This is a genomic window from Acinetobacter pragensis (assembly GCF_001605895.1).
In the GTDB taxonomy this organism is placed as follows: domain Bacteria; phylum Pseudomonadota; class Gammaproteobacteria; order Pseudomonadales; family Moraxellaceae; genus Acinetobacter; species Acinetobacter pragensis.
The window spans coordinates 1-57671 of sequence record NZ_LUAW01000025.1 but is presented as its reverse complement, the minus strand read 5'-3'; the positions used below and the strand labels follow the sequence as shown (position 1 = coordinate 57671).

Genomic DNA, 57671 nt, shown 5'->3' with positions numbered 1-57671 from the left:
TTTCAGGCCAGATAGCCATGAGCGGAGTGACGCCGGTTTCAGCGGTTTTCTCAGCAGCACAATGTTCAGCTCCTTCAGCTGCTGCGGCAATTCAGGGTCTGAATCTGCAGTGATCAATGCTACAGGAACATTTTCCTGACGGTTCGCTAAAATAAAATCCAAACCGACTTTGTTATTGTTCAAGTGCTGATCGACCAGCCAGACCTGAATATTTTCCTGCTGCAGCATTTCGATGGCCTGCTCAGGCTCGGTGGCTTTAAACACCTGATAGCCCCATTTGGTCAGCAGCGTCGACATGCCTTCCAGAATGGTTTCATCATTGTCCAAGCACAGAATTTTATAGGCCTTGGTTTTCAGCGGCACGGCTTGAATTGGCGCAGCCGTTACCTTCGGCGCTTCCACAATCGGCACATCAATCATAAAGCATGAGCCTTTGCCCAGTTCTGAGTACACATATACCGGATAATCCAGCAGGCTGGTCATGCGCTGCACGATCGCCAAGCCCAGCCCGAGGCCTTGTTCGCCCCAAGGGGAAGTATGGCCGCAGCGTTCAAATTCCTGGAACAGCTTAATGCGCTGCTCTTCGGCAATGCCGGGGCCTGTATCCCACACGCCGATGCGGATATGGTTCGGTTTTCCGGCGTCGCGCAGCACGCCGACCACGACACGCCCGCGGGCGGTGTAGCGCAGCGCGTTGCTGACAAAGTTTTGAATAATGCGGCGGATCCACTGCGGATCAGTGTCAATCCAGAACTGCGCATCGTGCACGCTGAATTTAATGCCGCGCTGAGCAGCAATGGATTTAAATTGCAGTTCCAGATCGCTGAGCAGATCGTGCAGCGGATAGGACTGGCGCTTCGGCTGAATAGTGCCGCCTTCTAAGCGGGCAATATCCAGCAGGGCGGACAGCATGCTTTCTGCACCGTGCAATGCGCGGTCCAGCTGCTGCAGGGTTTGACGGTCTTCATCGCTTTGCACGCTTTGTTCCAGCGCGGTGCTGAACAGCCGGGCGGCATGCATCGGCTGCAGCAGGTCATGGCTGGCTGCCGCAATAAAGCGGCTTTTTGACATGTTGGCCTTATCCGCTGCTTCTCGCGCCAGCTGCTGCTCTGACAGGGCATTGGCCAGCTGCTGGGTACGGTCCTGCACGCGGCCTTCCAATACGGCTTCATTTTCACGGAAAGCGGTAATATCGGCAAAGGTGGTGACGAAGCCGCCGCCTTCAATCGGGTTGCCGCGCATTTGAATCACACGGCCATCTTTACGGATCCGTTCAAATTCATGCGAGCTGCCGACCTGCATCCAGTGAATCCGTTTACGCACATGCTCTTCGACTGAGCCGGGGCCGCATTCGCCGCGTTCTGCGTTATAGCGGATCAAATCCGCAATTGGACAGCCGACATAAACAATATCTTTAGGATAATCAAACAATTTTAAATATTGATTATTCCATGCCACCAGACACATGTTCTCATCCACCACGCTGACGCCTTGGGTCATGTGGTCAATCATGGTCATGATCAGGTTTTGGTTAAAGCGCTGCCATTGAGAGGCTTGGTCCAAAATATTGGCGACTTGGCCTAGAGCCAAACCATTGTTCACCATAGCCGTAGTCAGCAGTGTACGCGCTGAAGCTGCGCCAATGGTGCCGGCAAGATACTGCTCGGTAAAGCGCCACCACATGCCGTTGGCGCTGCTGTTTTCATTCAGGCTGACGTTATTCTGCATGCAGAACTGCTGGAACGCACGGGTGGCTGCGCCCTCTCCGGTAATGCGTTTTGCCAGTGTTATCAGATCGCCGACTTTTAAACGCGCCACATCATGATGTAAATAATTGATGTCATTGGAGGTATTGTGAGACGGCAGCGGCTTGGTTTCATAATAGAAAAAGCTTTCGGCCTGAATTTGCTCAGCAATGCTGGGGCGGAAAATTCGAGAAACCCAAATATATAAAATAATATTCAAGCCTAGCGCCCAGACCACGCCATGCGTTAACGGATCAAAGGATTCAAAGCCCAGCAGCGCCTCGGGGCGCAGCCAGCCAATGTGAAACGGGCCATAGTTCAAAAAGTTTTGCGTATAGACCTTAAACTGTTCAGGCAGGCTGCGCAGCACGGTGGGCAGCAGCAGGGTGTAAGCCCAGAGCGCAAAGCCGGTCAGTAAGCCTGCATATACCCCTTGCTTGCTGCCGCCGCGCCAGTACAGGCCGCCAATCAGGGCAGGGGAGAACTGCGCGACTGCGCTGAACGCCAGCAGGCCAAAAACGGACAGCTGATCAATATCATTAAAAAAGTGGAAGAACAAAAATCCCAGCAGCATGACGGCCAAAATACACACGCGGCGGGTAAATTTCAGCACCAGCGGCAGGCGCTTGTCATGGCGTGACAGCAGGTTGGTGCGCCACAAGGCCGGCATGATTAAATCGTTGCTGAGCATGATGGACAGCGCAACAGAAGACACCAGCAGCATGCCGGTAGAGGCGGAAAAACCGCCTAAAAAGGCCAGCAGAGTCAGCCAGTCCTGATTATAGCTGAGCGGTAAAGACAGCACGGCAACGTCAGGAATGGCTAAATAAGCGGGCGCAGCATGCAATGCCCAGCTGGCGATCGGGATAATGGCAATAATGGTTAAAATCAGATAAACGGCAAACCAGCGCCGCGCGCCGCGGATATGCTTTTCATCCCGCAGTTCCACCACAGCCACGTGAAACTGGCGCGGCAGGCAGATGATGGCTAATGCCGCCAGCAAGGTTTGAATCCAGAAACTTTCAGGGACGCCAAACAGCTGCACATCATGAAAAGTTGAGCTGATGTCTGCGCTGATTTGATGAATGTTCTCCGGCGCTTCAAACACAAAAAAGAAAGCCACGGCCAGCAAAGCAAACAGCTTCACAAAAGATTCAAATGCCACCGCCAGCATTAAGCCGCCATGCTGCTCGGTATTGGCGATCTGCCGTGTGCCGAACATCATGGCCAGAATGGCCAAGATGCCGGTCAGGAACAGCACGCCGTTGGTGGTGCTGCTGATGCCTGTCGGCGAATCTAAAATGACCGAAGCGCTGAGCGCGATGGCCCGCAGCTGCAAAGCCAAATAAGGAATAATGGCGATGACGGCTAAAATCGTGACCAAAGACGCCAGCGGGCCGCTTTTGCCGTAACGGGCCGCCACAAAATCGGCGATGGATGAAATAGCATGATGCTGGCGGACACGGCCTAAACGGCGCCAAATGTCATAGCCCAGCGCGACAAACAGCAAAGGCCCTAAATAAATGGGCAGAAAGATGATGCCTTCGCGCACGGCTGCGCCAGTGGCGCCGTAAAACGTCCAAGAAGAGCAATAAACCCCAAGGGTTAAGCTGAACAGCAGCATGCGCCCGCGGGTGCTGAGCCTGCTGGCGTGCTTCTCGCCAAAAAAAGCGCAAATAAATAAGAGTGCGATATAGAGGGCCAGCACCCCCATGATAAGCCAGCTGTTCATATTGCCCAGAGCAGTAAAATCTTAGGCTTATGATACCCCATCCGTGTAAAGCCGTTGAAATTTGATCAAAATTTAACGACCAAAGTCTAAATTACAAAGACCCTACAAGATTGTTAACTTTAAGGGCGAAATAATTCGAATTAAAAAAATTGCGCCCATGGTTGGGTGCTTACAGGAGCAAGGTTATGGATGAGAGACAAGTAGAGCAAATTCTACAGAATCCAAAATTTAAGGAAATGGTCGCCCGCAAAAGCAGACTGAGCTGGACACTGACCATCATTATGCTGGTTGTGTACGTTGGCTTCATGCTGCTGGTTGGCTACAACAAAGAATTTTTAATGTCTTCAGTGAGTGGCGGTGTAACCACAATCGGTATGCCGCTGGGCTTAAGCATCATTGTACTGTCTTTTGTGTTATGCGGGGTTTATTCCTACATTGCGAACAACAAGCTTGATACATTAAACCAAGAAGCAATGCGTGAAGTTGAAGCGATCACTCATGAAAAAGGACTGCACTAAGATGAAATGGAATTCATTGAAAGCTCAGGCGCTGGCTGCCCCGGCGCTGCTGATGTCAAGCATGGCAATGGCAAGCCCGGATTTAGGCGCAGCTGAACAGCAGGCGACTAACTGGCACGCGATTATCATGTTCGCAATTTTCGTGGGCTTTACCCTGCTGATTACCAAATGGGCCGCAAAGCAAACGACAAGCACTACAGATTTCTATACTGCCGGCGGCGGTATCTCAGGTTTCCAAAACGGTTTGGCGATTGCCGGCGACTATATGTCAGCTGCGTCATTCTTGGGTATTTCGGCATTGGTATTCAGTTCAGGCTTTGACGGCTTGCTGTATTCATTAGGCTTCATGGTGGGCTGGCCAATTGTATTGTTCTTGGTGGCTGAACGCCTGCGTAACTTAGGTAAGTTCAACTTATCTGACGTGGTGTCATTCCGCTTGGCTGAAAAACCAGTCCGTACTTTGGCGGCGATGAGCTCATTGGTCGTAGTTGCATTCTATCTGATCGCTCAGATGGTTGGCGCAGGCCAGCTGATCAAGCTGCTGTTCGGTTTGAACTACAACATTGCTGTGGTGATTGTTGGCCTTCTGATGATGGCTTACGTGATCTTCGGCGGCATGCTGGCAACCACTTGGGTACAGATTATTAAAGCGGTAATGCTTTTGTCTGGCGCAACGTTCATGGCATTTATGGTTATGAAAGGCGTGGGCTTCAGCTTCTCTGAAATGTTCTCTCAATCGATTGAAGTCTTCGCTAAAGTACATGATGTGAGCTTGGCGGAAGCGGGCAATATCATGGGCCCAGGCAAATTGGCTGCAAACCCGATTGACGCGATTTCTCTTGGTTTGGCGTTGATGTTCGGTACAGCAGGCCTTCCGCACATCTTAATGCGTTTCTTCACAGTAAAAGATGCGAAAGAAGCGCGTAAATCTGTTGTGGTTGCAACTGGCTTTATCGGTTACTTCTACCTATTAACTTTCATCATCGGTTTCGGTGCGATCCTTTATGTATCGAACAACCCGCAATTCCTTGATGTTGCGAAAATGGCAGTTACTGGCAAGTTAGAACTTGTTGGCGGTAACAACATGGCTGCAGTTCACTTGTCTGATGCATTGGGCGGTGACTTGTTCATGGGCTTCATTTCAGCGGTAGCATTCGCAACAATTCTTGCAGTTGTAGCGGGTCTGACACTGTCTGGCGCATCTGCAATTTCTCATGACTTGTATGCAAACGTATTCAAGAAAGGTCAAACGACTCCTGAATCTGAACTGCGCATGTCTAAAATTGCAACTTTAGGCTTAGCAATTTTTGCAATGATCTTGGGTATTTTGTTCGAGAAGCAAAACGTTGCATTCATGGTTGGTTTGGCATTCTCTGTAGCGGCATGCGCAAACTTCCCAGTGCTTGTACTGTCAATGTTCTGGAAAGGCTTAACCACTCGCGGCGCAGTAATTGGCGGTTTGGCTGGCCTGCTTACAGCAGTGACTTTGATTATTTTATCTAAAGCGGTTTGGGTAGATACTTTAGGTATCTCTGAAACACCGGTTAACCCATTCAATGGCCCTGCAATCTTTGCTATGCCGTTGGCATTCATCTGCTGCTGGTTGTTCTCTGTGACTGATAACTCAGCGCAAGCACAAGCGGAACGCAAAGCATTTGATGCCCAGTTTGTACGTTCACAAACAGGTATCGGCATCTCTGGCGCTTCAGATCACTAATCTGATCACCCCATAAAAAGCCCCGTAAGGGGCTTTTTTTATGCCTGAAATAGGATAAAAGATGTGTTGTCACATGCCGGCAATAAGCTTGCATCACGGCGTTTTCAGCAGAACCCTACTCAAGGCATGCATTTGTATTGATGGAATACAAATTAAATCTCTATTTGATTAAGGCTTCATGCTAATTTAAAAGCCAATAATAAAATGAAGCGAAAGCGGATTTAAACTGTTTTGAAGCGCCGGCAGCCGCCAGCTGACAAAGCATCATCGTTAAATCAAATGGCTCAATAACCAAAATATTTGCGGAATAACAGCATGCAGGGATTCATTGATTTTTGGAAAGGCTTTCGTTTACTGCCGTCAGCGTGGCTGTTATTGCTGCAGCTGCTGATTTTAGTGCTGACGGCTGTGCCGAATTTCAGCCCATCCTACCGGGCTTTGCTGTGGGTGCTTGGGGTTCTGGTGCTGCTGCTGATTGCCAAGGTTATCCGCCAAACTCCCATGTTTACTATATTGGGGCTAAGCTTTGTCGGCGGCGCTGTGATTTTTTCAACATTGATTATCATGGGTGAAAATAATCCTGTCATTCAAATTATTGCCCACTGTTTTGAAGCGCTGGCATATTTCAGCGCCGCTTATGGATTGCTGCGCTATATGTTTGCAGACCAGTATTTAACCAAAGATGAAATGTTCGCAGCTGGAGCCGTCTTTACGCTCATCGCCTGGGGGTTTGCGTTTCTTTACAGTATTTGCCAGCTGATTTATCCAGGCAGTTTTGCTAACCCGGACATTCCCGGCATGCAGTCTTGGCTGGATTTGCTGTTCTTAAGCTTTAGCCTGCAGTCGGCTACAGGGCTGTCCGATTTAATGCCTGCTAGCGCGCCTGCGCGGGTTTTGGCCATGCTGCAAATGTTCTGCGGCGTGATGTATTTAGCGCTGATTGTTTCAAGGCTGATTGCGCTGCATTATGTCGCGCATCTGCCTAATCAGAAGCCTAAAGATGACTGATGCGTGTTACGAGAAAGTAACAGGATACTAACTTATTTATTTTTATCATTTATTTATTATAGCTTTGAGTTTTTTCTTTTTACTGAACTCTTCTTTTTGTTCACGCTCAGTGAATGCTTCTTGACCTTCGGGTCTGTCTGCTAAACAAAATAATCAAGATGGGGTCTATATGTCTTCCAAACAGACATCTTGGTATTCCAATGTGAATCCCAACGTGTTTTTAAGTACGGTCATTTTAATTGGTGTGTTTTTGGCAATCGTCATTCTTGCGCCGAATTCATTTGACCTAATCACTCAACAGCTGAATCAATGGGTGACAGACTCATTCAGCTGGTTCTATGTTTTATCTGTCGCCATTTTTTTGATTTTGCTGATTTATATCGCCATGTCCGATATGGGAAAAATCAAGCTTGGGCCTGACCACAGCCAGCCGGCTTACAGCAATTCGTCGTGGTTCGCTATGCTGTTTACTGCTGGCATGGGAATTGGACTGATGTTTTTCGGTGTCGCAGAGCCGGTGATGCACTATGTTTCACCGCCTTCCTGCGATCCTGAAACGATTCAAGCGGCGCAGCAATCCATGCGGGTGACATTCTTTCACTGGGGGCTGCATGCTTGGGCAATTTACACGATTGTCGGTTTATCTTTAGCCTATTTTGCATACCGTCATAATCTGCCGTTAAAAATCCGTTCTGCCTTATATCCCTTGATCGGGAAGAAAATTTACGGCCCAATTGGTGATGGGGTCGATACCTTTGCGACGATCGGTACGGTATTCGGGGTTGCGACAACCCTAGGTTTTGGCGTAACCCAAATCAATTCAGGGCTGAATTATTTATTCGGTATTGAGCAATCTCCCAGCAATCAAATTATTCTGATAGTTGTGGTCAGTATTTTGGCGTCTTTATCGGTCTTTCTGGGGCTGGATAAAGGTATTAAACGCCTGTCTGAATTGAATTTGGTCTTGGCTTTAATCCTGCTTCTGTTTGTTTTTTTTGCAGGGCCGAGTATTTATCTGCTGCAGACGACTATTCAGAATGCAGGGCAATACATCTCCAATTTATTCAGCATGACCTTTAATTTATATGCTTATCAGCCGAATGGCTGGATTGGCGGCTGGACAATTATGTATTGGGCATGGTGGATTTCATGGTCGCCATTTGTCGGAATGTTTATTGCGCGGGTTTCCGAGGGGCGGAGCATCCGCGAGTTTATTATTGGAGTATTGCTGATTCCGTCTGGCTTTACCCTGATCTGGATGGGCTTTATGGGCAATGCTGCATTATTCAGCATTTTGCATGAAGCCAATACTGGTTTAGTGGATGCTGTACAGCGGGATTCATCGGTTGCACTATTTGAGTTTTTGCATGGGTTGCCATTTTCCAGCGTCATGAGCCTCTTGGCGACTTTTCTGGTTATGCTGTTCTTTGTAACTTCGGCGGATTCAGGCGCTTTAGTCACCGATTATTTAACCGCAAAATCTGAAAACTCACCGACATGGCAGCGCCTGTTCTGGACAGCCTTAATGGCATTGCTGGCGATTGTCCTGCTGCTGAGCGGCGGCCTTGGGGCGCTGCAGTCTGCGACCATGCTGAGCGCTTTGCCTTTTACCTTTATTATGCTGTTCATCTGCTGGGGGCTGCTGAAAGCGCTGCGTTTAGATGCATTAAAAATGAATGCATTGCAGGCAGCGCGCATTACCCCCAGAGCGATTAAAAATCCGCGCAGCTGGCAGCAGCGCTTGGGGCTGATCATGCATTATCCTCATTCCAAAGCCGAGGTGGATCAATTTATTCAAATACAGGTTTTAAAAGCCTTCAGCAGTATTCAGACGGAATTTGAGCGCCGTAAACTGACTGTAGAAATTCTGAATTTGGATGAAGGCTTAAAGCTTCGGGTGGATCATCATAATGAAATTAACTTCGAGTATCAGGTGATTTCACGGGAAACTGTTCCGCCAAGCTTTATGTCAGATGCGCAAGCTGGACAGCCTGTGGAATATTATCAAGCTGAAGTGTTCTTAAGGGAAGGCGGTCAAAATTATGATGTGATGGAATGGACGCAGGAAGATTTGCTGCAGGACATTATTGATCAGTATGAACGCCATCTGCATTTCTTGAATTTAGTGCGCTTGCCTGAGTAAGGCATTACACAAAAAAATAAAAAAGGACGCTTTAAGCGTCCTTTTTTGAATTCCGTTTCTAAACGAATTAGAAACGGAATTTAGCGTTTACGCCAACAGTTTGAGTGTCTGTTACATAGTCAGCAAATTGAGCTTTATCAGCTTCAAAGTTAGCATTTACATAGCTAGCACCAACTGCAACAGCAGGAGTGATGAAGTAATTAACATTCACGCCCCAAGCTTTGCTTGGAGAATCATTGAAGCTAGATTCAGCGTAAGAAGCGCCAACGCTTAATTGAGGGTTCAAATAAAGGTCAGTTTTCAATTGATAAGCAGTGTCATCACCATAAATGATGCCAGACTCGAAACCTACAGCCATATTCGTGCCGTCGATTGCGCCAACATATTTAGCGCGTGCAGTGATTGCGTCTTGATCATCGCCAATAGTTGCAGTTTCTAGACCAGCTTTAGCAACACCATTATTTAAGATGTTGAATGTGTCTAAAGAATATTGATTAGCAACGCTAGTGTAACCTACCGCAACCAAGAAATTAGGAGCAGCAAGTGCACCCACTTCTAATGCATAGCGGTCGCCAGAATCATCTGAGTAACCAGTTTTGCTATCTGCGATTGTGTGATTGTATGATGCGCTTGCATATACAGGAACAACTTTAGTTGGAACATATGCTTCAGCTTTAACGCCAAATGCATGAACGGCATCACGATCGCCAGCTTCTTTATATTCGCCATAGCTGTAAGCTGCAGAAACATTAGAAGCTTGGTTTAGAAATGCTGCTTCAGCCAGTGGACCTTTAGAAGCGTCAACATTGTTGAAGTAGTAAGTGCCTTGAACAGCGCCAGTGAAGTCGTTGTCATTTGCTGTATTGTCGATGTATTCCGCTTGGCCTTGTACTTCAACTTGATACGCTTGAGCACCGGTCATGGCTAATAATAAAGCTGTGGCTAAACCGAGTTTTTTCATGATAGTTACCAGTTATGTTGCAAATGGATTAAACATTGAGCATTGTATTGTAACATTTTATTAAGTCAATGAACTAAAAGAACATTATTGTTTTGAGTATTTACTCTAAATCATGTAGTGTATAAAAAATGTGCGTTTGTATTTTTTATTGTCAACCTAAAAAATTCTGTCATAACAGTGGAATATGTTAAATAAAATTTCTGTGTTTCATGATTTTGCAAAAAACATGATTGTTATATTCGATTTTAATTATTATTTTAATCGTTAATTGTTATTGAAAATGCGCTTTGCTTCTCGGATGTTTCAAGCTCGCTTCAACATAATAAATTAAAAAAAGCCAAATTTTGATCAGGCATAGCCGGCTATTAAGGCAGATAGCGCGTATCCATCATGATTTATTCTGAATCTTCTTTAAATTTTAAATCTAATTTTCTCTTTTGGAGTGTTTTATCCATTTAAAAGCCGCCCGTCTTTGCTGAGTGAAATGAAAATTTTTTATTTGTAATTCAAATAAATATAACTACTTCTTCATTAAATAAATTAGTCTTTGGCTTAGTTTGGATTACATCATATTTAGTGTGATATTCCTTTAAATATCACCGAAGGCCTGATGAGGTGGTGAAGTAGAAAGTGTGCGAATGTATTATTAAATGATTTTTATACCTTAAATTTATCTGACTGGCTGGAGAGAGCAATAAATTTATTGCTCAGATTTTAAGATGGAAATATTTGATTAGTAATCAAATTTAGAATTATTGAAACAGCAAGCCAATTCCGACTGCATGTGTAGGCTTTACTTATTTGGCGAAATGTCACATAATATGTTCATTAGATCAGCTTGATTGCAATTTTTGTGATCCCTGACTGATTCTCCACAATTTTTTGTTTTATCCGCCCAGCTTTCCCCAAGGTTGGGCTTTTTTTTGTCTGAAATTTGACAGATTCGAGCGTACTAAATTTTAAATAAAGAGATTGTTGGATCATTTAAGCGCAAGTTTTATTATTTATTAAGCACTAATATGGTGCATTTTATTGAGTTTTCCTAAGCTGTAATTATAGCAGGCATAAAAAAAACCCCAGTTTTTATTCAAAACTGGGGTTTTCTCGCCAAAAATTGCGGGAAATTTAAAATTACTGCTGAGGATGATTTTAAAATGCCCTAATGCTGTGCATTATGCACCAAATTGTTGCATGTGTAAATAATTGAATTAAGGCTTGATTTAAAAATAATCTATTTTTTTTGTATCTTTATGAAATTTAAAATAAAAAATATCTTATACAAAATGTCTTTTTCTAAAGTAATTGCATATACTGAGCAGCGGACACTTTGGGGGAAAGGCTTGCTTTTATTTGAACTGAAATAAACAGCCAAATAGAACGCCGCGCCTAACAGTGGATTTTCTTTGCTTTGAATAAATCAGAGCATTAAATCATTGCGTGAGAGATCTCAGACATCGCTATAAATGCTTTGCGTTCAGAACATATCAGCAGCCGTTTATGGATCGCGATGCTTGTCATTGTACTGTCTGTGTCTTTAATCGGTTTGCCGCTGATCGTGAGCAGCTACCGCAGCTATCAAAAAAGCGCTGAGGCGCTGCAGGAAATTCAAAGCTTAAAAATTGTGGCGGAACTTGCCAATAAAATTTCCAAAGAACGCGCACCCGCCAATAATGTCATGTCCAGTCCACAAACTGATGCGCAGCAGCATTATGAGGCATTAAAAAAATACCGCGCTGAAGTCGATGTCCAAATTCAATCGACTATTCAAGTGCTGGAAAAAACCGGTCAGCACGACATAGCGCAAGGGCTCCGGCAGAATTTTTTGCCGGCATTAAGGAATGGGCGAAAGGCCGTTGATGGCTATATTGCAGTTCCCTATGCACAGCGTGAAATGCGCCGGATGGATGATGCTATTGTTGCTATGTTCCATGCATGGGACCCCTGTTACGAAGCGCTGCAGGATATCGTCCGCAATGCGAAATCAAAAGATGATGCTTTATCCAACTACTATATTTTAATTTTATTGCTGGCCGACTTGCGTGATCAGGCGGGGCGATCTGCATCCAATATCATGGCTGCGGTGACGTTCAATGCGCGCATATCTGATGAAAATCTTGCGCGTTCCATGCAGACCCAGCGCCAGACGCAATATTTATGGCAGCTGGTGGGCGTCATTCAGCCTGATTCTGCAAAAAATGATCAATTTCAGAAGCTTTATCAGCAAGTTAAAGATCAATTTTTGAATCAGGGCTTGCCGATTGTCAGCAACTTAATGGACGACAGCTTAAAAGGTCAGCCTTTCAGCAAGAATGGCCCAGAATTGACTCGGGCGATGGTCGGCAAATTTACCACCGTTGTGGATTTGCAGAATTATATTTTAGAAACCAGCGTCAGTACGGCGTACGCAAAGCAGCAGAATGCTCAGAAAGAATTTATTTATGCCATTTTAATGGTTTTGGTCTCTTTGCTGACGGTGTTATTGACCATGATTTATGCCAAAAAATGGGTCTTTGGGCCGTTAATTCTGGCGCGGGAGCAGCTGTTCAATCTTGCGCATGCAGAAAATAAAGCGCGCGCTTCTGAGAAAAAAGCCAAAGCGGATGCCAGTATTTTTGATGCGATCAGCCGGTTGCAGGCTCGGCTGCAGCAGCGTGAAGCACTGGAGTTTCAATTGAAGCATATTGCGCATTCGGATTCGCTGACAGGGGTCGCGAACCGTTTTGCGCTGGATGAGTATATTAAGCTGCTGGAAAAACAGCCAAGCCAGTTTAAAAATACCTGTTTGATGCTGATTGATATTGATAATTTTAAGCATGTAAATGATAGCTTGGGCCATATTGTTGGCGATTTGGTGATTCAGTCTGTGGCGGAAAGCTTGAAAAGCTGCATGCGGGCCTCTGATTTGCTGGTTCGCTATGGCGGCGATGAATTTTTGGTATTGATTGACGATATCAGCTTAGACACGGCGTTAAGGGTGGCGGAAAAAATCCGCAGGACTGTTTTGGCTTCAGAGCTTTTTCAAAGTGAAGAATTTGCGCAGGTCAATGTTTCTATCAGTGCTGGGGTTGCTGTAGGGGCTGCCAGCTGGATGGCGTTGCTGGCGCGTGCGGATGAGGCTTTGTTTCGGGCGAAGGCGAAAGGGAAGAATACGGTTTCGAATTAGTTTTTTTTGATTCGAAAAAAGCTTATTTCTGTAATTGATACTTTGTCTTTAAGTACAATCTTGTAATGATAACTCATTGTTTTTATTCATATGTTTTTTAATTAAGCGTTGTTTATAACGTATGTGCTTGCACGTCCTCACGTTGCTTTAAAATCTATTTTTCATTGCGTAGGTTTTCTTCACTTTTGACTGGGCATGAGAAGCCTTGCTTCGCAAGGCAAACCCCATTTTTTATGAAGGCACGTCCTTGTACCCCAGTCAAACGGGCGACAACCATGTCGCCGGTCATGTAATTTTCTAATAATTAATCTGCTAATAAATTGTCTAAATCAATAGATTCCTTCATAACACTAGACAGTAAATCATGTATGACTACATTGTTTGAAAATTCCCACTGAATTAAATTGTTCGTAATGATACAAAGATGATCAAATTCTGTTTGATACCAATGATCTAGATCAGAAAAATAATTCATACCAGTTTGAACATATAAATAAAAAACTTTGTTTTTATAAATGGTTTTAAAACATTGAGTAATATTCTCATCTGAATTTCTGGTTGTTAAAATTGTTGGTGGTTCAACGATTTCCCAATGAATTTCATTGTTTAAGGTTAATCTATTTAGCTTAGCCACAAGTTCAATTTCTTTTTGAGACATATTAAAACCTTGAATCCATAAGTGATTGCTTAAGAAATGTCTGTAACCCTACTAAAGCTGTATAGTAATTCCACATTTGATCTAAATTGGCTAGATCTTGAGGATATTTTTTTAGGAATTTTTTAATTTCTTTTTTATCGTCTGAAGACAAATTTTTGGCACTTTGTTTCAAACTGGCACGTACTGTTTCAACGATAATATTAATTTCATTTCTTATTGAAAGATTATTTAATGCTAATTTAGCGTAAAATTCTTCTCTGTTTTGATCAACTATTTTGAGTATTTCAGGAAGCTTAATTTTTGATAAGAAACTTTTCCGTAATGCATATGTTTGCCAAAGTACAAAAAAAGAAATTAATGTACCTAAAGTGGTTAGGAATAATCCTAACCACTGGTAGTGATTTTCAATAGGCGAATTAATAAATTCCAATTCAAAAATCCTTTATTTCAACAACGGCTTCAAGAACTTCGCTGTATGTGAAACTTTAGATTTCACCACATTTTCTGGTGTACCTTCGGCAATAATCATCCCGCCGCCGGCACCGCCTTCAGGGCCTAAATCAATAACCCAATCGGCAGTTTTAATCACATCTAAATTATGCTCAATCACGACAATGGTGTTGCCCTTGTTGCGCAGCTCATGCAGGATGTCCAGCAGTTTGGCAATGTCATGGAAATGCAGGCCGGTGGTCGGTTCATCCAGTACATACAGCGTTTTGCCTGTATCACGTTTTGCCAATTCACGAGCTAGTTTTACCCGCTGCGCCTCACCGCCAGACAGCGTAGTCGCAGACTGGCCTAAACGGATATAGCCCAAGCCCACTTGGTTTAAGGTCTCCAAACGGCGGTGAATCACTGGTATGGCATCAAAGAAATGCATCGCATCTTCAACAGTCATTTCCAATACATCCGAAATGTTTTTACCCTTGTAGTTCACTTCCAGCGTTTCGCGGTTATAGCGTTTGCCGTGGCACGAATCGCATGGCACGTACATATCCGGCAGGAAGTGCATCGCCACTTTAATCATGCCGTCGCCTTCGCAGGCCTCACAGCGTCCGCCTTTCACGTTAAACGAGAAACGGCCAGCCGCGTAGCCGCGCGCTTTAGCTTCCTGCGTCTGTGCAAATAATTCACGGATTGGCGTAAATAAACCGGTGTATGTAGCGGGGTTCGAGCGCGGGGTGCGGCCAATTGGACTTTGGTCAATATCGACAACTTTATCTAAAAACTGCAGGCCGTCAATCGAATCAAATTTTTCCGCGGTCAGCGTAGTCGCGCCATTCAATTGGGTTGCCGCTAAGGGCAGCAAAGTGCGGTTAATCAGCGTCGATTTGCCTGAACCCGAAACGCCGGTTACGCAAGTCATAATGCCCAGCGGAATGGTCAAATCTACATTTTTCAGGTTATGGCCCGCTGCGCCCATCAATTTGATTTGTTCTTCAGGTTTTGGCGGCTGCACACGTTTTTTCGGCACTTCAATTTTTAACTTGCCCGATAAATATTGGCCGGTAAGAGAGTCCGGATTGGCCAGAATTTCTTCATAGGTGCCTTCCGCAATCACATGGCCGCCATGAATGCCTGCGCCAGGGCCAATATCAATAATATGATCGGCTGCACGGATCGCATCTTCATCATGCTCAACGACTAAAACCGTATTGCCAAGATCACGTAAACGAACCAAAGTTTCTAACAGACGATCATTATCTCGTTGATGCAAACCGATTGAAGGTTCATCCAGCACATACATCACGCCCATGAGGCCAGCGCCAATTTGCGACGCTAGCCGGATCCGCTGTGCTTCACCGCCAGATAAGGTTTCTGCAGAACGTGACAGGCTTAAATAGTTCAGCCCGACCGAGACTAAAAAGTGCAGGCGTTCGCGGATTTCTTTAAAGATTTTATCGCCAATTTCGCCTTTCGCGCCTTGTAGCTGCACATGCTGATAATATTCTTCCGCATCGCCAATCGACATTTTGGTAATTTGCGCAATGGTCTTGTCTAAAATTTTGACATTGCGCGAAATTTCATTCAGGCGTGAACCATCGCAGGCATCACAGGCGGCATTGGATAAATATTGCGCTAAGTCTTCACGGACGTAATTGCTTTCTGTTTCGCGGTAACGGCGTTCTAAATGCGGCAAAATGCCTTCAAAAGGCTGCACGCGGTTATGGCGGCGGCCGCGCTCATCAATATAGCTTAAATCAACTTTATCCTTGCCTGTGCCGTACAGGAATTTCTTTTTGGTCTCGGCGTCCAGTTCATTCCACGGTGTTTCCAAGGCAAAGCCGTAATGATCCGCTACTTTTTGAATCATGCTGTAATAGTAAGGGCGCTGTCTGTCCCAGCCGCGGATCGCGCCTTGGCTGATTGATATTTCAGTGTTTGGAATCAGTTTATCTGCACTGAAATGGCTGCGGGTGCCTAAACCGTCACAGACTGGGCAGGCGCCGAAAGGATTGTTGAAGGAAAACAGGCGCGGTTCAAGTTCACCGACTGCGCGTTCACATTCAGGGCATGAATGCTTTGCTGAAAAAGTGCGGTCATTTTGTTCGCCATTCATCCATGACAAAATGGCGATGTCGCCGCCTAAGCGCAAGGCTGTTTCAAAGCTTTCGGCAATGCGGTTGCCTAAATCATCACGGACTTTAAAACGGTCGACGACCACTTCAATGGTATGCTTTTTCTTTTTATCCAGTTCCGGCAGCGGATCAATTTCCATGATTTCGCCATCGACACGCGCGCGGACAAAACCTTGGCTCTGCAGCTGTTCAAACAGCGCGGTGTATTCCCCTTTACGCTCGCGAACAACAGGCGCCAGCAGCATCAGCGCAGTGCCTTCTTCTAAAACTTTAACCGCATCCACCATTTCCGAAATGGTCTGCGCCACCATTGGCAGATCATGTTCTGGGCAGTAGGGGGTGCCGACACGCGCATACAGCAGGCGCAAATAGTCGTAAATTTCAGTAATGGTGCCCACTGTGGAACGCGGGTTGTGGCTGGTGGATTTCTGTTCAATGGCAATGGCTGGGCTGAGGCCTTCAATCGAGTCAACCTCGGGCTTTTCCATTTGCGACAGGAATTGGCGCGCATAGGCAGACAAAGATTCTACATAGCGGCGCTGGCCTTCAGCATATAAGGTATCAAAAGCCAAAGATGATTTGCCTGAACCCGAAAGCCCCGTAATCACCACAAACTTGTCGCGTGGAATATCAAGGGACACATTTTTTAAGTTATGGGTGCGTGCGCCTCGAATACGGATGTGGCTTTGGCTCATAAAAACATCTCAGTTTGCTGCAAATTGAAGGTTATATATGATAGCGCATGAAAAATGTTCAAGTGTAAAAAACCTCGAATTTCATGTTCATATTGTGAGAAAAAGGCAGGATTGCTTCAATGCGCCATGCTCTGGCTATTGGCTCCGTGGCAAAGAAGCCTGATAAACTAAGGGCATTCGAATCGGCGGGTCAGCCAAAGCATCAGCCGCTGAGCCCTGCATTAAGGACAGCCCATGAATTTAATAATGAATTGTACCGCGAAATATACCGCGCTTTTGTCAGCAGGCCTGCTGCTGGCATTGACTGCGTGCAGCAAAGCGCCTGATGGGCAGAAAGTCCGGGCAGAAAAATATGCAACTGTGCCTGAAGCCACGAAAGCGCTGGATGCGGAAAGTGGAAAAATTGATCAGCTGATTGTGCAGCTGGGACAGGCGGCGTCTGAAGCTGAGCAAAAAAAACTGAGCTGTGAACAAATTCCTGCGCATTATGCGCGTATGCTGGCCATTCTAGAGGCGAATCAGCATTTGATGACGGCTTCGGATCAAAAAATACAGCAAGATTTTAAACAGCTGACGCTTGAGCAAAAGCGGAATTTTGAAAGCAGTCCGCTGTGCAAATTATAAAACCGGTCTATTCCATCAGATATTTTGCCTGAGTACGGATTTTCCAAAAGGCTTGAGAAAGAGAAAATGCTGTCCTTATTTTTAAAAAGCCTGCTGGGCGCAGCCGCGGTATTGATCATTGCGGCTTTTTCAAAAAGCAAAGTGTTTTATATTGCCGGATTGGTGCCGCTGTTTCCTACCTTTGCCTTGATTGCGCATGTCATTGTTGCGCAGGAAAAAGGCGCTGAAGCGCTGCGTCAAACTGCGCTGTTTGGCATCTGGTCTTTAATTCCTTATTTTATTTATCTGCTGCTGGTGTATGTGTTGGCTGAAAGGCTGCCTTTATGGAGCTGTTTAGGCGTAGCAGGGCTGGGCTGGGTGGCTGCGGCGGCAGTCCTGATTTATGCATGGCAGCATATTTGAACTTAAAATAAAATGGGCAGCTCAAAACTTTAGGCCTGTTCAAAAAAATCATACGAAGTGTTTTGGCATCGTCTAGAAAAGCAGTCATAATTGCGCACATTAAATCTTAAACAATTTTCTTTAAGTTTTACCCAATTTCCCACCGTTAAAAAAATTCATAGGTCGATTTGTCATGATGAAACATTTTGGTTTCTCAATCATCTTTACGATCGTGTGTCTGGGTATTGCTGCGTATTGGGGTTTTACCCATGGACCCAACGCAGGCATTCAGGCCATGATTACCGCGCTGACCATTACTGCGATTTTGGCGGTCATGGAAGTGTCGCTGTCTTTTGACAATGCTGTTGTCAATGCTTCGGTGCTTCGCGGCTGGGATCATTTTTGGAAAATGATCTTCTTAACTGTCGGTATTGTTATTGCGGTTTTCGGCATGCGTCTGGTTTTCCCAATTGTGATTGTTGCGGTCACTGCGGATATGGGCATGCTGGAAGTGGTCAAAATGGCGCTGAATGATCCTATTCAATACTCAGCCAAATTGATGGCGCATCATGCAGAAATTGCGGCTTTTGGCGGCGCTTTCCTGATGCTGGTTTTCCTGAACTTTTTCTTGGATGAAGGCAAGGATACCCATTGGTTTAAATGGCTGGAGGCGCGTTTGGCCAATATGGCCAACGTGCCGGCGATGTCCGCTTTCCTGGCGCTGATTGCGCTGCTGATTATGGCGGCCAATGTTGAAGAAGCGAAGCGTTTAGTAGTCACAATGGCCGGTATTTGGGGCATCGTGATTTATATTGGTGTGCAGGTGCTGAGCCATTTGCTGGGCGGCGAACCTGAAATTGATGAAGAAGGCAATGCCGTTGCGCATGACGCCAGCGGTGCGACAACTGGCGTGATCAAGGCTGGCATCGGCGGCTTCCTGTATTTGGAAGTGCTGGATGCTTCGTTCAGTTTTGATGGCGTGATTGGCGCGTTTGCGATTACTTCTGACGTTGTCATCATTATGCTGGGCTTAGCCATCGGGGCAATGTTCGTGCGTTCAATGACTATTTATTTAGTCGAAAAAGGCACATTGGATGCCTATATTTATCTTGAGCATGGCGCGCATTACGCGATTGGCGCGCTGGCCTTCATTATGCTGGCCAGCGGTACAGGCGTGCATGTGCCGGAAGTGGTTACCGGCCTGATTGGCGTGGCATTTATTGTTTGGGCAATTATTGCATCCATTCAATATAAAAAACGCCAAGAACTGCGCGGTTAATCTTGGCTTCATAAAAAAACGCTACAATAGAAGGGTGCAGAATGCGCCCTTTTTTATTGGCGCGGTTGCGTGAATACATCAGCACTGACAGCAGGAATGATGTAGGATATCTCCATCCATTTTCCCTTTAAAATTACGCTTATTGATATGATGAATGCTTTAGAACGCCGCTCAACTTTTGCCCTAAGCAGTATTTTTGCATTGCGCATGTTGGGCCTGTTCATGATTATCCCCGTGTTTTCGGTGGCCGGGCAGTCTTATCAATATGCAACGCCGGCTCTAATTGGCCTTGCAGTTGGCGTTTATGGCTTAACGCAAGCAATTTTACAGATTCCATTCAGCTTGATTGCCGACCGTTACAGCCGAAAGCCTTTGGTGGTGATCGGCCTTTTGCTGTTTGCATTGGGCGGCGCTGTGGCAGCGATGTCTGAAACCATTTACGGCGTGATTATTGGCCGCGCCATTGCTGGCGGCGGGGCGGTTTCTGCGGTGGTGATGGCGCTGCTGGCAGATGTGACCCGGGAAGAGCAGCGCACCAAAGCCATGGCCATTATGGGCATGAGCATAGGCCTTTCTTTTGTCGTGGCATTCAGCTTAGGGCCATGGCTTACCGGCCTTGTCGGAATTTCCGGCTTGTTCTGGGTCACCACGATTATGGGCTTGGGCGCAATTGCGACCCTGCTGCTGGTTCCCAAAGTCACCCGGCATCACCGGAATTATCAGCAAGGCTATCTGACCCAGCTGAAGCAAGTGCTGAAAATGGGCAATTTAAACCGCCTGCATGTTTCTGTATTTTCATTGCATCTGCTGCTGACCGCGATGTTTATTTATGTGCCGTCCCAGCTGATTAATTTTGCCAAAATTCCGCTATCCAGCCATGGCTTGGTGTACCTGCCGTTATTGGTGTTCAGCCTATTTTTTGCCTTTCCGAGCATTATCTTGGCAGAAAAATACCGTAAAATGCGCGGCATTTTTCTGACAGCGATTGGCGGCATTATTTTGGGGCTTGCGGTGCTGATTTTCGGTTATGAATCGAAATATGTGCTGCTGACGGGTCTAGGGCTGTTCTTCATCGCTTTTAACGTAATGGAGGCGCTGCTGCCATCTTGGCTGTCTAAAGCTGCGCCGATTCAGTCAAAAGCCACCGCGATGGGCGTGAACGCCAGTGCGCAATTTTTGGGCGCATTCTTTGGCGGTATGATTGGCGGACAGCTTTTGCTGCTGAACAATACGGCAATGGGGTGGAGCATTTTAACCGCGATAGCTGTCATCTGGCTGTTGATCAGCTTTGGATTGGCGCAGCCGCGTTACCTTTCATCGCTGGTGCTGCGCTTGCCGGAGGCTAAACAAACAGATGAATGGACTTCTCAGCTTTTAGCGATTCGTGGTATTGAAGAGGTCGTGGTGATGTCTGACCAGCAAGTAGCCTATGTCAAGGTCGATAAGCAGCAAATAGATGATGCTGCGCGACAACATTTAACGCACTTGTTAGGGAAAGAGGTAGCCATTTAAGCATAACTCTTATAAAGTAAATAATAGAAACAAATAGGAAGAATACGTCTGATGCGTGGTGTAAATAAGGTCATTTTAGTCGGTACTTTAGGCCGAGATCCTGAAACAAAAACTTTCCCGAACGGCGGTTCGCTGACTCAGTTCTCAATCGCAACCAGCGATTCTTGGACAGATAAAAGTACCGGTGAGCGCAAAGAGCAAACAGAATGGCACCGCATTGTACTGCATAACCGTTTAGGTGAAATTGCACAGCAATACCTGCGTAAAGGCTCTAAAGTGTACATTGAAGGTTCATTACGTACCCGTCAATGGACAGACCAGAATGGTCAAGAACGTTACACCACAGAAATCCGCGGTGAACAAATGCAGATGCTGGACAGCAGTCGTCCGCAAGGTGAACAGGGTCAAGGCTTTGAGCAGCCCCGTTTCAACAATAACAGCCAAGGCGGTTATAACAATAACCAGCAGGGCGGTTATGGCGGCCAAGGTGGAAATAATCAGGGCGGCAGCAACCAAGGCGGTTACGGCGCGAATAATCAAGGCGCCAGCAACCAAGGCAATGGTTATGCGAACAATAACCCGAGCGGTTTTGCGCCTAAAGCTCCGGCAGCGCCAGCTTCTGCCCCAGCAGATTTAGATGATGACCTTCCATTCTAAATTGTACAATATGTAAATATTGTACTTTAAGTAAAATAAGAACCTGATTTTTATCAGGTTCTTTTTTTTATTTTTAATTTACTCATAAAATATAACTAAATTTTTAAATCAAGTGCACAAATAAGCTCATTCAAGAAAAAGTGGTCTGTTATTAAAAAAATGTTTAATAAATGCTCGATAGTTTATTGTTTAATCATTGTGCTTTAAAAAATGCCCAATATTTATAAATATTCGTTATATTGATTAGTATGAAAAATAACCATTTTGATGTGGGGATTATTACGATTAAAAGATGGATATCTCAAAATTTAAAAAAAAACATAGTCTTTAAATAGAAGAACGATTTAATAATTGCAATAAAGAACGGAGAGTTTTATGGATTTATTAAAAAAGTTTAGATTAAAAAAGCTGCCTATTTTAATGCTGCCTTTTGGGTTAGTTTCAGGTGGAGTGACGGCTCAAAATATTTTACCCTTCCCGCCAGCGCCGACAGCCAGTATTGCAAAAGATACTATGGCGGAGTCAACGCATAAACGCCGTGAAGAGCCCGCACGCTTAGCTGCAAATGCACCCAATATTTTAATTATTTTAATGGATGATGTTGGTCCAGGCACGCCAAGCACCTATGGGGGATTGGTTAACACGCCAACTTTAAGCCGTGTTGCAAATCAAGGTGTATCTTATAATGAATTTCACTCGACAGCGATGAGTTCACCGACTCGCGCATCACTGTTAACAGGTCGAAATCATACGCGTATTGGCAATGGTCAAATTACCGAATGGGCAAATGATTGGGATGGTTTTAGTGGTGTTATTCCGAAAACTTCAGCGACTTTGCCCGAAGTTTTAAAGAACTATGGTTATAGTACCGCGGCGTTTGGCAAGTGGCACAACACACCGCCTTTGCAAATTTCACAAAATGGCCCTTTTGATTTTTGGCCTACAGGTTATGGCTTCGAGCATTTTTATGGCTTCCTCGCAGGGGAATCGAACCAATACGAGCCAACGCTGGTCTATAACACGACTTATGTCGATAAACTGCCAAAAACACCTGAAGAAGGTTATCACCTTACTGATGATTTAGCCGACAATGCCATTAAGTGGATGCATCAGCAGCATTCCTTTAATCCGGATAAGCCTTTATTTATGTATTGGGCACCGGGCGCTGCACATGGGCCGCATCAAGTCGACAAAAAATGGGCAGATAAATATAAAGGCAAATTTGATGGCGGATGGGATCAATACCGTGAAGTGGTATTTGAACGTCAGAAAAAATTGGGCTTTATCCCTAAAGGTACTAAGCTTACAGCACGTCCTGACAGTTTAGCTGCATGGAAAGATATTCCTGAAAGTGAACGTGCATTTCAGACACGTTTAATGGAAGTCTTTGCTGGTTTTGCTGAACATGCCGACTACAATGCAGGCCGAATTCTCGATGAAATGGAGAAAATGGGTATCGCTGACAATACTTTGGTTTTCTATATTTGGGGGGATAACGGCTCAAGTGCAGAAGGGCAAAAGGGTACAGTCAGCGAGCTGTTGGCGCAAAACCAAATCCCAACTGAAATTTCAGAACATTTGCGTGTTTTAAATGAAGATTTGGACGGTTTGGATGCATTGGGCGGGCCAAAAACTGACAATATGTATCATGCTGGTTGGGCGTGGGCAGGTTCAACACCGTTTAAAGGCACGAAACTATTAGGTGCATATTTTGGTGGAACACGTCAGCCAATGGCAGTGTCATGGCCACAAAAAATTAAGCACGATACAGCTATTCGCTCTCAATTCCACCATGTGAATGACATTACCCCAACTGTTTATGATGTTCTAAAAATTACCCCGCCTGATGTGGTCAATGGTTTTAACCAAGATCCAATTGATGGTGTAAGCATGGCGTACACCTTTGGCAATGCAAAAGCCAAAGACCAAAAGCACACGCAATTTTTTGACATTATGGGAAGCCGAGGCATTTATCATGATGGATGGATGGCAAGTACATTTGGCCCGCGTGTGCCATGGTTAACTGTAACACCGGGGCTTGCTGAATGGACCCCTGAAAAAGATGTTTGGGAACTTTATAATCTGAAAAATGACTTTAGTCAGGCAGATGATTTAGCCAAGAAAGATCCGAAAAAATTAGAAGAAATGAAGGCACTCTTCATGGAAGAATCACGTAAGAATAAAAACTTGCCAATTGGCGGTGGTTTATATGTCTTAACGCATCCTGAAGCGATTATTCAAAACCCAAGAACCAAATTTAGCTTACCGGGTGATACTACGTTGCGTGAAGCAATTGCACCGCGTGTGGCGACCATTCCGAACCGTACGGTGATTGATCTGGATGTGCCTGCGAATCCGAAAGGTGCGTTGATTGCCATTGGCGGTTTTGCGGGCGGTATGTCTATTTATGCCGATAAAGATGGTTATCTAAACTACGAATATAATTTATTTGAAGTTGAGCGTACGATCTTAAAAGGCAAAACTAAACTTGCGCCGGGCAAAGCGAAAATTGAGGTTGTACTGAAAAAAGGTGCAGCGCCAAGTGATAAAGGGGCACATTTATCATCAGGTGATGTAACAGTACTGGTCAATGGTCAGGAAGATATTAAGGGGACAATTCCAACATTGATTACAGCGGCATTTACTGTCAATGACACTTTAGATATTGGGCAGGACTTGGGTTCACCTGTATCCAATTCATATTATCACCAAGCACCTTACAAGTTTAATGGTAAGGTGAATCAAGTGGATATTGAGTATTTAAAATAATTATTTCAAGTATGAACACAATGAATTGAAATAAAAATTGTGCTCAAAAACAACAATGAGGAATACTGCCAATGTGCGGTATTCCTTCAATTATTTTTTCAGTATTTGGAATGAGTACATCAACTTATGATGAATAAGCCATTTTATATTTCATCTAAACCAACAGGATCAATCTGTAATTTGGATTGTAATTATTGCTATTATTTAGAAAAAACCCATTTATATTCTAAAAATGATAAGCAATTCATGGATGTAGAAATGTTGGAACACTATATAAAATCTTATATAGAAGAGAGTTCAACGGCAGAGGTTATTTTTACATGGCATGGCGGTGAGCCACTTTTACAAAAAATTGATTTTTATAAAAAAGCATTAGAATTTCAAAGCATTTATGCGAAAAAATTTAGACGTAAAGTGGTCAATTCTTTACAAACCAATGGCACATTAATTAATGATGAATGGGCTCAATTTTTTGCACAGCATCAATTTTTAATTGGTTTATCTTTAGATGGACCTGCTCAGCTGCATGATTATTATCGTTCTACAAAGACAGGGAAGCCGACTTTTGATGCGGTAATGCGTGGTTTGGAATTACTAAAAAAATATCGAGTCGAATTTAATATTTTGGCGACAGTGAACAGTTATAACGTACATTTTCCATTAAAAATTTATAACTTCTATAAAGAAATTGGTGCACGTTATATTCAATTTACTCCAATTGTTGAACGTGAAATGACCGGTACTGATGACACATTGAAAGGTTTGCATCTTGCGTCGCCACTTATTCCAAATAAACAGGCAAAAATTACCGAATGGACGGTTAACCCTTTAGATTATGGGAAGTTCTTAAATACAATTTTTGATGAATGGGTCAAACAGGACGTAGGCGAGTACTTTATTATCAATTTTGATGCCATGCTTGCCAATTGGATGGGTGTAGAGCCCCCAATTTGTGTCTTTGCCAAAAAATGTGGGCATGCGATTGCCATGGAGCACAATGGTGATATTTATTCTTGCGACCATTTTGTTTTTGATGATTATAAGTTAGGCAATATTCGTCAGGATAAATTGTCCACGTTATTGAAGAGCGCTGAGCAGGTTAAGTTTGGTAATGACAAGCAGGACAATTTACCAAGCCAATGTAAACAATGTGAATTTTTATTTGCATGTAATGGTGAGTGTCCTAAAAACCGTATTTTATATACCAAAGATGGTGAGCCAAATTTAAATTATTTGTGTGAAGGTTTTAAGATTTTTTATCGGCATATCGATCCTTATATGACTTTCATGGTCAATGAGTTACGCAATAACCGAAGCCCGTCAAATATTGTTAAAATGTTTGATCATGTTTAATTGACTGATTTCAAAAATAAAAAACGACTTAAGCGGATGTTTAGGTCATTTTTTATGATATCTAAAAATATAAAATCTAATAATTCGATTGTTATTATAAAAAACTACGGTTTTACCAATTTATAAATCTTTCGTATTCTAGCTTCAACAGATAAGCAATCCCCAAAATGTTGAAGAGGAATATGAAATGAGCTTGATCAATACTGAAGTAAAACCATTTAATGCAACGGCTTATAAAGATGGCCAATTCATTGAAGTTTCTGAAAAAGATATGATAGGAAAATGGTCTGTTGTATTTTTCTATCCTGCAGATTTTACTTTTGTATGTCCAACAGAATTAGGCGATCTTGCTGATCATTATGCTGAATTCCAAAAAATGGGCGTTGAAATTTATTCAGTATCGACAGATACGCATTTCACGCACAAAGCATGGCATGATTCTTCTGACGAAATTAAGAAAATCGAATATCCAATGGTTGGCGATCCAACTTGGACTTTGGCGAAAAACTTTGACGTGCTGATTGAAGCGGATGGTTTGGCAGACCGCGGTACATTTGTGATTGACCCAGAAGGTAAAATCCAAATTGTAGAAATCAACGCTGGCGGTATTGGCCGTGATGCTTCTGAATTACTGCGCAAAGTGAAAGCCGCGCAATATGTGCATGCGCATCCTGGTGAAGTTTGCCCGGCAAAATGGAAAGAAGGTGAAGCGACACTGGCTCCTTCAATCGACTTGGTCGGCAAAATCTAAGCAAAAGGCATTCTCCTTTTGACCGTCAAAAATCCAGCAGTTGGCTGGATTTTTGCCGTTTGAGGCCTGTTATGGGGTTGGCGGCTTGTTCTAGGCAATACGCACTGCAATTCTTATTGCATCAGATAGCCCTGATGATTTTCCGCATTGGCGCGAAGGCCTTCCACCAAATGATCAATCAACTTTTCCATGACCAGCCGCTGGCCTTTGCGCGATGCGTAAACCAGCTGCACCGTACCGACATTGGAACACCAGTCCGGTAAAATATGGACTAAACGGCCGTCGGCTAAATCTTTTTCTACAGTTAAATACGGCAAGTCGGCAATGCCAAGCCCGTCGATGACTGAATAATACACCCCTGCAAGGTCATTGCTCTTGATCCGGGGCTCTAAAGGAATGTCTATCTGTTCCTGACTGCCTATATGATGGAGCAGCCAGTGATAGTGCGGTTTCTGTGTTCCCAAAACAATGGTGGGATAATTGTTGATTTCAGTCGGGAACTGAATAGTGCGGCCTTGCAGCAGCTCTGGGCTGGCCACTAGGCAGTGCGTGGTTTTAATGACATCGCGCACCACAATGCTGGAATCTTCATTGGCTTGAAAATTGGTTCGAATCGCTAAATCAATATCATCATGCAGCACATCCACACGGCGGCTGGTCAGCTCCATTTCGACCTGCACTTTCGGATAGGCTTTTAAAAATTGATTCAGCAGGCTGCGGATTTGATAGCGCATCATCACTGAAGGGCAGCTGATTTTAACCAGTCCCTGCGGTTCGCTTGTTTGCTTCAGCAATACATTGTGTGCGCATTCCACTTGCTGAATGACTTTTTCACATTCTTTGAAAAATTCTTGGCCCAGCGGCGTTACTTTAAAGTGGCGGGTTGAGCGCTGAATAAGCGTCACATTGAATTGCGCTTCCAGATCTAAAATCCGGCGGCTGAGTTTGGACTTGGTGATATTGGATGCATCGCTGGCGGCGCTGAATCCGCCATGTTTCACCACAAGATAGAAGTAATAATAATCATCAAATGAATGCATAAATCACCAATGTCGGGCTGAGCTGGCGTGATGGGCTTTTTAGCATGATACGTGAAATTGCGTCGGCTTAATACGCGAAAAGCGGCCCTCAGGCCGCTTTAGGCTGCGCAGTTTATTATTTTTGTGCAGTATTTTGAGTATAGCTGTTGATCAGATTGCGGTAATCCGGAATGTGATTGCCGAACAAGGCGCCAAGACCTTCAATATCGTTGCGCCAGTCACGGTGCAATTCACATGCAGCGCCAAACCATGTCATTAACTGAGCGCCGGCTTGAGACATGCGGTCCCATGCAGAATCGCGGGTTAAGTGATTAAACGTGCCTGAAGCATCGGTAATCACAAAGACATCAAAATCTTCTGCAAGCGCAGACAGCGTTGGAAAAGCCACACAGACTTCAGTGACTACGCCGGCAATGATCAGCTGCTTTTTGCCCGTGGCTTTGACTGCTTTGACAAAGTCTTCGTTGTCCCACGCATTGATTTGGCCAGGGCGGGCAATATAGGGCGCATCTGGAAAAAGCTCATTCAGTTCCGGCACCAGCGGGCCATTCGGGCCCTGTTCAAAACTGGTGGTTAAAATGGTTGGAAGATTGAAATACTTGGCCGCTGCAGCCAGTGCAAGCACATTATTTTTAAATTTATCTGGATCAATATCGCGGACCAAAGAAAGCAGGCCGGTTTGATGGTCAACTAAAAGAACCGCAGCATTATCTTTATCTAAACGTACGTAAGGTTTGCCCATTTTCTTGTCCTCAGAAGTGTTATGCATTCGGTGCAGTGCTGCTGATGCAATCACTGGAAGTTGATTGTGCAAGGCGGATGAAAAGCCTTGCGCTGTTTAAAAAGCATAAAGGTGATAATAGGATAATCCCAGTCAGAAGATTGAGAAAAACAATCCTAAACGTAGGATGGTCTTATTTAAAACCCATGAAATAGGTGGAAAACCATTTATCTTGAATAAATTATCATATTTTTAGGATTGTGTATGCCGGCTTCAGGCTATCTGAAAGCATTGTAAAGGACTACGATTAATCCCATGTTCATCCTATTGCAGATAGGAGTAAAAGATGAAAAAAGTTATAGGCGTTTACCGCAATCATAATATGCATTGGGTCGGCGATGGTTTTCCAGTGAAAAATCTGTTCTCTTACGACCGTTTAGGTCAAGCGATCAGCCCATTTTTACTGCTTGATTACGCGGCGCCGTATCCATTTGAGCCAACAAATGAGCAGCATGGCGTCGGGTCGCACCCGCACCGCGGCTTTGAAACCGTGACGATTGCTTATCAAGGCGAAGTTTCGCATAAAGACTCTGCCGGCGGCGGCGGCACCATCCAGTCTGGCGATGTGCAGTGGATGACTGCAGGGGCAGGCGTGGTGCATGAGGAATTTCATTCCCCTGAATTTGCGAAGCAGGGCGGCCTGTTTGAAATGGTTCAGCTTTGGGTCAACCTGCCGGCCAAAGATAAAATGACTGCGCCGCGCTATCAAGCGCTTGCTGCTGCGGATATTCCGCGGATAGAAATGGATGATGATGCGGGGCATATCCGTGTCATTGCCGGAGAATTCGGCGGCCATCATGGCCCAGCCAGTACATTCAGCCCAATCAATGTTTGGGATGGTCAGCTGAAAGCTGATTATGAAACTTTTGTGCATGTTCCTGCAGGCCATAATGCACTGCTGGTGGTGCTGAAAGGCGAAGTTGCAGTAAATGGCGGACAAAAGGTGCTGGACAGCTCGATTGTGATGTTTGAGCGTGATGGCGATACTGCGGTTCAATTGCAGGCTTATCAGGATACGCAGTTTTTGGTGCTGACCGGTGAACCTCTGAATGAGCCAATTCAAGGCTATGGGCCATTTGTCATGAACAGTAAAGATGAAATCATTCAGGCATTTAATGATTTCAATGCCGGAAAATTCGGAGAAATTCCAGTTCAGTCTGCGCATTAAACCCATAAAAAAGCCCTGTAATGTTAAAAAGAAGCCCCTGAAAAATTCAGGGGGCTTTCTTCTTTTGCGCTGCTGCTGTTATTGTTTTGCCGCAATCACATTCAAGCCGATGATATTTATTGTGATGCAGTTATCGTTTTTTATAATATCAATATTAGCTTTAATTTTTTTAAAAGTAAAACCATCGTTAAAAAAATGGTTAATATATCTATATAATTTATTAGATTATTTATATTTATTATTAATTAATTTCCTGATTTATCTTGAATTTATTGCACAAATTAAAATGTGTTAAAAGATGTAAATAACTGCTTTTGTGGGTTTTTGTATCTGCTGCTGAAAAAAGCGTAATCTGGTAGTTTTTAATAACCTGTTTCTTACCGGCATGGGTCATAATTTTATAAAAGTTTGATACACGGAATAGAAGATTGGATATTGCAGTCATCGGCAGCGGCATGTCTGGGCTTGCTGCCGCAAGAATTCTAAAAGACGCAGGGCATAACATTACAATTTTTGAAGCGTTGCCTGGACGCGGCATGGACAGTCACAGCACTGAATTTGAAGGCGGCTTGATTGATGCGCCTTTGCGTGTGATGAATCCGCATCTTTGGAATAATACTTTAAGCTTGGCGGCCTATTTAGGCATAAAAACCTTTCCAGTGCGCACGTATATGGCCTGCAGCTGGCTGTTTGAAGACAAAACGGAAACTTGGCTGACCACCACGCGCAGCCGCATCGGCAATTTCCCGATTATCAATAACCGCAAAGGCATTCAGCAATATGGCTGGCGTTTAGTCAAAGGCATGCTGCAGCTGAAAACGGCGATTGCTAAATTCTTCAAATCAAAAGATCAAGACATTACTTTGGCGGAATTTATCAACCGCAATGACATTGAAGAGGTCTTTTGGCATGGTGCAGTGATGCCTGTGCTGTATACCATTTGTACCTGCAATCCCAAAACAATTGGCGAATGGCCGGCCAAACCTTTGCTGGTTTTCTTGCGCCAATTGACTGATGGTGATGCTTTGCTCCGCATTCAGGGCGGTACGCCTGCCTTGGTGAACAAACTTGTTGAAGGCATTAATATTGTCAGCGGTTCAGCCATTACCTCTGTAAAAGAAGACGGTGAAAAAGTGCTGGTGGCGAATGCTCAAGGCCAAACCACCGAGTTTGATCGGGTTGTCGTGGCGACTCCAACCACAAAAATTGAAGAATTTTTAAATGCCGAGCAGTTTGCAGAGGATATTGCGCTGCTGAGAAAATTCAAATTTGAGCAGGGCGATTTGGTGATTCATACGGATCAAACCGTGATGCCGCCAAAACGTAAAGATTGGGCTGTACTCAGCTATATGATGGACCGAAAATTCACCAAACAGCAATTTACGGTGTGGCTGAACTCCATTGAGCCGAGCTTGGTTGGCAAAACACCGGTTTTCCAAACTTGGCGCCCAGTGACGCCAATTGACCCGAAAAAAATTATTTCGACGGTTGTCTTGACCCGTGCAGTGGTGGATTCAGATACAGTTGCATTAAATAAAGAATTGCAGCTGCGTCATAAATCGCAAAACAGAAAAGTGTTCTATTGCGGTTCATGGTCATGCGACGGTTTGCCAATTTTAGAATCTGCAGTCACGTCCGCTATGCATATTGCCGAAATCTTCGGCGCGCCATTGCCATTTGTCGGTTTAAAACCTCAGGTGGAGGTTGCGCCGCAGCTGGGCTATTAAGGAATGAAATGGCTTCAGGCGCTCCGAAGCCAGTTTCCTCAGCATAAGTATGCGGTTAATGCGAAACTGCTGGGGGATGATGCCGTATTGGCTTGGAGCAATTTAGGCTATTGGCAGGCGGATGCAGATTCATATCCGCAGGCTTGCCAAGCGCTTGCTGAGCATTTGGCGCAAGCCATTCAGCTGAACGCCCATGACCGGCTGCTGGACTTGGGCTGCGGGCAAGGCGCCAGCCTGCAGCTTTGGCTGAAGCAATTTAAGGTTCAGCGTTTATATGCGCTGGAAATGCAGCCAGCCTCCATTGAAAAAATCAAAAAAGAATTAAATTCAAAAGCCGCAATTTACTGCGCCTCTTTTTTAAATTTAAAAACAGTTTTCCCTCAGACAACCTTTGATGCAGTGCTGTGCATTGATGCGGCTTACCATAGCCCTTTAAATTCATTTCTGCGGTCTGTTCAATCTGTTTTGAATTCAAAAGGCCGTTTGGGTTTTCATTATTTAATGCTGTCGGAAGAATATTTGAATTCAAATGCGCTGCAAAAATTGAAATATCGGGCGCTGCTGAAAGCGGCGGATGTGAATCTATCTGATTTGCTGTCTGAAAAAGAGCTGTATGCCGCGCTGGAAAGTTCCAGTTTTAAGAATATTCAAATTGAGGATATCAGTGCGCAGGTGTTTGCAGGCTTTGCGCATTATGCAGAAACAGTGCTGGCAGATGCGCTGCCGTCAAATCATTTAGATATCTTGAAAATACGCATGACGGCTAAATTGTGCCGGACGTTGTATGCGGGCGGCGCCGTCCGATATGTGCAGATTGCAGCGCAGAAAGGCTAAGCATCTCGATTAAAAAAAACGCATCGCCCAGAAACATCAAAGCCCCACTGGAAAGTGAGGCTAAGAAATGGTGCCGGCACACGGATTCGAACTGTGGACCTACTGATTACAAGTCAGTTGCTCTACCAACTGAGCTATGCCGGCATTGTGAAAAGCATTTTACAGATTTTTTTTTAAGGTGCAAGCCAAAAAATGAGCGATTGAATGCATACTTTCAATGTATGAGGATATAGCTGTCAATCCGCCAGCTATATCCATTAAGAATGGTGCGGGCTGTATTTATTTACTGCGCAGGATCCGGTCTAAGTCTTGCGCGCACTCTTCAAGGGTAAATGCGGTGTCCAGCTGCAGCTGAGGCTTCAGTTCATTGGCGAGAACCCGCCATTGTTCGATCAGTTTAAGGGCTTTTTGGATTTTATGCTTATTGATGTCTTTGGCTGCAGTCGGCGTATAGCCGCCGCGTTTCGCATTCTTGATCTGTTTGACATAGTTTAGGCTGTTATTCATGTGCTCTCCCGAATAGCAGTTATTTATGCTGAATGTTGAGTGACGCTTTCAATGATTAAATGGATCAAGGTGGATGGTCTGTTTAAAAGGTTTTTAACTATCACGGTGTTTAGTTTTTTTTTGCAACGCCCTGAAAAATTGCATTAATCCTTTTTTAGCACAGAGTTTGCGAATTGTCTTTAAGCAGTAAATTTTCAATTTGTAATAAAACGTGTCTATGGGAAGGGTGCTGGAGAAATACTTTTAAGAAGCCTCAGCAGCTTGTTTTATTTGCATTTTAGCTTTGATTTAAGCTGGGCTGGCGGTCATTTAATATGAAAGAATCAAGTTTAAACTGCCCCCGCCAATGACATAAAACTGCAGCGGAATGGCGTTTGAAATTATAAAAGCAGCACTAGAAAAGCGCCCGCTGGCAGGCACTGCCCCCTGAGCCAGTGTAAATATCAGGTTTAGAGTTTATGAAGATGCCATAAAAACCCCCAGCTTGGGGTTGGGTTTTTTTATGGTTCAGGGTTGAATCATCAGCGTAATGAATCTTGAACTCTATTTATGTCTTTGTATGGATAATCTTGTACAGGGCCAGCAGCCGGAAGCGTCATCCATAGCCCTTGTGTTAAGCGGTTGGATCCATTTTCAGGCTTTGTTGCACAAAGATATGGAAGCTAAACCTCTCCAAAGCCAAACAAATTTAAGTGACAACTTGAGTATGCGGTCGACCTAATTCTGTAAATTTATTTAATACGGATACGCGAGCATGAATCTCATTGACTTGGCTATCGAAATTTTTGGCACTAAGCTTATCTGCCAATAATTTGATGCAATGCACCTGGGTTTCCACTAAGCTTCGTCGATGATAACCAGACCATTTTTTCCAAATCGCTCTTCCTCGGCGTTTGACCATTTTTAATAATTCATTTCTCTCTATGATCTCATTTGCTTGTTTTGCCAAGGCTTTGCATTCTTTCTGGGTGGAATCACAGCATGTGCTTGTCGATCTGAAATAAGCTGTCGGCAGCATTGAGTGTCATAAGCTCCGTCAGTATAAACAGAGTCAATTCGCTCATCTCATCAGGTAGAATTTGATTGAGTAAATCACCAAGTACTTGTGAATCACTGATGTTATTTGTTGTTCACTGTACAGCCTGCATTTGCAAGGTTTGAGCATCTATACCACTATGCAGTTTACGCCATTGGCAGCGGTATTCAGGCTGACACTTCTTACGTTTTTACTCACTTTTACCTAAAAACTTCAGGCCAGTTGAGTACAAGTAGATGCAGTCCATCACTGCTTTTTCGGTAGCTAATCGCAATATTAATATGCTTTTGTCGTCTGCAAAGTGTGGTGTAATCCGGTGCTGTCCAATTTAAACCGCAAAGTTGAATCAGGCTTTGGACAAAGCCTGCGACCATTCTTAAAGAAAGGCGAAATAGAGATTTGATTATCAAGCAGCATTGAATCTCTGTATCGGAATAAGTTTGATTTCGTCCACGCTTGCCTTGTGGCTGTGAGTACTATTAAGTCTGAGGATCAAACCAAATTGATATATTTCCTCTTTTGATTAAAGCTTGGTTATACGAGGACCTAGTGTTTATGCGATAGATTTTGGGTTCAGGTTTCTTCATTCGGAAATTATATTGATGAAAAAGAATTCAATGGTAGGTTTGTGCAACAAAGCCTTTTTCTAAGAAAAGCATCTGTAAGCATTGCAGCGGTTTCTGTAGAAATCTGGGGGGTAATTTATTATACCCCCGACCATATAGCGGGATTGCAATAGATAAAGTAGATATCATCAGACACAAAAAAAGCCTAAATCCTTTGGATTTAAGCTTTTTAAGACCTCATGAACTATCATGAGGATAGAATATGGCGAGAGAGGGAATCATATTTTTAATTTAAGATTATGAAATTAAAAAATATTTAGAAATTAAATTTTTATTTTACCACCAATTTTACCCCCAATTTGTTGACGATAGATAGCTGAAGTAGTAAAAAATTTATTTCTTACATTTTTCTTCGCGTTTGCGATGATCAAATTTTTTCTTATTCCATGCAAGCTGAATTCTTCTTAAAGTTTCCTTGTGTCTAGATTCATCTAATAAGAACCAGATATCAAGTTGATGAAGCATAAGGTTAATGCGCTCTTCATCGTTAGAAGGGACGTAATTTATATTATTGTTTATTTCACAGTTAATTATATTTTTTTCAATATAGGTATATAACCAAATAGAAAAACTATTATTTTCCATATTTTTATCAATAGCTGTTCTAGATTTCTTTTGTATCTCATTAAAAGTAAGCATAAAGGCGTTAAAAGCATAAGTATAATCTTTTCCTCTTAAAAATTTATCTATAAGTTCAAGATTTACTAATAATGAAGTATTGTTACCATGGAAGTAGACTAATTCACCTTTATTAAAGATTTCTTTATTAAATGACTTATTTTTTATAGGTTTTAAGTTTTTATTTTCTTTGACATACTGATTGGTATTTTTCTCAGTAAATTTTCTATGATTGACATAGGTTGAAGAGTTATCTACGATTAATTCATTAAGATCAATATTTATAAAATTATGGCTAATAAGTGATTCTAAATCTGTAGATTTATTTAAATTATGTTCAATATTTATATCTGGATTTAGATTGTAATAAATAAAGCTTGCTAGTCTTTTATTGTTATTAATAATTTTAAGTTGTCTAATAAGATCAGAATGTGGGATTTCATAGCAAAGTTTATTTAAGAATTCTATTTTTTCTTTTTTACTTATTTCTAAGTTAAAAATCAATAATAATGCTCTACGCTTAATATCAATTAATGTTTCACAATCTTCAATTATTTTAAGTACAAAATTGAAAATTCTATTTTTTGTAAGACCATCAATTTCATTATCAAACTCTATTGCGGTTCTGGCTATTACCCACACAAATAAATTTAGATCTAGCTTCTTGACAGATTGTTCTAATTCTTTTAATTCACTTTTAGAATGCATGGATTGTTCAACTTTATTCAATAAAAAGGTAGAAGTTCAGTAGTAAATATATCATAAATTAGTATGCTTTTTAGGTTGTTGGGGAGGGTTAAGTGTAATAAATTAGTAATAATTTTTATTGTAAGTATCTGTTTTATATTTTATAAGTAAAAATATTTATTGAGAGGGTCTTAAACTATTGGATAAAAAAGGCTTGACTTTTTATCTTGAATTTAAGATTCATTGCCATGGATGCTAACGGTCATAAATAGTTCTTAGAATTATTTTTAAATTTTTATTGTAGGTTATTAATATTATTTAGATTTATAATTTTAATCTTTTTTCTAAAAGTACTTAATTACAGAAGATTTCCTTTTATGATTTAAACTATCAAAAGGAATAATCATGTGTAATACAGTAAATGAATCAAAAACTTTAATTGATATTGAAAATTTTTTTGAAGCTGTTTGTGCTGGGAAACGTAAGCCTCGTAATTTTTATAATCAGTTAACAGGGTTACTTGTTCAGTTAGATCGAATTTATAATTCAGATCATTATTATATAGCAGCCATAGAAGCTATGGTTGAGCTGTTATTAGATGTAGGCGAGTACTTGGATGATCCTCAATGCTTATATGAGCGATTAAATAAAATTTCTTTTGATGATATTCAGAGTGATTTTAAGTGGCACTATCGTAGGTATAAAAGCCAACTACGTGATCATCGTTATAATGAGTCAGAGAATACCAAGACGCTTGTTAATCGTATGCAACGAATCAGCAATAAGTATTCACGAATTTTAGTGGTGCGTGTTGATTTAGCTTACTCGCTTAAATCTCAAGAACAGATTGGTATATTTGAGTTTAGTAATGATATGGATTTACTTCGTACTCGGCTACGTGATCAGGATACAGTTTTTAAAGGTTTAGTTGAGTATGCATGGGCATTAGAACAGGGACAAGAGAAGGGCTATCACTGTCATTTACTCTTGGTTTATAAAGGCAGTGAGCGCCGCAATGCTTATTGGCTGGCGAATCAGGCCGGAAAGCTTTGGAGTGATATTACAGATGGTCAGGGCTGCCATTTTAACTGCCATGCTTCTGCCTATCTCAAACAGTTCTCAGATCGAAACCGTCTAGGCATTGGGATGATTCGCCGTAACAATCCAGATGAGGTGAAGAATATGCTGGATACAGTGGCTTATCTGGTACGTCCTGAGAAGGAAGCGCAGCATCTGAGAGTGAAAACTAAAAAACGTATGCGGACTTTCGGCTAATAGAAAATAATACAGGCATACATCATCCGCATGAAGATCATGATTTACGTGATCAGGGTCTCGTCATACAGGCCCTTTTATTTTTCATTGGAGCTGTATTTAATGCAAATCAATTGTCCCTACTGTCAGTCTGCTCACGTTCATCGTGTCTTTGTTTCACATTCTAAACCGTCTGAATCTAGCCCGCACAGAGCATCCTTATTGAGTTCTCATGTGGGATTCGGTGGAATGGTCATAAAGCAGCTGTCGAAAGGCTTGCCCTTATCACCGTGGATCATGGGGTTGGCTGAGGTGCTGCTCAAAAGTGTTTATCTGTATTGGGCCGAAACACAGCGGGGCCATTTCGATTCAGGGATCGCGATAGAGTTTTACTGTGAACAGTGCCGGCAGTATTTTAAACTTTAGCCGTCAGGGCTGAATGCGCGGTGAAGCGGAATAAAAAAACCGGTCCACGCTGACCGGTTTTTTACTGTATTTGAAGGATGGCTTAATGCATGCCCGCATTAGAACACATACCGTTTATTTCCTTGGATAAACACATATTTAAAAATGCGTTCCGGCCGGCATTCACTGCTCATGACATTAAAGTAGCTTTGAGCAGAAACCGTCTCACCTTCTGGCCCCCAGCTGTCAAGCTCACAGGGCTGATTCCAAGCGTCGAGTAATTCTATTCGATCAATCTCAATATTGCGTGCTGTTGAATTTTCGATTCTCAGCAATGCACCGTGATCACCATAATTTTCGAGGCTGTAGCCTAAGCTAAAGCCGGCGGCGGGTTTTTTGCAATCGGTTGAAATGGTGCGGATGCTATTGCTGCTGCTATTGCAGGAATGCATTTGCTGCGTGATGGGCTTGGCTTGAATATTCAACGCGCAGCAGGAAAGCGCCAATAAGGCAGTCAGCAGGACTGAAGGATGCATGGCATGGATCTCGATATAGATGCTGATGATGAGAGGGGGCGTTCATCGGGATTCAGCATGGCGCGCTTAAATAATTTAAGCGCGCCATGCCTGCTGCAATGAGCAGGACCCCCGCTTTATTTTTTTAATGCGTCATTTGCAGCCTTGATTGGATGCTGCCGCGTCTTGGGTGAATGAAAAGCCATTGATCGGCATGCTTGAAATCGTCTTGACATCATATGCATCGCCAGTGGTTTCAAGAACAATGTTGAGTTTGTTTTTCACCGCGGTCTTCGGCGCCATGGTGTAGGCTGAACCTTGACGGCCTTCATCAAAGTTAAAGCAGGCATGCTTGAATTTGCCCGCTGCTGCCCTGATGGTGTCCTTGCCCAGCGTAATGGTTTTTCCCTCAATATTGATCACGTGCTTGCTCGGCGCAGTATTGAACTGATTGACGCTGAACTGAGTTAAGCCCTTTGGACTGTAATTGGCGTAGATGCTCAAGTTGCCCACGGTCCAATTGCTGAACTGAGCCGTTCCTGATTCAGGCTTGCCAAATTTCTGAATGAGCGTCGAGCGGCTGTCATTCATGGTGACGGTTTTTCCATTAATGATCATGTGATCAGCAGCAAAAACAGAAGTTGTAAAAGTTGCCAGTAATATAGCGATGATATGTTTATTCATGATGTTTCCTTATTTTAAAGTCATTTCATTATTTGGAACGTAAGGCGAGACTGCCAATAATCACCAGCAGCAATAGGCCGCCGATGAACTTGCCCACTGAAGGGAACATGACAGCAGGCCAGATCACGCCTTGTCCGAGATGATAGGCAAATGATTTATAGCTGTATTGCCCCCAAAAGGACTGATACAGCGTGAAAAGCAGGCCAATGATGAGGTAGCCTCGGATCAGCCAAGCTGTAATTGATGTATTCATTTATTTCCCCCAAAAGCGTATTGAGCGAGCAAGAAGAAAAGCCCGAACAGGATCATCATTCCAATGAAGGGCAGACCTAAAAAACAGATCACTGCGATGATGCAGATAATGCCGGCAATAACCCTCATGGCTTATTCCTTCAGACACTGATAGGTGCTGCTGATCATTTCCCTGTGAAATTCTTCGGTTTGCTGAATGGTATGGAGGCTGTGTTCCAGTGCATCCGCTCCGAATTTTTTCTCAAGCTTGCTGTAGATGCATGTGCATGCAGCAGTGTCACCGCCACCGGCCTTGCACCCGCTGACAAATTGCCGTTCAGTTTTGCTGGCGCAGCCTGTGAACAGGAGTACAGTCAGCGTGATGAAAGCAATTGATAAAGAGGTTTTCATTAATTCCCCCGAATTTATTGTTTTGGCTATTTTTAAATAGATGGATTTATACGCGTGATTGAATGAACAGACGAACGCAGGCCCTCCAAAGAAGGCGGAAGTCTTTAGGTCAATTTAAGCGGATATGTAATCTATGAATTATGCCAAGGGCGAGGGAATGGCCCAGACAGGCTTTAGGGAAAATAATAAAGAGAGGTAACGCTTGGTCATGGTGATGACTCCTTAGGTTTAAGAAGTTCTACCAAATTACTGCTAAATAATGGTGGCAGAACGAAAAGGGGTTAGCAGACTGAACCTAAGAATCAGCACACCCGAAGGTGTCCCCCTCCCGTTCTACCGCAGAGGGAGCACGAGGGTCTACACCAAAAGAAAAAATCTTTTAGTGCACTTAGGAAACGGTCTGCTAAAACCGGCTGGCGATGTAGGCCAGCAAGCAAATCATAATCGCAGAGATGGACCGGGTCAATTGCTGGCGGCTGATTTGAATAAAAAATCGGGGAATGAATTGAACAGGAATTAAATAAATTTCAGATATATAACATTTACATGAATCTTCATGCCGCTTTGCCGCGGCATGATTTGCCCGTTTGGCCTGCACCCCCTGCAGGCCTTTTTTTATGCCGGATATTCAGATTGGCAAATCTTGAACACATTCATTGTTAAATAGGAAAACATTATGGCGCATCAACTTGAACAAATGGCCTATGTCGGCGAAACCCCGTGGCATGGGTTAGGCAATCAGCTGAGCCAAAACCAGCCGATTGAAGTCTGGGCGCAGCAGGCTGGCATGGATTGGCGCATTGAATCCTCTAATGTCAGCTATATGGCGCAGAATGAACGAGGGCAAAGCATCATCATGCCTTATGAAGATCAACGGGTCTTATACCGCTCAGATACTCATGCACCGTTATCTGTGGTCAGCCAGCGCTATCAGGAAGTGCAGCCGAAACAGATTTTAGAGTTTTACCGTGACCTGACGGAGCAGTCCGGCTTTGAGCTGGAAACAGCGGGTGTGCTGAAAGGCGGCAAGAAATTCTGGGCCTTGGCGCGGACTGGACAGACTTCAGCACTCAAAGGCAAAGATGTCAGCAATGGCTACATTCTTTTAGCCACTGCCTGTGACGGAACCCTTGCCACCACAGCTCAGTTCACCAGTATCCGCGTGGTCTGCAACAACACCTTAGCCATTGCTTTAAAGGGACAGAACAGCAGTGCAGGTGTGGTCAAAGTCCCGCACAGCACCCGCTTTGATGCAGATAAGATCAAGCAGCAACTCGGCATTTCCGTGCGGGCATGGGATGAGCACATGCATGAAATGAAACAGCTGAGCCAGCGCAAAGTCACCCAGCAGGAAGCGGCAGCTTACTTTGATGCCGTATTCAACAGCAGCAGCCTGAACCCGATGGAGCAGGATGAGGGCATTATTCAGTTCTACCGCAATGTCGCCACACAGGCAAAGCCTGCAGCCAAGGCAGACAGCAAAACCGAACCGAATGGGCGGGCCATGTCCAAAGCCATGACCATGTTTAATGGGCATGGGAGAGGGGCAGAATTGAGTTCAGCCAAAGACACTGCGTATGGATTGCTGTGCTCAATCACCGAATTCGCCGATCACGAGCGCCGCGCCATGAGTCAGGATCACCGTCTGGATTCAGCATGGTTTGGAGCAGGCGCAGGCCTTAAGCAGCGCGGGCTGGAACAGGCCCTGCACATGATTGCGTGATCTCAATCAGTTCACAAACATACCGTCAATACGTCACAGCCGCATCAGCAGATGCGGCTTTTTTATGCCCGAAATTTAACAGAAAGAGGAAATCAGGATGAATTCAGCAGTGATGAACCCAAACAATGCGATTCCCAATATTCACAGCAATCGCCCGAAACTGTTCACAGCCAAACGCTTTGTGGAAACTAAAAATTTAAGTCAGGCGGAATGGCTTGAGGTCAGAAGGAAGGGTATCGGCAGCAGTGACTGCGCTGCAGCCTGCGGACTCAATCCTTATATGTCGATGCTGGAACTGTGGATGATTAAAACAGGACGGATTAAACAATCGATTGAAGATGAAAGTGAAGGCCATGCGCCATTGTATTGGGGTAAACAGCTCGAACCCTTAGTGGCTGAATACTACAGCATGCATACCAACCGAAAAGTCCGCCGCGTGAATGCTGTGCTGCAGCACCCTGATCCAGACAAGTCCTTCATGTTAGCCAACTTAGATTATTCTGTAGTGGGTGACGCAGATGTGCAGATTCTAGAATGTAAAACTGCAGGGGAATATGGCGCTAAGCTCTGGCGAGATGGCGTGCCTTTATACGTGCTGTGTCAGGTGCAGCATCAACTGGCGGTGACCGGCAAGAAAGCGGCGCATATCTGCGTGCTGATCTGCGGGCATGAAACCCGCATCTTTAAAGTGACCCGCAGTGAATCGGTCATTCAGCACATCGTTAATGCAGAACGCTATTTCTGGGACTGTGTAGAAAAGGATACACCGCCTGAAGCGGATGCCAGTGACTCGGCAGCCAAGGCCTTGCAGCTTCTGTATCCAGAACATGTACCGCTCAGTACGACAGACTTATCTGAAGATGAGCAGGCCAACCAGCAGTTCGAGCAGCTGATTCAGGCACGTAATCACATTGAAAAGCACCAAGAGCAGTTTGACCTGCTGAAGCACCAGCTGCAGGCTAAGATGCAGCAGGCTGAACGCGCCACTTTTAAAGCTGGTTCGGTGACATGGAAAAAAGCCAAAGACTTAATCAGCTTAGACAGTAAAGCCTTACTGAAGCAGCATCCTGAATACCTCAGCCAATTCCCGCAAAGCAAACAAGGCTCACGGCGCTTCAATATCTATACCGATTAGCCTAAGCAGAACATTCAAAAATCACCCAAATATCCCATGCCTGAGCGCATGGGATTTTTTATGTCCATTTCATTTTTAACCGAACGCAGCAACTCATTTAAACAAAAGAGAAAAACATCATGATTAAAGGTCTAGCAATTACACCACCGATACTCGGACGAATCAGTATTGGTAAAGTTGTCGAAAAGAACGGTAAACGTCTACCTGAAAAAGATGACCAATTCACCATTACTAGCCAAATCCAAAACAAAGACGGCTGGATCAAACACCCCTTGGATGAGCAGCTGCGGGCCAAGGCACCCAATCAAAAACTGCGGAGCATCCCAGTACGGATGATCTTCAATGATCCTGAGCTGAATCTGCGTGCTGAGTACACTTTATTTGATCGTCAAACGGGGAGGCCTGTTTGTGTCGGCGATGGGGAAGCTTGCCAACGCCTGACCAGCCAAGGTATAGAGCAGCATCCCTGTCCATCCCCTGATTTATGTTCGATGGCACAAGGAGGTAATTGCAAGCCTTATGGACGTTTGCATGTCAATCTAGATGAGTCGGATGAACTTGGTACATTCATCTTTAGAACTACAGGTTTTAACAGCATCCGAACTTTGGCTGCGAGGCTCAGCTATTACTACGCTGCATCGAATGGATTGCTGTCATGTCTTCCGTTGCAATTGATACTTCGAGGGAAATCGACCGCACAAAGTTATCGAACGCCTGTGTATTACGTGGATTTAACTTTACGTGAAGGCTGTGATTTAAAGTCAGCGATACAGACGGCTAAAGAAATTGATCAACAGAGTAAATCGAGTGGTTTTAATCAGGAAGCTTTAGATCATAAGGCGAGGCAGGGCTATGCGAATGCAGTTTTTGAATTGGGTTCAGAGGATGTAATAGAGGAGTTTTATACTGGGGATGGTGCTGAATGTGAACAGATACAGCCTGAATCAAGAGCAAAGCCTAAATGTAATAATGAAGGGTGTTTTGTAAAGGATATCCAGCAGGAGCTACAACAGAGTGTAAGGGCTGTGAATTCTTGAAAGTGAAATTTTACGCAGGAGACCGATCATGTGAGCGAATACCCGCTCGCATCAATGATCAGGAGTAAACATCATGAATGCGTTCACAGGTCAGACATTTCAGATGAATCAAATTATTAATATCAAAGAAGTTATTCAGTTCACCAGTATTAGTCGGGCAAAGATCTATGAAATGATCAATGTTGATTCAAAGTACTACGATTCAAGTTTTCCAAAACCTGTACGCTTAAGTGAATCACGCATTGGGTGGGTGGCTTGGGAAGTGAATCAGTGGATTGAGGAGAAGTTAAAACAAAGATGAGCACAGCTGAATTAAATGATGACATTATTAAGATTTTTATTGAAAGTAAATTAGTAGAGTGCGATGGTTTTACTTTAGTAGGAAGCTATTTGGAGAAATCTTTTAATGGCTATATAGTCGTTTTTAAAGCAGAAAATCGGCAATTATTGTTACATTCTATTAAGGATAATAAAAATCTTAAGTCTATAAATCTTGTTGATATGAAAGCTTGTAAGTGTATTGAGTTCTCAATAAAAAGTTACAATATCTTCAAAGAATGTTTGTCCGAAATAAAGAAAAATCATTAGTGGTTTTTCTTTAATTTATTCTTTCCTATTTTGATAATTGCTATATAGCGATAGTGAGGAATAAAACAATGTTGAAATTTATTTTTGAGCGTCTTAAGTTGTCGTAAGTTGTAAGTATTTTTTTTATTTAAAATTCAAAGACATTTATATAATTGTTTTTTATGGTAAAAATTAAAACCTGGGGTTTTTTTGTTGTATGACTTTTAAAAATTATTACTGTTATACTGCATCATACTATTTTTATCACTGGTAGCTTTCACCAGCAAGTAATATGATCCAATTACCTTCAGATATAAAGCTTATCTTTTCCGGGCATGAAACTTTCGCATTAAGACAATTGTGGTTAAAAAAAGCATATACGCAAGTGCAAAAATATCAAGATTCGTCTGAATTAGTTTGCCCAAAATCTGTATTTTCATCAAATGATGCTGTTGAGCGGTTTGGTGTTGGTAAAAATATGGTCGCTTCAATTAAACATTGGGGGCTTGCTACTGATGTAATTAGAGAAAGTGAAAAATCAAACGGTTTCCGACTTGGTGAAATAGGTAATTTTCTTTTCGATGAAACTTCAGGGGTTGACCCTTTTTTGGAACATGAAGCATCTTATTGGTTAATCCATTGGTATCTGGCAGGGAAAAGTCTTCGCTCTACTAGTTGGTATGTTTTATTTAATTGTTTGAATAGTAATAGTTTTAATCAAGATGATGTAGTCTCTTTAATCAATGATCTGGTTTCTGAAACAGAAAATATTAGATCTAAAAAAACTTTAGAAAATGATGTAGATACGTGTTTGAAAAGTTATGTTTCAGATAATGATACGGAAGATGGTATCGAATCTTTATTATCTAAGCTTGGGCTTATTAAGAAAATAAGTAAAAACTTATATCAATTTAACTATTCCTATCATGAATCATTATCTGACTTCTTGTTTTGCTACGCTATTTTAGACTTCTGGGAGAGTTTAGAAGAAAGGCATGGTACATCGCAGTCGACACTTTCTTTTAAAAATATTACGTACGACTATGGCTCTCCTGGGCGTGTATTCAAATTGACCGAATATTCGATTAATGAGCGACTGTCCCATATAGAAGATATTTCAAATGGGTATCTAGGTTGGACCGATAGTTCAGGTTTAAAGCAAATAACAAAATTGAAAAATGAAACTGTTGGTGAAATGAAAAAGACTTTATTGAGATTGGCATATGTTAGTTAATAAAACTTTAGGTGATGTAGTTTCTATTAATAGAAATTTTGTGAAATCTATTAATCTAGAGTTGGATTTTGGCCGTTTAGATTCAATCAAAGAGTATATTCTTCAGCCTTCAGCGCTTAATGTCTTAGACATTATGGCAAATCAAATTTCTAGTACTCAACAGCGTACTTTTACATGGACTGGTCCATACGGTAGTGGTAAATCATCTTTAGCTCTAATTTTGGCTGGTCTGGCTGGTGGTGAGAAGGAAGTTCGACAGACAATTAGTGAACGTATAAATTTAACTTCTGTAAGTTCTCTCTTTTGTTCAGAAAAACCGTGGATGATTACGCCAATTACAGGCAAAAGAGTGTCAATTGAAGACATACTTGCGTCTGTATTGATGAAATTGACAAACAAAAAAGAATTGAAGATAAAAAATAGATCAGAGTTGATTGACTTATATATTGATTTTGTTGAAGAGCAAACTGATATTGAGGGAAGTATTCTCATTATTGATGAGCTAGGAAAATTTTTAGAATACGATGCCTATCATACTCAGGACATTGGATTTTATCAGGAACTAGCCGAAAAGACTTCGCGAGCTAAAAAAAAGATCGTTGTTGTTGGTATTTTACATCAAGCATTTGGTGAGTATGCGAGGCATTTGGGGTTAATTAAACAGCAAGAGTGGACTAAGGTCCAAGGACGCTATAGTGATTTGCCTTTAGTAAGTAGTGTTGATGAAAATATAAATTTAATTAGTAAGGCAATTTCAACAAGTTATAAGCATTCTAATACTCTTGAGTTAGCTGAAAACTATGTGGATGCTTATAATGCCGACCATATTTACAAATTAGAGAACAAAGCAAAAATTTTTGATCAATGCTGGCCTTTACATCCAGTCAGTGCAGTGCTTCTATGTTCATTATCTAGAAAGCAATTTGGGCAAAACGAACGTAGTATCTTTAGTTTCTTATCGTCGTATGAGATGTTTGGATTCAGGGATATTCTTCAAACATTGTCTCTAGATGAAAAGAATTATTATTATCCAGATATGCTTTGGGATTATTTGCAGGCAAATCTAGAACCTATGATTTTATCATCATCGGATGGTCATAGATGGGCATTAAATATTAATGCCGTAGAAAGAACACAATCACAATTTCCAGCAGAATATGTACGGGTAGTAAAAAGCATTGCTGTTATAGGATTATTGAGAGATGGTGTAAATATTCTAGCTACTGAAGCAATTATAAAGAACTGCTTTCCAAATTTTACTGATAATTTAATTACAGAAATTCTTAAAAGGCTAGAGTCAGCTTCTATATTAGTTTTTAGACGTCACTTAAATGCTTGGGGGGTTTATGCAGGTAGTGATTTCAATATTGATGAAGAGGTTAGCAAAGCTCTTTCTGTTCAAGGGGATATAAATTTTTCTGAGTTGCAGGATTTGCTTGATACTGTACCTGTAATTGCTTCTCGTCATTATTGGGAGACAGGAGCAATGCGTTGGATGAATAAGAGCATTGTTCTAGAAGATAGCTTAAAAGAATTTAGGAATGGAAATGATTTTAAGCATAAAAAAGATGGAACTTTTATTTTAGTTTTACCAAAAGCTTACTATACACCTGAACAATCTTTAAAATTAGCATCAAAGCTTGCTAAACAGGAGCGAGAGGATAATTTAATTGCGGTTGCTAAGTTTGAAAATCAAATAATTGATTTGTTGCGTGAGTTAAAGGCTTTAGAATGGTTGAGGAAAAATAAATTAGAGCTCCAATCTGATAGCGTTGCAATTAGAGAAGTTGATGCTAGATTGAGTTCATTAAGAAATATTTTGTCAGATAAGTTTAAGAATGAGTTTAATAAAAGCACTTGGTTTGATACTCGATCAAATAAATATCAGGGCAATTTGTCTAAAATAGCATCTGAAGTTGCTGACAAAATGTATCAATTTGTACCTATTGTTCATAGTGAAATTGTAAATAGAGATTCTTATTCGACTCCTGCAAGCAAGGCAATTAAAGATTTGATGAAGGCTATGTTGTCTTCATCTGATCTTGAAAACCTTGGTTTAGAAGGGACATCTGCCTCAGCTAGTTTGTATAAAACAGTTATTAAAAGCCAAAAAATTCATAAAAATGAAAGTAGTGTATGGAAATTTATATCTCCAGATTTGAAAGAAAACAAATCTATTTTTCACCTCTGGCATACAACATTAGAGTTATTAAAAAATTCTAATACTCCCGTATCAGTAGAAGAGATATATAACTTATGGAAAAAACCTCCATTTGGTATTAAAAAAGGACTCTTGCCAATCTTTAGTTTAGCTTTCTTTTTGACTCATAAAGATTTAATAGCTATTTATCATGAAGGAATGTTCATTACAGAGCTTGATGAGGTTTTAGTAGAAGAGTGGGTAAGACAGCCTAAATTATTTGCATTAAGATTTATTGAATTAAATACTGATCAGTTACAACTGCTGAAATTAGTTTCAGAAGGTTTTTTTGAAAACACAGATTTAAATCAAGAACTAAGTCCACTTGATTGTGCTAAAAAGCTTGTAACAAAAGTTTTTACGTTACACCCTTTTGTGAGAAAAACAAACGATCTTGAAGTTTTGACAAAAAAATTAAGAATAACGTTGTTTGCTGCAAAAGACCCTTATGACCTTTTATTTTTTGATATTCCCAAAATATTTGAATTAAAAGAACCAGCAGAAATTGCATCTTTGTTAAAAGTTGGTTTGAAAGAACTAGATACGTTTTGGCCGCATAAGTTAAAGATGATTGAGTTTGGGTTGCTAAAAGATCTGGATCATTTAGGTGATCTGAGTAATCTTAGAATGCGAGCTCAATTACTCTTGAAAATTAAGGCTGATCCTAAATTAGGTATCTTTATTAGACGTCTTTCAGAGTACCAGGGGACTCCTAAAGAAATAGAGAACCTTCTTACATTAACACTGAAGAAGCAAAGTAAAGACTGGATTGATCAAGACATAGACTCAGCTATTCTGCAATTAAAATCTTGGAGTGAGGCATTTAGGCGTTATGAAACGATTGTTTTTGACGAAAATCAAAGCAATGGCCGATATGCAATATCCATGTCTTTTGCTTCACAAGATGGACAAACTGTATCTGGTATTGTGGATTTTTCAAAAGAAGAAATGAATCAGATTAATGCTATAGTCGCAAAAATGAATGAGCAGTTTTCTGAAACAAGTTTGAAAAAAGAAATTGTGTTAGCAGCTATCAGTAAAATTGGCAGTGAGCTTCTTGCTGAAGTAAAACAAACGGAAGAGGTTATCTAAGTAATGGCTGAATACCATGTACTGGGCTTATCTGGTGGTAAAGACAGTGCAGCATTAGCTGTATACATGAGCCAGTTCCATCCAGAAATTAATATTCAATATTTTTTTACAGATACCGGTAAAGAGTTGCCAGAAGTTTATGCCTTTTTGAATAGACTTGAGGGGATTTTAGGAAAAGAAATTGAATTCATTAATGGTGATCGAGATTTTGATTTTTGGTTGAAGCAGTACAATCATTATTTGCCTAGTGCACAAACTCGCTGGTGTACTCGTCAATTAAAGTTAACGCCATTTAAAAAATGGATTAAACCTTGGTTAGATAATGGTGATAAAGTTTATAGTTATGTGGCTATACGTGCCGATGAAGAACATCGAACAGGTCTAATTTCGGAGCATGAAAATTTAAAGGTGATTTTGCCGTTTAGAGAAGATGGGGTAGACAAGCCTGCTGTAATTGAAATTTTAGAGAATGTGGGATTAGGTTTACCTGAGTATTATTCATGGCGTTCAAGAAGCGGATGCACATTTTGTTTTTTTCAGCAAAAAATCGAATGGGTACGCTTAAGAGAAATACATCCGGATGCTTTTGAAGAAGCAAAAGCATATGAAAAATTAGCGATAGATTCAGGCTCCCCCTTTACATGGACTCAAGGTGAGTCATTAGTTGATTTAGAGAAACCAGAACGCATAGCTTCAATTAAAGCAGAGTTCGAAAAAAGACAAATTAGAATGCAGGCTCGAAAGAAAGTTAATCCCTTGCGTCCACAGCTCATCGATATTGTTGATATAGATGAGCTGTATTTAGAAGATGAAGGTGGAGGGGCTTGTTTAGTCTGCCACAAGTGATGATCTTAATGTAAGATGAAAATACACTCACATTTTTTATTGATTCTTAACTTGGAAATTTCATCTTCAATAGGTTGATTAAAATCGATTTTCTTGAGTTTGATGGTTAATGAGTCAATTTTCTTTTCAGAAATTTTATCTCCGATTTCAATTTGTTCATAAAAGAATTTTATCAAATCTTCTCTTCTAATATTTTTGTTTTGAATATTAGAAATGATCCATTCAATGAGTTCAAACTGATTTAAACCAATAAATTGTATGAATTGCTTTGTGGTAGTTTGGTTTTTAGTACCTACAATATTTGTAGGTACTGTATATACAGTACCGAAGTGATCAAAAAGAGGGCGTTGATTTTCATCAAAATGGCCAGTCTCACAATGCTTTAAATATACTATTTTTGCAAGATTAATACTTGGTCTTTGAGTTCTTTGTTGACTTGGACGAATTAAATAGGACACAGCTTTTTGCTGAAGTCCAACAGCAATATCATTGCGAACCCCTCCAATAACATGTAGTTCTTTTTCACATGAGAACTTATAAAAATCTTCAAAATTTAGACTAATGATAGACATTGGTAATGGTTTTAAGTCATAAAATTCATCATTAATATTGAAGTCTGTAATTATGTAATTGTTAGTATCAAAAATGGTTGATTCATTTAATCCTTTTTTTGTAGCTTCCATTTTGATCAGTTGTATAGAGCGATCACTTCCTTTTGATGAACGTACAATATCACTAAGATCACAGGGTTGTGTAATATTAATATAAATACTTTCCACGGGATCGGTTATAGATTTAGTCTTTAAAACTGCACCAAAAGGAATGTCATGCAAAATACTTTTTTTCAAATCTTGAATGCTTTTAGATTGAATCGCTAGAATGTTAGTATAACCTTTGAATGAATAATGGCTTAAAAGGGTTCGATGCAGGCTAATAGAATTTTCATTTGTATGGTGCATTAATATGTCACTATAGGTCAAATCTTCTAGTGATTTTCCTAAAGATTCAATATTTGATTTTTTGGTAAATTCATTTTCAAGATACCATGAGTTTTCTCTTTCTATAAAGTTATGAAAATGATCGTGATACGGTTGGCCATCGATAACGGCATCTTCTTGGATGCTTTTAATAATAAAAGTATCTAATTGCCATAATGCCTCTAAAGTTTTATTTTTTGCAATTTCTAGAGCATTTTCCCAATCGGTGATATATCTTCTAATGTCATTGGCTATTACTCTTTGATTTGAAAGCATGGAACAAATTTTAAGTAATCCAGAAAAATTCGAATTACTTGATAAAAATTTATCTTTAGTAAGTGTGATTAAACCTGCACCACTGATTCTAGTTGATTTGAAAAATCTTGAACGTTCAGCAGGCGTATCTATTTTATTGTATGACGTCAATAAAAGAATTGGAGGAAGGTTAGGTATTTTAGATAAAGTTTCACTAATAAATTTTTCATTTGTAGTTGTTGCATTAAGATACCAATCTAGAATTAATAGATCGAATTCTTCAAATTTTAACTCCGCTGCCTCACTATAATGTTCCAAAAACGTAATAACATATTCAGTTTCTGGGAATACTTCTTGAATTTTTTCTTTAGTTTTTAATAGAAAATTGTTTTGCTCAATTAGTCGATTAATGTGTGTTTTTAAGTCATGGGATGATAATTCAATAAAAAGAGGAGTTAATAAAACATTTTTAATAAAATCAATAGATAATGAATGATTTTCATAAAAATTGGAAAAACTGGGGAAGTTTTGCTCAATAATTATATTAATTTCTTCAGCTATTGGGCTCGTAGGATCAGATAGCTGTTTAGATAATTCTTCTAATACAATTAATGCAGAATCAAGAGAAATACCTTCGATTTCATCATCAATAACTAGTATTTTTTTAATTGAGGGCTGGGTAATACTAGTCATGTCTTAGTTCTCAAATGGTAATTCTAAAATAAATGTTCTTAAACGGTTATCTGACTCTAAATCATTAAGTAAATAAAGTTTAGATTTTTGGTGTGCGGCAACTTCAGATGCGATATATAATCCAAGTCCTTTTCCATTAGGTCTATTGGTAAAGTAAGCTTTAAATACTTCATGGATGTGTTCTGGTGCAATTCCTGGTCCATTATCACGGATAGATATTGTTTTTGCTTTGCTATCTACATCAATTTCAATTTTTCTTTCTTTATCTCCGAGTTTTATTCCTTGGTCAAGCCAATGTACAGAGTTTGTTAATAAATTTTCAATAATTTGTGCAATTAACCCCCTAACCATTTTTACCATTATAGGACTTTTCGGTTCGGAATCGTCAACTGTAAAATAAACATTAATATGGTGTCGTTTAAACTTTGATTCATATAGTTCAAGAATCGTAGATATTTGATTCACTATATTATAGTTTTCTGGACGTTGTCTATTTGCGGGACTATGAACATCAATACTAGCGATTCTTTTTTTTGTAGCATCTATTTGCTTTTGTAGTTCATCAATAATATGTCCTATTTGGTAGTCATTATTATTTGAGTGGGTGAATTTAAGGTCATTAAGTAAATTGGATGTATTTTTTGTGATTCTACTTAATTCATGACCAATGAAGTCTACCATTTGACCAAGACCTGCTAATTCTAAAATGTCAGTATTTTTTTCAATAATATCATCGATTTCAGCCCGTAGGGTGCTAATGAGTTCATGTTGATTTTTCATAGCAAATTCAACATTGTCTAATACAGCTTTTTTATCTGCAGGTAGGTTTTGCTTGATATCATTTAATGATTTGGTGGCATTAATGTATGAAATATCAGCATTATCAATATTCTCTATTAATATTGATCTATCAATTTTCTCTTGAAGTGTTTTATTGTTATTAATTCTAAACTTAATATCATCAATGACTATATCGGTCATTAAATCCTTTAGTAGAAAAAATTCAGTATTCTCTATCAAGGTTTGTCTATTTGCAGAGTCTTTTAAATATGGATTAGTTAGTTTTGATATCTCGATTATACCAATGGTTTGATACCTATTAAATGTGTAGCCTGTACTTTTTAATGCTTTTCTATCCATGGCTAGCCAATCATCATTTAATCCTCCAGTGAATCCTATTCTAAAACCATCTCTATAGATAGCAAATCCTCCTACCCAAAAATCGAGTTCTTTTTTCCAATTAGGTTTGTACCCAATAGTTTTTTTGAAATCATTGCGATTGAACCAAAACACTTTTATTGTAATAGGTCCAAGTTTTTCTAATTCATTTTTAATTTTTTTATAATTTTCTGATTTTGGGATAATTTGTTCTTTCTTATTTATGATTTCGATATAGTCATTACTTTTTTGATCGCGCTCTTGTTTTGATGTGTCTAGCTTGTGGATTATTTCTGAAAGTGTCCAGCTTCTTTGATCATCAGATAAAGAGGCTTCACTCCATTTGATTAGACCTTTTAAAGAAAAATCGTGATCTTCAATAGTTGGTGTGAATGTATAATTAGCTTCGAAGTTTGCAGCATTTGTTAGCCAATGAGGGATGACCTCTATTGGTATTCTGTTTCCATTCTGGTAAATATCTATTGGGAAATCTTTAGGGTTATGATTAAAAGGACTCTTTAATCTTTGAATATATTCCTTGACAAATTTTTTTGTTTTTAAAAGGCTCCAATCACTATTTAAATCTGAAATGAAAATTTGTGTCCCTTTTTCTATTTCTAAGTTAGTTTCTTCTGACGTTACTCCGATTTCATCTAGATATAAATTGGGGTTTTCAAATAGCAACCAGTCGAATATTATTTGATGGCCTTTAGTATCTGTAATTTTTTTGGATTTCACAGTGGCGAAATTACCAAGTTTCATCATCGATAGTCGACCAATTCCTTTTTCACCGAGTAAAATGCGATCCTCATTTTTTTCAACATTTAATTTAGAGTTAATTCCTATAGTCATAAAAACATTCTCTAAATCTTCTTTGCTCATACCGTGTCCAGTATCAGTAATTTTAATATAATATTTTTTCTTCAAATCACACAAAATGTCATCTATATTAGTTGAATTAATGTTATCTAATAATGGGCTTAAGTAGTCTGAAAACAATTCAAATGAATTCGAGTTTTCATAGTAATTTTTACTATTTTCTAGAAGATTAGCTAACACATTAGATTTAGTAATTATTTTTTTTGAAAAGTCGCTTAGATTTTTTTCTAGTATTAATAAATTGACAGGATAGTTAATCTCAATTTTTACTCTAGGTGAACCAGCATCAAATGAGTTCTTCATTAATTCATTTAAAGCCATTTCTTCTGAAGTGATAAGTTCAGCACCGAGATGTCTTAGTGCTCTTGCTGCTATCTTAAAAGTAATAGCCATAAATAATTACCTAAAATTTATAAATATTTAAATAGAAACATACTAACAAAGTTTTTGTGAAGATGTTCAAATATGTACTTTGTTGAAAATTAAAATTAGCGATCCGCATTTTTGAAAGCTAACCAACTTTTTGCTTAACAAAAGGCACAATTTTATTTCTCAAGCTATCAATAAAATCAGACCATTCCTGCATCATCTTTGTTCTGTATTCTAGGTGCTGCGCATGGTTATATGCTTGTGATACAGCATTACCGACTCGGTGAGCTAATTGAATTTCAATTGCATCATGCATATATTCCTGCTCATGCAATGTTGTTGAAGCAAGCCCACGGAAGCCATGACCTGTCATTTTACCTGCATACCCTAAAGTCCGAATGACACATAGCAAAGCATTACTACTCATTGGTTTGGCTGTGCTGTGATTATAAAAAACGTACTGCTTATTTCCTGTGAGAGGGCGTAGACCTTCGATAAGTTCAATAGCCTGTTTAGCTAATGGTACGATGTGTGGCTGAGCCATTTTCATTTTTTCAGCAGGAATTCGCCATAAATGATTATCAAAATCAATCTCATTCCACTCCATCATTCTCAGCTCAGCAGTACGAACAAAAGTTAAAGTCATCAATTGAATGGCGGTCTTGATCATTGGATTGCCGTGATAGCGGTCCATACGCTCAAGGAAGGGCGGAAATTCAGAAATATCTAAGCGTGCCATATGCTTTGTTTTCCGCGGTTTTAAGGCTTCTCCTAAGTGCGGTGTGGGGTCATTCTCAATAAGCCCTTTACGGATAGCAAAACGGAAAATACGGCCAGTCAAAGGAATAGATCGCTTAGCCATTTCTAATGCGCCGCGAGCTTCGATTTTTTTGGCGCAGGCGAGCACATCTTTCCCCTTGATTTGATCAATAGGCATATTGCCTAAAGCCGGGAACAGATCTTTTTCAAACACGGATAGATCGCGTAAGTACGTGGTTTCTTTAATGACGGGTTTGCGGTCTTCCATCCACTCCATTGCAAGCGCTTTAAAAAGCGTATTTTCATCGGCATGCAATTTTTTTTGTTTTTTGGCTTCGTTGGGATTGATCCCATCTTTAAGCCTTAAGCGAGCTTCATCTCTGGCGCGTCGGGCTTGAGCAAGCGTAGTTTCAGGATAAGAACCAATACTGAAGATATTTTCTTTACCATTGAAGCGAAATTTCATCCGCCAATGCATGCCGCCAGAAGGCGTGACTTCCAAGTACAAGCCTTTTTCATCAGCATATTTAGCTTTTTTTTCTGCTGGTTTGATTTTTCTGACTTGAACATCTGTAAGCATTGCAGCGGTTTCCGTAGAAATCTGGGGGTATAAAAATGGGGGTAATTTATTATACCCCCAGTTATACCCCCGACTAGATCGGGATTGCAACAGATAAAGTTGATACTATTAGACACAAAAAAAGCCTAAACCCTTTGGATTTAAGCTTCTTAGGACCCCATGAGCTGCTATGGGAATAGAATATGGCGGTGAGAGAGGGATTCGAACCCTCGATACGCGCAAACGTATACACACTTTCCAGGCGTGCTCCTTCAGCCACTCGGACACCTCACCATCTGCGCGGTGGATAATACCCAAAAAATGACGGACTGCCAAGCTGAAACAATTGATTTAGAGAAAAACTTTTAGCAGGATGATATGATTCGCAAAAATGCTGTCTAAATTGAAGACAATCATATGCAAAGTACTGCAAAAAAAGCCGCACTGCCTGCTATTACCTTAGCAGCGCTGGGTGTGGTATTCGGAGACATTGGCACCAGCCCGCTGTATGCGCTACGTCAATGTTTCCTCACCGCGCATCTCGCAATTTCAGAAGCGTCAGTGTTGGGCATCCTGTCACTGATTTTCTGGTGCATGATGCTGACCATCAGTTTCAAATACGTCACCATCATCATGCGTGCAGACAACAATGGCGAGGGCGGGATTATGTCCCTGCTGGCATTGAACCTGCGGACTACGCTGATCAGTGACAACAAGAAAATTTATCTGATTGCGCTGGGGTTCATCGGCGCATCGCTATTTTTTGGCGACGGCATCATTACTCCGGCTATTTCAGTGCTCTCAGCCATTGAAGGCCTTAGCATTGCAACCCCAATTTTCAATCAATGGCTGGAACCTTTATCAATCGGGATTCTAACAGGTTTATTTTTGGTGCAGCGCCATGGCACGGGCACGATGGGGAAATTTTTCGGCCCGCTGACACTGATGTGGTTTTTGTCAATTGGCGCTTTAGGTGTCTGGAGTATTTTACAGACCCCGCATGTGCTGCTGATGGTGAATCCATACTGGGCGCTCAGTTTTGTGTTTAATCAGCCGTATGTTGCATTTTTGACGATGGGCGCAGTCATTCTGACGATGACCGGCGGTGAAGCGCTGTACGCCGATATGGGGCATTTTGGACGCCTGCCAATCCGTTTGGCGTGGTTCATTGTCGTATTGCCGTGCCTGCTGCTGAACTATGCGGGACAGGGCGCATTGCTATTGCGCGATGCTGATGCGCTTGCCAATCCATTTTATATGCTGATACCGCAATGGGCATTGTATCCAATGATTGGTTTGGCCACAGCGGCTGCGGTGATTGCCTCGCAAGCGGTAATTACCGGCGTATTCTCCATGGTCAATCAGGCCATTCAGCTACGCTATTTGCCGCGCCTGACTGTGCGCCATACTTCTGATGTAGAGCGCGGCCAGATTTATTTGCCGTTCATTAACTGGGCGCTGTATATCTCGGTGCTGATTTTAATTCTGCTGTTTGAAAACAGTGCGAATTTAGCCAGCGCTTATGGGGTTGCCGTGACCATGACCATGCTGTGCGGCACCATTCTCATTTCCATTTTGGCATACGGCCTGTGGCGCTGGCCGCTTTGGAAAGTGGCGGTTTTTGCCGTTCCGTTCCTGCTGATAGACTTTATTTTTGTGGCTTCGACTTCGCTGAAAATTGCTTCAGGCGGATGGGTGCCGATCTTAATTGGCGCGGTGCTGTATACCATTTTAATGACGTGGAAAGATGGGCGCGCGCTGGTCTTGAAGCGGCTTGAAAAAGACTCCTTGCCGCTTGAGCTGTTTATTAAGAGTATCGGCTTCAGCAATGAAACTAAGTTTGTGCCGGGAGACGCCGTATTTTTGACAGGGACGCCGAATATTGTGCCGCATGCCATGCTGCACAATATCAAGCACAATAAAGTGCTGCATGAGCGCAATTTCATGGTGACGGTAATCACGCGGGATATTCCGTTTGTTCCAGCAGCAGAACGGATTGGCGTTGAAAAGCTCGATGACCGCTTTTACCGCATTACCATAGATTACGGTTTTAAAGATCAGCCGAATATTCCGCAGGCGCTGGAAAAAGCCTATGGTGAATTAGGTTTTGAATTTGACTTGATGCAGATCAGCTTCTTCATTTCACGCGACCGCATCATTCATACCGTGGGTGAGGGCATGTCGCCTTGGCGGGAAAAGCTGTTTATTTCCATGCAGCGCAATACCAGCCCTGTGAGTGACTTTTATCAGATTCCAACCAACCGTGTTGTGGAGCTGGGAAGCCAGATTGAGATTTAGCTGTCTGTTCAAGCGGGTTTGAAAAAGTGAACAATAAAAAACCAGAGCAGGCGCTCTGGTTTTTTTATGCTTAAAATGTGAGTTTCGGCTTACTGAGCAGCAGGATCTGCCGAAGCTTCAGGCAGCTCCGGAGATGCTTGAATTGCGCTGTCGGCCATTGGCATTTCAGGCGCAGCCTGAACCGCTTGATCAGCTTCCGGCGCTTCAGGAGCGGCGCTCAAAATACTGCCGCTATCGGGCGCTTCTGCATTCACCGGGGCATTGGCTGAAGATGACAGTGCCGGAGCGGGATTGCCTTCAGCAGCATGTGCTGGAGCTATTTCAGGCGCTTGCACTTGAGCGGCGCTCTGTTCCTGATTCAGCGTGCTTTGCGCATCTTGGGCCGCAGCTAAATTCGCCTGATCTGCGCCAGTTTGATCCATGCCGGCATTCGTCACGCTTTCTGCAGGGGACGAGCCAAGAGCGTCATTGCTAGTAACCGGCGCCTGCTCTACGGCAACTTGATTGGCTTGTGCAAGGTCTGCTTGCGCTGTGTCTAAAGGCTGAACGCTTTCAGGCGCTGGCTCGCCTGCAGCGATACCGGCTTGCTGCTGCGCTGGCGCTTCAACAATACGTACTTGGCCGCTGGCCACTAATTCTTGAATAGATCCGGGCTGACCATTCACAGTTGTATTGATTTTAACTTTTGATAGGCTTTCCAGTGTATCACCTGGCTGAATAGGCGGCTCAGCCATTACAGCTGCGCTCATCAAGCCGGCGATCAGGCCCAAACCGATAATCTTGGCTTTCGTCTGCGTCTTAGAATGCATAATGACTCCAATCAATCTTTTTTCGTGTTTTCGTATTTTTACCATGTCACAGTTGATTGGCCTGTTTCAATCAAACCTACTGAAAGGCTTCAATCCCACGTATAAAGTTAAATACAAGCGCGACATTTTGTTACACCAACTGCTGTATTGTTGGACAATTCCTGTATATTTGTTAAGCAAGGCAAAAAAAGTTCCATATACTTCACGCCGCATGCTTGCTAAGCTCCCGAAAAATAGTTCTTTTTAAAAGTAAATGTTGTAAGTAATGGCAARAAAGAAAAGCASTTCMAGYCATATAGCGGTACCAGAATG

Annotated in this window: 45 protein-coding genes, 2 tRNA genes and 1 pseudogene (1 of these 48 running past the window's edge); 27 read left to right on the top strand and 21 right to left on the bottom strand. The window is 41.9% G+C overall.

Annotated elements, in window-relative coordinates; all coding sequences use genetic code 11:
• Positions 1–3477 carry the 5' portion of a PAS domain-containing hybrid sensor histidine kinase/response regulator gene (locus tag AZH43_RS11840; protein ID WP_067669947.1) on the bottom strand. The gene continues 15 nt to the left of window position 1, outside the view, so only the first 3477 of its 3492 coding nucleotides appear in the window; the start codon lies at positions 3475–3477; the stop codon falls past the left edge of the window.
• Positions 3478–3662: 185 nt separating this feature from the next.
• On the opposite strand from AZH43_RS11840, the gene AZH43_RS11835 reads away from it, so the two are divergent.
• From AZH43_RS11835 to AZH43_RS11820, 4 genes are all read left to right on the top strand, one after another.
• Positions 3663–3995 (top strand): DUF485 domain-containing protein, encoded by a 333-nt coding sequence (locus AZH43_RS11835; protein WP_067669945.1) that lies wholly within the window; start codon positions 3663–3665, stop codon positions 3993–3995.
• Between the two features lies 1 nt (position 3996).
• The gene (locus AZH43_RS11830; RefSeq protein ID WP_067669943.1) at positions 3997–5712 is read left to right on the top strand and encodes a cation acetate symporter; all 1716 of its coding nucleotides are present in this window, start codon (positions 3997–3999) and stop codon (positions 5710–5712) included.
• A 315-nt stretch (positions 5713–6027) separates the two neighbouring features.
• A complete protein-coding gene (locus AZH43_RS11825) occupies positions 6028–6720 on the top strand; it encodes an ion channel (protein ID WP_067669941.1) in 693 nt (230 codons plus the stop codon).
• A 169-nt stretch (positions 6721–6889) separates the two neighbouring features.
• Positions 6890–8863: a BCCT family transporter gene (locus AZH43_RS11820; RefSeq protein ID WP_067669939.1), complete on the top strand. Its 1974-nt coding sequence runs from the start codon at positions 6890–6892 to the stop codon at positions 8861–8863.
• A gap of 67 nt (positions 8864–8930) precedes the next feature.
• Here AZH43_RS11820 and omp33-36 read toward each other — a convergent pair whose 3' ends face one another.
• Positions 8931–9824, bottom strand: a complete 894-nt coding sequence (omp33-36, locus tag AZH43_RS11815) for a porin Omp33-36 (protein ID WP_067669937.1) — start codon at positions 9822–9824, stop codon at positions 8931–8933.
• A gap of 1459 nt (positions 9825–11283) precedes the next feature.
• Here omp33-36 and AZH43_RS11810 point away from each other — a divergent pair.
• Positions 11284–12987 (top strand): GGDEF domain-containing protein, encoded by a 1704-nt coding sequence (locus AZH43_RS11810; RefSeq protein ID WP_067669935.1) that lies wholly within the window; start codon positions 11284–11286, stop codon positions 12985–12987.
• Positions 12988–13291: 304 nt separating this feature from the next.
• On the opposite strand, the gene AZH43_RS11805 is transcribed toward AZH43_RS11810, so the two are convergent.
• From AZH43_RS11805 to uvrA, 3 genes are read right to left on the bottom strand one after another with little or no spacing between them, the layout of a single operon-like run.
• The gene (locus AZH43_RS11805; RefSeq protein ID WP_067669933.1) at positions 13292–13645 is read right to left on the bottom strand and encodes a hypothetical protein; all 354 of its coding nucleotides are present in this window, start codon (positions 13643–13645) and stop codon (positions 13292–13294) included.
• Position 13646: 1 nt separating this feature from the next.
• Positions 13647–14075: a hypothetical protein gene (locus AZH43_RS11800; RefSeq protein WP_067669931.1), complete on the bottom strand. Its 429-nt coding sequence runs from the start codon at positions 14073–14075 to the stop codon at positions 13647–13649.
• Between the two features lie 12 nt (positions 14076–14087).
• A complete protein-coding gene (gene uvrA, locus AZH43_RS11795; RefSeq protein ID WP_067669929.1) occupies positions 14088–16919 on the bottom strand; it encodes an excinuclease ABC subunit UvrA in 2832 nt (943 codons plus the stop codon).
• A gap of 234 nt (positions 16920–17153) precedes the next feature.
• Here uvrA and AZH43_RS11790 point away from each other — a divergent pair, with 234 nt between their 5' ends.
• The 8 genes from AZH43_RS11790 (at position 17154) to ahpC (ending at position 26245) form a co-directional block, all read left to right on the top strand.
• Positions 17154–17543 (top strand): hypothetical protein, encoded by a 390-nt coding sequence (locus tag AZH43_RS11790; protein ID WP_067669927.1) that lies wholly within the window; start codon positions 17154–17156, stop codon positions 17541–17543.
• Between the two features lie 66 nt (positions 17544–17609).
• On the top strand, positions 17610–17945 hold the full coding sequence (locus AZH43_RS11785) for a GlpM family protein (protein ID WP_067669925.1): 336 nt from the start codon (positions 17610–17612) through the stop codon (positions 17943–17945).
• A 172-nt stretch (positions 17946–18117) separates the two neighbouring features.
• Positions 18118–19203 carry a DUF475 domain-containing protein gene (locus tag AZH43_RS11780; RefSeq protein WP_067669923.1) on the top strand — a complete coding sequence of 362 codons (1086 nt, stop codon included), beginning with the start codon at positions 18118–18120 and terminating at the stop codon, positions 19201–19203.
• A 147-nt stretch (positions 19204–19350) separates the two neighbouring features.
• A complete protein-coding gene (locus AZH43_RS11775; protein ID WP_067669921.1) occupies positions 19351–20715 on the top strand; it encodes an MFS transporter in 1365 nt (454 codons plus the stop codon).
• A 51-nt stretch (positions 20716–20766) separates the two neighbouring features.
• Positions 20767–21372: a single-stranded DNA-binding protein gene (gene ssb / locus AZH43_RS11770; protein WP_067669919.1), complete on the top strand. Its 606-nt coding sequence runs from the start codon at positions 20767–20769 to the stop codon at positions 21370–21372.
• Positions 21373–21747: 375 nt separating this feature from the next.
• Complete coding sequence (locus AZH43_RS11765) at positions 21748–24141, top strand: arylsulfatase (RefSeq protein ID WP_067669917.1); 2394 nt, start codon at positions 21748–21750, stop codon at positions 24139–24141.
• A gap of 126 nt (positions 24142–24267) precedes the next feature.
• Positions 24268–25494: an anaerobic sulfatase-maturation protein gene (locus AZH43_RS11760; RefSeq protein WP_206598956.1), complete on the top strand. Its 1227-nt coding sequence runs from the start codon at positions 24268–24270 to the stop codon at positions 25492–25494.
• Positions 25495–25681: 187 nt separating this feature from the next.
• The gene (ahpC, locus tag AZH43_RS11755; protein ID WP_067669915.1) at positions 25682–26245 is read left to right on the top strand and encodes an alkyl hydroperoxide reductase subunit C; all 564 of its coding nucleotides are present in this window, start codon (positions 25682–25684) and stop codon (positions 26243–26245) included.
• Positions 26246–26358: 113 nt separating this feature from the next.
• Here ahpC and AZH43_RS11750 read toward each other — a convergent pair whose 3' ends face one another.
• Positions 26359–27285 (bottom strand): LysR substrate-binding domain-containing protein, encoded by a 927-nt coding sequence (locus AZH43_RS11750; RefSeq protein ID WP_067669913.1) that lies wholly within the window; start codon positions 27283–27285, stop codon positions 26359–26361.
• A 115-nt stretch (positions 27286–27400) separates the two neighbouring features.
• On the bottom strand, positions 27401–28027 hold the full coding sequence (gene ycaC / locus AZH43_RS11745) for an isochorismate family cysteine hydrolase YcaC (RefSeq protein WP_067669976.1): 627 nt from the start codon (positions 28025–28027) through the stop codon (positions 27401–27403).
• 325 nt (positions 28028–28352) lie between these two features.
• On the opposite strand from ycaC, the gene AZH43_RS11740 reads away from it, so the two are divergent.
• From AZH43_RS11740 to AZH43_RS11725, 3 genes are all read left to right on the top strand, one after another.
• Entirely contained in the window at positions 28353–29234 is an 882-nt protein-coding gene (locus tag AZH43_RS11740; RefSeq protein WP_067669911.1) for a pirin family protein, read from the top strand.
• Positions 29235–29662: 428 nt separating this feature from the next.
• Positions 29663–30961 carry an FAD-dependent oxidoreductase gene (locus tag AZH43_RS11730; RefSeq protein ID WP_081406812.1) on the top strand — a complete coding sequence of 433 codons (1299 nt, stop codon included), beginning with the start codon at positions 29663–29665 and terminating at the stop codon, positions 30959–30961.
• Positions 30962–30964: 3 nt separating this feature from the next.
• Positions 30965–31795 carry an SAM-dependent methyltransferase gene (locus AZH43_RS11725; RefSeq protein WP_067669905.1) on the top strand — a complete coding sequence of 277 codons (831 nt, stop codon included), beginning with the start codon at positions 30965–30967 and terminating at the stop codon, positions 31793–31795.
• A gap of 68 nt (positions 31796–31863) precedes the next feature.
• On the opposite strand, the gene AZH43_RS11720 is transcribed toward AZH43_RS11725, so the two are convergent.
• From AZH43_RS11720 to AZH43_RS11705, 4 genes and pseudogenes are all read right to left on the bottom strand, one after another.
• Positions 31864–31939: transfer RNA gene (locus AZH43_RS11720), tRNA-Thr, on the bottom strand.
• 135 nt (positions 31940–32074) lie between these two features.
• Entirely contained in the window at positions 32075–32302 is a 228-nt protein-coding gene (locus tag AZH43_RS11715) for a hypothetical protein (RefSeq protein ID WP_067669903.1), read from the bottom strand.
• 688 nt (positions 32303–32990) lie between these two features.
• Positions 32991–33925 (bottom strand): annotated as a pseudogene (locus AZH43_RS11710) (IS5 family transposase).
• A 372-nt stretch (positions 33926–34297) separates the two neighbouring features.
• The gene (locus AZH43_RS11705; RefSeq protein WP_067669901.1) at positions 34298–35290 is read right to left on the bottom strand and encodes a hypothetical protein; all 993 of its coding nucleotides are present in this window, start codon (positions 35288–35290) and stop codon (positions 34298–34300) included.
• Positions 35291–35674: 384 nt separating this feature from the next.
• On the opposite strand from AZH43_RS11705, the gene AZH43_RS11700 reads away from it, so the two are divergent.
• Complete coding sequence (locus tag AZH43_RS11700; protein WP_067669900.1) at positions 35675–36544, top strand: YagK/YfjJ domain-containing protein; 870 nt, start codon at positions 35675–35677, stop codon at positions 36542–36544.
• A gap of 228 nt (positions 36545–36772) precedes the next feature.
• Entirely contained in the window at positions 36773–36949 is a 177-nt protein-coding gene (locus AZH43_RS18770) for a hypothetical protein (protein WP_206598955.1), read from the top strand.
• Between the two features lie 98 nt (positions 36950–37047).
• Here the strand turns inward: AZH43_RS18770 and AZH43_RS11690 are convergent, their stop codons facing one another.
• The 5 genes from AZH43_RS11690 to AZH43_RS11675 form a co-directional block, all read right to left on the bottom strand.
• A complete protein-coding gene (locus AZH43_RS11690; protein WP_067669898.1) occupies positions 37048–37464 on the bottom strand; it encodes a hypothetical protein in 417 nt (138 codons plus the stop codon).
• Positions 37465–37596: 132 nt separating this feature from the next.
• Entirely contained in the window at positions 37597–38127 is a 531-nt protein-coding gene (locus AZH43_RS11685) for a hypothetical protein (protein WP_067669897.1), read from the bottom strand.
• A 28-nt stretch (positions 38128–38155) separates the two neighbouring features.
• Positions 38156–38380 (bottom strand): hypothetical protein, encoded by a 225-nt coding sequence (locus AZH43_RS11680; RefSeq protein WP_067669896.1) that lies wholly within the window; start codon positions 38378–38380, stop codon positions 38156–38158.
• Positions 38377–38508 carry a hypothetical protein gene (locus AZH43_RS19075; RefSeq protein ID WP_264753353.1) on the bottom strand — a complete coding sequence of 44 codons (132 nt, stop codon included), beginning with the start codon at positions 38506–38508 and terminating at the stop codon, positions 38377–38379. The genes AZH43_RS11680 and AZH43_RS19075 overlap by 4 nt, the downstream gene beginning before the upstream one ends.
• Positions 38509–38511: 3 nt before the next feature.
• Positions 38512–38769 carry a hypothetical protein gene (locus AZH43_RS11675; RefSeq protein WP_067669894.1) on the bottom strand — a complete coding sequence of 86 codons (258 nt, stop codon included), beginning with the start codon at positions 38767–38769 and terminating at the stop codon, positions 38512–38514.
• Between the two features lie 676 nt (positions 38770–39445).
• On the opposite strand from AZH43_RS11675, the gene AZH43_RS11665 reads away from it, so the two are divergent.
• From AZH43_RS11665 to AZH43_RS11630, 8 genes are all read left to right on the top strand, one after another.
• The gene (locus AZH43_RS11665; RefSeq protein WP_067669890.1) at positions 39446–40492 is read left to right on the top strand and encodes a DUF932 domain-containing protein; all 1047 of its coding nucleotides are present in this window, start codon (positions 39446–39448) and stop codon (positions 40490–40492) included.
• Between the two features lie 97 nt (positions 40493–40589).
• Positions 40590–41627, top strand: a complete 1038-nt coding sequence (locus tag AZH43_RS11660) for a YqaJ viral recombinase family nuclease (RefSeq protein WP_067669888.1) — start codon at positions 40590–40592, stop codon at positions 41625–41627.
• Positions 41628–41746: 119 nt separating this feature from the next.
• Positions 41747–42664, top strand: coding sequence for a recombination directionality factor (locus AZH43_RS11655; RefSeq protein ID WP_067669886.1), 918 nt, complete (start codon positions 41747–41749; stop codon positions 42662–42664).
• Between the two features lie 73 nt (positions 42665–42737).
• Positions 42738–42965, top strand: a complete 228-nt coding sequence (locus tag AZH43_RS11650) for a helix-turn-helix transcriptional regulator (protein ID WP_067669884.1) — start codon at positions 42738–42740, stop codon at positions 42963–42965.
• On the top strand, positions 42962–43252 hold the full coding sequence (locus tag AZH43_RS11645; RefSeq protein ID WP_067669881.1) for a hypothetical protein: 291 nt from the start codon (positions 42962–42964) through the stop codon (positions 43250–43252). The genes AZH43_RS11650 and AZH43_RS11645 overlap by 4 nt, the downstream gene beginning before the upstream one ends.
• Before the next feature lie 271 nt (positions 43253–43523).
• Positions 43524–44465, top strand: coding sequence for a DUF4007 family protein (locus tag AZH43_RS11640; protein WP_067669879.1), 942 nt, complete (start codon positions 43524–43526; stop codon positions 44463–44465).
• Complete coding sequence (locus AZH43_RS11635) at positions 44455–47757, top strand: hypothetical protein (RefSeq protein WP_067669877.1); 3303 nt, start codon at positions 44455–44457, stop codon at positions 47755–47757. Before AZH43_RS11640 ends, AZH43_RS11635 begins: the two co-directional genes overlap by 11 nt.
• A 3-nt stretch (positions 47758–47760) precedes the next feature.
• Entirely contained in the window at positions 47761–48603 is an 843-nt protein-coding gene (locus AZH43_RS11630; RefSeq protein ID WP_067669870.1) for a phosphoadenosine phosphosulfate reductase domain-containing protein, read from the top strand.
• A gap of 5 nt (positions 48604–48608) precedes the next feature.
• On the opposite strand, the gene AZH43_RS11625 is transcribed toward AZH43_RS11630, so the two are convergent.
• The 4 genes from AZH43_RS11625 to AZH43_RS11610 all read right to left on the bottom strand — a co-directional run bounded on the left by AZH43_RS11625 (position 48609) and on the right by AZH43_RS11610 (position 54546).
• A complete protein-coding gene (locus AZH43_RS11625; protein ID WP_067669868.1) occupies positions 48609–50528 on the bottom strand; it encodes a hypothetical protein in 1920 nt (639 codons plus the stop codon).
• Between the two features lie 3 nt (positions 50529–50531).
• Positions 50532–52958 carry a sensor histidine kinase gene (locus AZH43_RS11620; RefSeq protein ID WP_067669866.1) on the bottom strand — a complete coding sequence of 809 codons (2427 nt, stop codon included), beginning with the start codon at positions 52956–52958 and terminating at the stop codon, positions 50532–50534.
• Positions 52959–53076: 118 nt separating this feature from the next.
• Positions 53077–54273, bottom strand: a complete 1197-nt coding sequence (locus AZH43_RS11615) for a tyrosine-type recombinase/integrase (protein WP_067669864.1) — start codon at positions 54271–54273, stop codon at positions 53077–53079.
• Between the two features lie 183 nt (positions 54274–54456).
• Positions 54457–54546, bottom strand: a tRNA-Ser gene (locus tag AZH43_RS11610).
• 123 nt (positions 54547–54669) lie between these two features.
• Here AZH43_RS11610 and AZH43_RS11605 point away from each other — a divergent pair.
• On the top strand, positions 54670–56550 hold the full coding sequence (locus tag AZH43_RS11605) for a potassium transporter Kup (RefSeq protein ID WP_067669862.1): 1881 nt from the start codon (positions 54670–54672) through the stop codon (positions 56548–56550).
• An 89-nt stretch (positions 56551–56639) separates the two neighbouring features.
• Here the strand turns inward: AZH43_RS11605 and AZH43_RS11600 are convergent, their stop codons facing one another.
• A complete protein-coding gene (locus AZH43_RS11600; protein WP_067669860.1) occupies positions 56640–57359 on the bottom strand; it encodes a hypothetical protein in 720 nt (239 codons plus the stop codon).
• Positions 57360–57671 lie beyond the last annotated feature (312 nt).

What these genes read in the sequence shown, in the direction of transcription:
- ycaC (WP_067669976.1), bottom strand. Translation starts at nt 28,027, where the DNA reads ATGGGCAAACCTTACGTACGTTTAGATAAAGATAATGCTGCGGTTCTT.
- AZH43_RS11760 (WP_206598956.1), top strand. Translation starts at nt 24,268, where the DNA reads ATGATGAATAAGCCATTTTATATTTCATCTAAACCAACAGGATCAATC.
- AZH43_RS11715 (WP_067669903.1), bottom strand. Translation starts at nt 32,302, where the DNA reads ATGAATAACAGCCTAAACTATGTCAAACAGATCAAGAATGCGAAACGC.
- AZH43_RS11750 (WP_067669913.1), bottom strand. Translation starts at nt 27,285, where the DNA reads ATGCATTCATTTGATGATTATTATTACTTCTATCTTGTGGTGAAACAT.
- AZH43_RS11660 (WP_067669888.1), top strand. Translation starts at nt 40,590, where the DNA reads ATGAATTCAGCAGTGATGAACCCAAACAATGCGATTCCCAATATTCAC.
- AZH43_RS18770 (WP_206598955.1), top strand. Translation starts at nt 36,773, where the DNA reads ATGGTCATAAAGCAGCTGTCGAAAGGCTTGCCCTTATCACCGTGGATC.
- AZH43_RS11830 (WP_067669943.1), top strand. Translation starts at nt 3,997, where the DNA reads ATGAAATGGAATTCATTGAAAGCTCAGGCGCTGGCTGCCCCGGCGCTG.
- AZH43_RS11640 (WP_067669879.1), top strand. Translation starts at nt 43,524, where the DNA reads ATGATCCAATTACCTTCAGATATAAAGCTTATCTTTTCCGGGCATGAA.
- uvrA (WP_067669929.1), bottom strand. Translation starts at nt 16,919, where the DNA reads ATGAGCCAAAGCCACATCCGTATTCGAGGCGCACGCACCCATAACTTA.
- ahpC (WP_067669915.1), top strand. Translation starts at nt 25,682, where the DNA reads ATGAGCTTGATCAATACTGAAGTAAAACCATTTAATGCAACGGCTTAT.
- AZH43_RS11805 (WP_067669933.1), bottom strand. Translation starts at nt 13,645, where the DNA reads ATGTCTCAAAAAGAAATTGAACTTGTGGCTAAGCTAAATAGATTAACC.
- AZH43_RS11835 (WP_067669945.1), top strand. Translation starts at nt 3,663, where the DNA reads ATGGATGAGAGACAAGTAGAGCAAATTCTACAGAATCCAAAATTTAAG.
- AZH43_RS11630 (WP_067669870.1), top strand. Translation starts at nt 47,761, where the DNA reads ATGGCTGAATACCATGTACTGGGCTTATCTGGTGGTAAAGACAGTGCA.
- AZH43_RS11665 (WP_067669890.1), top strand. Translation starts at nt 39,446, where the DNA reads ATGGCGCATCAACTTGAACAAATGGCCTATGTCGGCGAAACCCCGTGG.
- ssb (WP_067669919.1), top strand. Translation starts at nt 20,767, where the DNA reads ATGCGTGGTGTAAATAAGGTCATTTTAGTCGGTACTTTAGGCCGAGAT.
- AZH43_RS11705 (WP_067669901.1), bottom strand. Translation starts at nt 35,290, where the DNA reads ATGCATTCTAAAAGTGAATTAAAAGAATTAGAACAATCTGTCAAGAAG.
- AZH43_RS11680 (WP_067669896.1), bottom strand. Translation starts at nt 38,380, where the DNA reads ATGAATACATCAATTACAGCTTGGCTGATCCGAGGCTACCTCATCATT.
- AZH43_RS19075 (WP_264753353.1), bottom strand. Translation starts at nt 38,508, where the DNA reads ATGAGGGTTATTGCCGGCATTATCTGCATCATCGCAGTGATCTGTTTT.
- AZH43_RS11625 (WP_067669868.1), bottom strand. Translation starts at nt 50,528, where the DNA reads ATGACTAGTATTACCCAGCCCTCAATTAAAAAAATACTAGTTATTGAT.
- AZH43_RS11635 (WP_067669877.1), top strand. Translation starts at nt 44,455, where the DNA reads ATGTTAGTTAATAAAACTTTAGGTGATGTAGTTTCTATTAATAGAAAT.
- AZH43_RS11725 (WP_067669905.1), top strand. Translation starts at nt 30,965, where the DNA reads ATGAAATGGCTTCAGGCGCTCCGAAGCCAGTTTCCTCAGCATAAGTAT.
- AZH43_RS11615 (WP_067669864.1), bottom strand. Translation starts at nt 54,273, where the DNA reads ATGCTTACAGATGTTCAAGTCAGAAAAATCAAACCAGCAGAAAAAAAA.
- AZH43_RS11825 (WP_067669941.1), top strand. Translation starts at nt 6,028, where the DNA reads ATGCAGGGATTCATTGATTTTTGGAAAGGCTTTCGTTTACTGCCGTCA.
- AZH43_RS11650 (WP_067669884.1), top strand. Translation starts at nt 42,738, where the DNA reads ATGAATGCGTTCACAGGTCAGACATTTCAGATGAATCAAATTATTAAT.
- AZH43_RS11620 (WP_067669866.1), bottom strand. Translation starts at nt 52,958, where the DNA reads ATGGCTATTACTTTTAAGATAGCAGCAAGAGCACTAAGACATCTCGGT.
- AZH43_RS11765 (WP_067669917.1), top strand. Translation starts at nt 21,748, where the DNA reads ATGGATTTATTAAAAAAGTTTAGATTAAAAAAGCTGCCTATTTTAATG.
- AZH43_RS11740 (WP_067669911.1), top strand. Translation starts at nt 28,353, where the DNA reads ATGAAAAAAGTTATAGGCGTTTACCGCAATCATAATATGCATTGGGTC.
- AZH43_RS11685 (WP_067669897.1), bottom strand. Translation starts at nt 38,127, where the DNA reads ATGAATAAACATATCATCGCTATATTACTGGCAACTTTTACAACTTCT.
- AZH43_RS11690 (WP_067669898.1), bottom strand. Translation starts at nt 37,464, where the DNA reads ATGCATCCTTCAGTCCTGCTGACTGCCTTATTGGCGCTTTCCTGCTGC.
- AZH43_RS11605 (WP_067669862.1), top strand. Translation starts at nt 54,670, where the DNA reads ATGCAAAGTACTGCAAAAAAAGCCGCACTGCCTGCTATTACCTTAGCA.
- AZH43_RS11600 (WP_067669860.1), bottom strand. Translation starts at nt 57,359, where the DNA reads ATGCATTCTAAGACGCAGACGAAAGCCAAGATTATCGGTTTGGGCCTG.
- AZH43_RS11700 (WP_067669900.1), top strand. Translation starts at nt 35,675, where the DNA reads ATGTGTAATACAGTAAATGAATCAAAAACTTTAATTGATATTGAAAAT.
- omp33-36 (WP_067669937.1), bottom strand. Translation starts at nt 9,824, where the DNA reads ATGAAAAAACTCGGTTTAGCCACAGCTTTATTATTAGCCATGACCGGT.
- AZH43_RS11775 (WP_067669921.1), top strand. Translation starts at nt 19,351, where the DNA reads ATGATGAATGCTTTAGAACGCCGCTCAACTTTTGCCCTAAGCAGTATT.
- AZH43_RS11785 (WP_067669925.1), top strand. Translation starts at nt 17,610, where the DNA reads ATGCTGTCCTTATTTTTAAAAAGCCTGCTGGGCGCAGCCGCGGTATTG.
- AZH43_RS11655 (WP_067669886.1), top strand. Translation starts at nt 41,747, where the DNA reads ATGATTAAAGGTCTAGCAATTACACCACCGATACTCGGACGAATCAGT.
- AZH43_RS11645 (WP_067669881.1), top strand. Translation starts at nt 42,962, where the DNA reads ATGAGCACAGCTGAATTAAATGATGACATTATTAAGATTTTTATTGAA.
- AZH43_RS11780 (WP_067669923.1), top strand. Translation starts at nt 18,118, where the DNA reads ATGATGAAACATTTTGGTTTCTCAATCATCTTTACGATCGTGTGTCTG.
- AZH43_RS11790 (WP_067669927.1), top strand. Translation starts at nt 17,154, where the DNA reads ATGAATTTAATAATGAATTGTACCGCGAAATATACCGCGCTTTTGTCA.
- AZH43_RS11675 (WP_067669894.1), bottom strand. Translation starts at nt 38,769, where the DNA reads ATGAAAACCTCTTTATCAATTGCTTTCATCACGCTGACTGTACTCCTG.
- AZH43_RS11820 (WP_067669939.1), top strand. Translation starts at nt 6,890, where the DNA reads ATGTCTTCCAAACAGACATCTTGGTATTCCAATGTGAATCCCAACGTG.